A 56284-nucleotide genomic window follows, 5' to 3' on the forward strand; every position below is an offset into this window, starting at 1 on the left:
AGGAGCGCCCGCGCTACAACGTCCCGCAGGACGTGCACCAGAGATTGCTGCGCCGTTTCGCCGAGGCCGCATCCAGTGGCGATTTCCGAACGATGAAGGCACTGATGGCCGAGTCGGCCGAGCTGGTGGGTGACGGCGGCGGCATCGTCACCAGCTTCCCCAAACCGATGGTCGGGGGCGCACGCATTGCCCAGCTGCTGTATGCGCCGCACCTGCGGCGCAGCGCGCAATTGCGGATGGTGCCGGCCATGCTCAACGGACGGCTGGGGCTGCTGCGCTATTTCGATGGCGAGCTGGAAGCGGCGATGGCCTTCGAGACCGATGGCGAACGGATCACGCAGATCCTGGTGCAACGCAACCCGCACAAGCTGCAGCGGCTGGCACTGCCCACCGCCATCCAGTAGATCCACGCCAGGCGTGGATGGCGTCCGTTGTCGGCCTCGTTCTTGCGGGATTCGACCGGGGCGCCGATGCGCCCCGATCGTTGACGTCTGCCTGCGCAATGGCCGCAGGACCCGATCAGAAGTCCCAGAACACCGGTACCCAGCGGAAGGTCTCGCCCTCCAGCGACACCCGGCCCACTGACGGGAACGGAAGATGCGTGGCCACCAGCATTTCGCCAGTGCCTGCCAGTTCCTTCAGCAGGGCGATGCGGACGCGCGCGGATTCCTCCGGGTCGTGCTCGAAGCCGTTGTGCCAGTTCGGCTGGTCGAAGCCGACCGCGAACACCGCGTCACCGGCGAAGGTCAGGGCCTGCCCGGCAGACGCCACGCGCACCACGCAGTGGCCTGGGGTATGCCCTCCGGTGCGGCGGGCCATCACGCCCGGCGCGATCTGCTGTTCGTCCTGGAAGGTGTGCACGTAGCCGCTGTACTCGGCCCAGAAGTGCTTGGCCGTGGCGCGCAGCGCATCGGGGAACCCCTGCGGCATGTTGGTGCGGCTGAAGTCCGGCGACTTCCAGAACTCCACCTCCGCCGCGGCCACGTGGATCTTCAGGTCCGGGCGCAGCTGTTCCTTTACGCCTTCAACCAGCAGCCCGCCGACGTGGTCCATGTGCATGTGGGTGATCACCACATCGGTGATTTCGCCCAGGTTGATGCCGGCGGCACCGAGGCGGCGGATCAACTGGCCGGCGCGCGGCAGCTGCAGGTCCGGGTCCATGCCCAGGCCGGCATCGATGAGGATGGTGCGATCACCGCTGTGCACCACCATCACGTTCAATGCCCAGTCGAAGGCATCCTGTGGCAGGTACATCTCTTCGAACCATTCGGCACGGTCGGCGGCCGGAACGTTGTGGCCGAGCATCTGGGTGGGCAACGGCAGGACGCCATCGCTGATCACCAGCACTTCGACGTCGCCCACCTTGAGGGCGTAGCGCGAGGGCACCAGTTCATCGAGGGCGGGGGCAATGGGCGCGGCGGTGTTTTCCAGACTGAACATGAGGGATCTCCACGAAGGGGCATTGGGCGGGCAGCGATGCAAGGCTGGCGCGAACGATTCCGGGCGCTTTCCCACGGCGCAGGGCGTGGCGTTGCCAAGGCACGGATGCCTGGCAGGCCAGCGCTGCAGGGTTCATGGGAAGACGGGCCACTGCGCAAGCGGTGGGCCCGGAACACGGCGTGTGCCGTGTGCGATCAGCCTAGGCAGCACACCGTTGCTGCGGTAGGCCCGTGGAGGGGGACGTGATGTTGCATTCCGGGAAGCAATGCGAATCACATACCCAGATCAGACAGCCCGGGATGATCATCCGGGCGACGCCCCAGCGGCCAGTGGAACCTGCGGTCGCTTTCCTTGATCGGCATGTCGTTGATGCACGAAAAGCGGCGCTGCATCAGGCCATCGGCGCCGAACTCCCAGTTCTCGTTTCCATAGGAGCGAAACCAGTTGCCGGAGTCGTCATGCCACTCATAGGCGTAGCGCACGGCAATACGGTTGTCGGTGAAGGCCCACAGCTCCTTGATCAGCCGGTACTCAAGCTCCTTGTTCCACTTGCGGGCCAGGAACTGCCGGGCCTCCTCGCGGCCATGGGTGAACTCGGCACGGTTGCGCCACTGGGTGTCCAGCGAATAGGCCAGCGAAACCCTGTCAGCATCGCGGGAGTTCCAGCCATCTTCGGCAAGACGAACCTTCTCGATGGCCGATTCACGGGTGAACGGGGGAAGTGGCGGACGGGGTGCTTCAATGGACACGGTGGGGCCTCCAATCAAGTGGATGAACGGGGTGCTTCGACGGGTTTTGATCACTGAGGCGTCAGCGCCTGGCCTGCTCCAACAACACCTTTGCAACATCCCTTGCGGTATCTGCGGCGGTGTAGTCGCCCATCACGCGCGAGACGGTGATGGCGCCTTCCATGAGAACCAGAAGCTGCCGCGCCAATGCAGCGGGCTGCTTGATATCCAGTTGCGTGGTGAGTTCCAGCGTGTAATCCAGCAGCTTCTGCTTGTGATGTCTGGCGATGTGGCGAATCGGATCGTCGGGATCGCCAACCTCGCCTGCGGTGTTGATGAAGGCACAGCCGCGATAACCCTCGGACTGGAACCAGCCCTTGAGCACGGTGAACATGCCGAGGATGCGTGCTTCCGGGGTGTCGGCCTTGTCGCACTCCTGCTGGAACCAGGTGAGCCAGCGCACGTCGCGCGCGTTCAGTGCCGCAGCGGCCACCTGGTCCTTGTTTTCGAAATGACGGTAGATGCTCTTCCGGGCAACGCCGGAGGTCTTCACCAGCAGGTCCATGCCGGTGGCGTGGATTCCGTTCTGGTAGATCAGCGCCTCGGCCGTGGCCAGGATCTTCTGCTGAGTATCGGAGGTAGTTGTGTTCACGACGCCAAGGTAGAACGATCGTTCTACCCTGTCAACGGGTGGCGCGGCGACCTCTCGCGCGGGCAAGCTCGCGCAGGACGATCTATCAAGAAATTCGTACATGTCATCATCCAGGCGCCTGATTTCGGTCGCAAAGTACGTCTCACCACCCACCCATGAGACGCCTCGCATGAACACCTTTGCCCGTACCCTGGCCGTTGCCGCCCTCGCCCTCTCGGTCCAGGCCGGCCTGTCCGCGCAGGCCGCCGAACCGGCCAAGCCGGCTGCAATCACCAGCATCGCGCGCACCGCCAGCTACATCACCACCACCGATGGCGTGCAGCTCTACTACAAGGATTGGGGCCCGAAGGATGGTCCGGTCGTCACCTTCAGCCACGGCTGGCCGCTGAACTCGGACAGCTGGGAATCGCAGATGATCTTCCTGGCCAACCACGGCTACCGCGTCATCGCGCATGACCGTCGTGGCCACGGCCGTTCCAGCCAGCCCTGGGAGGGCAACGACATGGATCACTACGCCGATGACCTGGCCACGGTGATCAACACGCTGGACCTGCACGATGTCACCCTGGTGGGCTTCTCCACCGGCGGCGGTGAAGTGGCGCGCTACATCGGCCGTCATGGCACCGGCCGGGTGAAGAAGGCGGTGCTGATCAGCTCGGTGCCGCCGTTGATGCTGAAGACCGCCGATAACCCCAATGGTCTGCCGATGGAAGTGTTCGATGGCATCCGCAAGGCGCAGATGGACAACCGCGCACAGCTGTACAAGGACATCCCGTCCGGGCCGTTCTACGGCTTCAATCGCCCGGGTGCAAAGGTGTCGCAGGGCCTGATCGATGCCTGGTGGGCGCAGGGCATGCAGGGTGGCCACAAGAACACCTACGATTCGATCGCCGCGTTCTCGGCTACCGACTTCCGCGCCGACCTGAAGAAGTTCGATGTGCCGACGCTGGTGATTCACGGTGATGACGATCAGATCGTGCCGATCGACATCTCCGGCCGCCAGTCAGCGAAGCTGATCAAGGGCGCCAGGCTGATTGTTTACCCGGGCGCGCCGCACGGCCTGACCGACACCCATAAGGACAAGGTCAACCAGGATCTGCTGAGCTTCCTGCAGGAGAAGTGAGTAACCGGGGCTCCGGCATCGTGCCGGAGCCCGTCTCACATCAGAGTGTTTCTGCCCCGCCGCGTGTCCGTTCCCGGTCGGCGCCGTCCATGCGTGGATTCGGGCGGTGCAGAATTTCATCCGGGCCCGGCTGCAAGGGCGTGGAAATGGGCATGCCAGAACCTCGGCACCTGGCAGTAATCCTCTGCCCCTCGTTCGCAAGATAACTCGGCTTTACACGGAGCGAGCAGGTAATCTGAAAATACGCGTTCGTGAAGGTGGTCACGGTTAAGTCCGGAGAAAGTCAATACCTTCAATCTCGCTGCAACGTAATTGTTGAAAATGCGAGTGGATTCCGGGCGGGCCAACAATCAGCTGTGACATGGAGGTAGGGATGTGCACGGTATCTGGCAGGTCTTCAGCAAAGCTTGCGGCTCTCCTTTATCTGATGATTGCCTCCTGCATCGCCGCGATCATGCCGGTTGGCGCCAAAGAGGGCCGATCACTTGTGCTTGTCAGACTCTCACCTGAGCAGGGGGCGGTCCTGGCAACCGGGCTACTCAGGGGGGTGTTGAGGCCAATCAACGGCTGTGTCTACTTCGTGGATCCAGGTGGCACGGCATATCTTGCAGCATGGCCTCACGATTACTCGCTGGCCATGAAGGGGGGCGTTCCCGTAGGCGTGCAGGATGAACGATCGGGGGAAATAATGGAATTCGGAATCGCCGCATCATTCGGAGGGGGGCATGGAGGTGAATCGCTCCGTTCGAGTCTTGCTGCGTCCATTCCGGATGCCTGTACTGGCCCACTCATGACGATTCACTTGATGCGTCAGGCAAAGGAGCATGATTAGTCTGCGCACGAAGCTATCCATGCGTGCCCTGACATTGTCCGCCCTCGGTGCGTTCGCATTCTCCCTGCACGGCCAGCCGATAACTGGCAACCCCACGGCACACACCTACTCGCGAACGTTCAATGTATCTGAGGCCGAAGCAAAATACAGGTCGATGAAATCGATCTCTGCGGCAGCGCTGGAAGCCCGGATCCAGGCATCTGAGCCGGATACGTTTGGTGGCTTGTACGTTGAACATGAGCCAGAATTCAAGATCGTAGTGCTGTTCACGAAGAGGCCGAAAGAGACCTTGGCAAAGTACACGCAGGATCCTGTATTTACCGGCCGCACTTCCGCTCAATCGCTCGAGATGCTCCTGGCGACCCAGGCCGAGGCAGAGGCCCAGCTTCTCGCAAAGAAGCTTGGGTTCGAGTCGGGCGTTGATATCAAGCGGTCCATTGTGACCTTTTACGTGAAGGACGAAGCGGCCGCTAGACGCGTACTGCGGCCATTGCTGGGCGCTGTCGATTTCATGGCGATCAAGCAAGTGAAAGGCTTTACTGTCACTACCGCAATCTCCGGCGGCCATAAGTTGACCGGTACTGCCTTCAGTTGCACTACTGGCTTCAACGTCTTCGACGCAGATCGTGAGCTTGGCGTCCTCACGGCCGGTCACTGTGACAATACGCTGACCTATCAGGGCATTGCCGCGCCTCTCGTTTTCCAGAGCGAGCAGAACGTAGGCGACTACGATGTCCAGTGGCATAAAGAGCCGCCCAGGGGCCCGCGCCACGCGCAGACAAATGAAATCTCCCTGATCAATGGTCCGTCGCAGACGCTCGAAATAACCAGCACACTCCCCTCCAGTTCGACGCATGTGGGGGATGTGATCTGCAAGAGTGGAATTCATGGCCACTACGCATGCGGGACCATTGAGGATATGAATTCAAGGTCCAATCATAATGGGGCCATAGGCAGGTACATCCGTGCACGCAACCTTTCTCCAGGCCCTCTCAGCGTCGAAGGGGACAGCGGTGGGCCGGTCTTTTCGAACAATGCGGCCGTCGGCGTCATTCACGGCCGGGGCGGTGAAGACACGGGATTTGAGAACGACCTGTTCTACATGCCCATCGAGCGGGTTTCAGCACTTGGCGTTACCGTATTGACGGAGGCCTTTGAAGTCACCGGCATCGCAGATCGCACAGAAAATTATTTCAGGCCATTTTCCGTTCCGGTTGCGTACAAGGGAGTTCCGAAGTTCCCTATAGAGTTGACGCTGGAGCGCCCGGTGTGCCCGAGCGGGCCCTGCGAACCCGCCACGGAAACGTTGCCGGACAAGATGCCCTCCCCGCTCAACTACACATGGGCCTGCTTCTACCCCATCGTGCTCTACCCGCCTCCCGTCATTCCCCCTCCCCCGTTGACCTGGAGGGAGCGGATTACCTTGAAGGATGCGTCTGGAATCACCGCCGAGCCCGTTGAGTACAACCTGCACTGCAGTGGATGCCCTGATTGTCCATAGCCCGCATCTGTTGATGAGTGCAGTGCTGGAACCACGTGCGTGGATTCTTCGTCAGCCGAGCATGGCTCGGCTCTACATAAGAGCCAGCTCCCTGGAAAGGAACGGTGCCGTCCTGCTGCCTTTGGCGCGCGCCACCTGTTGTGGCGTCCCTTTCGCCACGATGGTGCCCCCTGCCCCGCCTGCGCCGGGGCCTACATCAATCACCCAGTCCGCCTGTGCGACCGCGCGCATGTCATGCTCGATCATCACCACCGTATTGCCCGCGTCCACCAGCCGCTGCAGCTGCACCAGCAGCCGGTCCGCGTCCGACGCATGAAGGCCGGTGGTGGGCTCATCCAGCACGTACAGCGTGCGCCCGCGCTGGCTGCGCTGCAGCTCGGTGGCCAGCTTGATGCGTTGCGCTTCACCGCCTGAAAGTTCCGTGGCCGGCTGGCCCAACCGCAGGTAGCCCAGGCCGATCTCCTGCAGCAACTGCAGCGGCCGGGCAATGGCCTCTTCCTCGCTGAAGAACGCATGCGCTTGGTCGACTGTCATCTGCAGGACCTCGGCGATGTTGCGGTCATTCCACTGCACTTTCAGCGTGGCATCGTTGTAACGGGCGCCGTGGCAGGTGGGGCACGGCGCATAGACGCTGGGCATGAACAGCAGTTCGACACTGACGAAGCCCTCGCCTTCGCAGGTCTCGCACCGGCCCTTGGCCACGTTGAACGAGAAGCGGCCCGCGTCGAAACGGCGGCGGCGCGCGGCGGGCGTCGCGGCGAACAGCTTGCGCACGTGATCGAACAACCCGGTATAGGTGGCCAGGTTGGAGCGTGGCGTGCGGCCGATGGGCTTCTGGTCGACCTGCACCACCCGCTGGATCGCGTTTACATCGCCTGCCAATGTGCCCCGCGTCGTTTCAATCACGGTTGGCCCGTCGGTGGGCGCGCTATCGGCGTTGTCGTCCGCAGGCTCATGCCCGAGGCGCAGCAGCAACAGCTCGGGCAGCGCCTGCGCCATCAGGCTGGACTTGCCGGAGCCGGAAATGCCGGTCACGGCTGTCAGCAGTCCCAGCGGCACCTGTGCGTCCACGCCCTGCAGGTTGTGGCGGTGGATGCCCTTCAGTTCCAGCCAGCGGTTGGCGCTACGCTGTTGGCTGGCAGGCGCCGGCACCTGGTCGAACAGATACAGGGCCGTGCGTGAATCCTGGATCTGGCGCAGGCCGTCGGGCTCGCCACTGTAGAGGACCTGGCCACCATGCTCGCCCGCCTCTGGCCCAACATCCACCAGCCACTGCGCGCGGCGCATCAAATCCAGGTCATGTTCAACAACGAACACCGAGTTTCCGCCGTCGCGAAGCCGCTCCAGCGCGTCGTACAGCGCCTGGCTGTCAGCGGGGTGCAGGCCAGCCGAGGGCTCATCGAGCACGTACAGCACACCAAACAGCAAGGAACTGAGCTGGGTGGCCAGCCGCAGGCGCTGCAGTTCGCCGGCCGACAGTGTGGGCGTGGCCCGATCCAACGAGAGATAGCCCAGGCCTAGGTCACGCAGCTGGCGTACACGCGCCATGACTCCGCCTGCCAGTCGTTGTGCTGCCAGGCGCTTCTCTTCGGACAAGGCCGAGGTCAGGCGCACGTCCGGAGCGCCCTCGTGGGTCGCCTGGCCACTCGCGGCCCTCCGGGCGCGATCGCGGGGTGTCGCGCTCCTGCTGGTGCGATCGCCCTTGCTGTGCGCGCCGAAATCACCTTGTGCGATGGGCTCCAGCAGCGCCGCCAGCTGGTCCAGCGGCAGCCGCATGAACTCGCCGATATCCACGCCGGCAAAGGTGACCGAGAGCGCCTCCGGCTTCAGGCGTTTTCCGTGGCAGGCCGGGCACAGCCTGCCTTCCATGTAGCGCGAAACGCGCTTGCGCATCAGCGCACTCTGGGTGCTGGCAAAGGTGTGCAGCACGTAGCGGCGCGCGCCGGTATAGGTGCCCATGTAGCTGGGCTCCTGCTTGCGCTTGAGTGCGGCACGGGTCTCTGCGGGCGTGAAACCGGCATAGACCGGCACGCTGGGCGCTTCCTCGGTGAACAGGATCCAGTCCCGATCCTTCTTCGGCAACTTCTTCCACGGCACGTCGATGTCGTAGCCCAGCGTGACCAGGATGTCGCGCAGGTTCTGGCCATGCCATGCCGGCGGCCAGGAGGCGATGGCGCGCTCGCGGATGCTCAGCGACGGGTCCGGAACCATCAGCGCTTCGGTCACTTCGTAGACATGCCCCAGGCCATGGCAGGTGCTGCAGGCACCCTGTGGCGTGTTGGGCGAGAAGTCCTCGGCGTACAGCATGGGCTGGTTGGCCGGGTACGCACCGGCACGCGAGTACATCATGCGCACCAGGCTGGACAGCGTAGTCACGCTGCCCACCGATGAACGTGCATTGCTGGCGCCGCGCTGCTGCTGTAGCGCTACTGCCGGCGGCAACCCGTCGATGGCATCCACGTCCGGCACGCCCGCCTGGTCGATCAGGCGCCTGGCATACGGCGCAACGGACTCGAAGTAGCGCCGCTGAGCCTCGGCGAAGACGGTACCGAAGGCCAACGATGACTTGCCGGAACCTGATACGCCGGAGAACACCACCAGTGCATTGCGCGGAATGGAGACGTCGACATTCTTGAGGTTGTGCTCGCGTGCACCACGCACCTCGACGCAACCGCTGGCGGCGGCAGCGCATGACGATTCACCAAAGGGGGTGTTGGACATTTCAGCGTTCCTGCATTCGGCGGGCGGGCCGCGCAATGAGCGCGCCCGGTAGGCCATTCTCGCTGCTGCGGAGTGAATGGTGTGAGGGCGCAGGAGGTGGAATGCCACCTTCACCCCCCCTTGCTACGCCGTTGCGCGGCCAAGGGCTAGCGTGAGTCATCTGCACGATAGGAGGCGATCATGCATCCCGATGTACTTGGCTGGATCGCCACGGCGGTCCTGATGGCGACGTTGATCCGGCAGATGGTGAAGCAGTGGCAGTCGCCAAACCCCGAGGCGGTATCGAAGTGGCTGTTCGTGGGCCAGATGACCGCGTCCGCGCTGTTTACCGTGTACAGCGCGATGCTGGGCAGCACCGTCTTCGTGGTGACCAATGCGATGTTGCTGTTGACGGCCGTGGTGGGCCAGGTGATGGCCTGTCGCCGTCGTGGCCGACCCCGAACACCCCCGCCCTGCTGATTGTTAACGCGTTTTGCCTGAAGGCTTGACGCCACGTTGCTCCGCCCTTGATGGGGCCGCTCACGATGCAGTTCCTATGCTGGGCGCGCCACCTGAGCCGTGGCACCCAACCTGGAGACCGCACCATGCAACGTGATCAGAAAGACCTTCCCCACCCGGACCCGGAAGCGCAGAATCCCGATCCTGTCAGTCCACTGCAGGCGAAGCTGCACAACCGCCGCAACCATGACGAAGCGCTGCAGGAAGCCTTCCCCGCCAGTGACCCGATCTCTCCCTTTGTTGCTGCACCAACCCCGGAAGAGCAGGCCAAGCGCCTTGGGGAGCGGGTCACGCTGCCAGACCGCCGCACGGATAAGGAGGCCGCGGGAGGTGACGCGTGATCGGGCGCGGTTTTGCCCGTGTGGCGGCCGCAACGGCACGATTGTCCGGCAGCCTGGGCGCATTCGTCGCCGCGCTGGGGGTGATCATCACTTGGGCCGCCAGCGGGCCGGCCTTCCACTTCAATGATACGTGGCAGCTGGTGGTGAATACGGGGACGACCATCGTGACCTTCCTGATGGTGTTCCTGATCCAGCATACGCAGAACGCCGATACGGCCGCGCTGCACATCAAGCTGGATGAACTGATCCGGGTCAGCAAGGATGCCAACCAGGAGCTGTTGAACCTGGAATCGATGGAGCCCGCTCACCTTGAAGAGATACGCCAGCGTTACGAGGCACTGGCGAAGACCGCTGCAGACATCAAGTTCAAGAAAGAGCATTGCATGCCTTGCGATGCGGACGCGGCCGCCGAGGCCTGAAGGGGGCCGCGACGGCGGCAGACCCGCGTGGGGATGTCCTGGTGCAAGGCGCTGCCCGGCAGGGCCTTGCAGCGCTGTTCCGACGGAGGCCATCGACCGGGGACGCAAGCAGTCCCAAGCTGCGATGCCATCGTGAAGCCATGCCGAAGGCCTGCCGGCAGCGAAACGCAGCCACACACGGTGACGGGCGCCGCTTCGTGAAGACGGCGCGCAGGCTTTCTGCTGACGTTCCCATGCAGCCTTCACCTGGCCCCTGCTTTGGCGCAACCGGGCGACGCCTACGCTGAGCGCTCCACTCAACGCGGAGCCCACTATGGCTATCAAGACGGCGGAAGACCTGTTCATCCATGAACTCTCGGACATCTACAGCGCCGAGAAGCAACTGACCAAGGCCCTCCCACGCCTGGCCCGTGCGGCCGAGAATCCGGATCTGGCGGCGGCGTTCGAAACGCATCTGGAAGAAACCCAGGGCCAGATCGAGCGCATCGACCAGGTGGTGGAGGTGCTTGGCATCCGCCTGAAGCGCATCAAGTGCGCGGCGATGGAGGGTCTTGTAGAGGAAGGCAAGGAGGTGATTGACAGCATCGACATGGGCCCTGTGCGTGATGCCGCGCTGATTGGTGGCGCGCAGAAGGTCGAGCATTACGAGATTGCGTCCTACGGCACCATCGCCGCGCTGGCCAAACAGCTGGGCTACAAGGATGCCCTCCCCTTGCTGCTGGAGACGCTGGAGGAAGAGAAGGCGACCGATGAAAAGCTCACCCTGCTGGCCAAGGGCGGCGGCAACGCCAAGGCCGCGCAGGCTGCCTGAGCCGCGTGGAATGCAGCACGGCCGCCATGGAAGGCGGCCTCAGGGTCGGTACAGCACCTGGTCGTTCGGGCAGAAGAAGGTGCGCCGCCGGGTGGTACCCATGTACAGCTTGCTGATCGGGCCACCGCAGACCGGGCAGATCCTGCGCATATGTACCTGCCAGTGCTTCTTCAACGCGAAGCGGCGCTTCCACTCCAGGAAATCGAAGCTGTAGGCGCGTGCCTGCGTGATCAAGGCGGTGAGCTTGCGCGGCGGCAGGTTGCCCAAGCGAGTGGCCGGGTGCACGCCTATGCGGAACAGCACCTCGTTCTTGATGATGTTGCCGACGCCGGCGAAGACGGTCTGGTCCAGAAGCGCGTCACATACCAGGACGTCCGGCATTGCCTTCAGCTTGCGCCGAGCCAGCTTCGGATCCCAGGCATCGTTCAACACATCCGCGCGCGAATCATAGACGTCGTCCAATGGCTCGCCAATGAGCTTTACGGAACAGGCATAGAAGTTCAGCTCGCCATTGTCGAACCCCAGGGACACCCGCGCAGGGGTTGGCTTCCGTTCGTCGATGCGCCAGCTGCCGAACATCATCAGATGGATGCGCAGGGTCTGGTGGCTGAACTCCAACAGGAAATGCTTGCCCCAGCTTCGAACGGCTTTCACCCTGCGTCCTTGAAGTGGCGACAGATCGATCCGGCTGTTCCCTGAAACCGCGCGGACGACGTGCCCTTTGAAATGCCTCGCAGCCTCGCACAGCAGGACAATGGATGGGCCCTCAGGCATGCTCGTCCTCCTGCAGCAAGGCCTGCAGGCGCAGGGCGTTGCTTGTGGCGTGGCCCAGCGCGGTATTGTCCAGTACGAACCAGACTGATCGTTGCGTGTCGGCTTCGCGCCGCAGCCGTTGCGCAAATTCCGCCAGGGTCTGTTCACAGTACGCACTGCGATAGATCTGTGGCTGGCCGTGCCAGCGCCAATAGCTCCAGGAGCGGTCCCCGCCGGAAATCGCGGCTGAGGGCGCCCGTGCCGGGTCCGCTGCAACCCGTGCAACACCATGGTCGCTCAGCAGGGCGTCCGCTTCCGTAGTGAACCAACTGGGATGGCGCGGCTCACAGGCCACATCGACCTGGACGCGTTCGCGCAGACCCTGCAGAAAGCTCTCCGCCGTCGCCGGTTCGTATGCCAGGCTGGGTGGCAACTGGAGCAACAGCGGACCCAACCTGTCACCCAGTGCCAGCACCCCATCAAGGAACCGCTGCAGCGGCGGCATTGCATCGCGAAGCCGATGTTCATGGCTGATCGAGCGCGGCATCTTCACTGCGAAACGGAAATGGTCCGGTACGCTCGCAGCCCACCGCGCATAGGTACTGGGCAAGTGCGGACGATAGAACGAGGAGTTGATCTCGACCATGGGCAGGCGGGTGGCATAGCGTTGAAGAAGGCTATTGCCCTGCCCAAAGGCTCCCTGCGCCGACCGGGACAGCGACCAGCCAGCGCAACCAATGCGTGTCGGACCAGGCGGCGTCGGAGCTGTGTTCACCGCGCCACCCAGCCGTCAGGTTCCAGAGCGCTGCTGGCGGCGCCGTCCACATTTGACTGCGTCACCCACAGCAGGCGATCGAGCGCGCTGGTGCCTGAAGCCAGCGCCGATGCGCTGCGCACGAAGCCTGTCCAGTCGGAGATGGCAATCTTTCCCAGCGCCAGTTCATCCACCCGCACGCAGCACATCCGCCAATGGGGGAACTGCCGCCGGCCCACCCTCCCCCGGTTGAGTTCGACCACGCCACTGTGGCTGCCGGCTGCCAGGATCCGCTTGTACGCGCTGCTGATCCCCGCTTCGGGGCCTTCGAGGTACTGCAGGAAGCGGCTGCCATCAAATAACAGCGTACCGGTGACATCGGCGGATTCATTGAATAGCACCGCGTCCATCACAAGCTGCTGCAGTCGTTCCGCAGTCAGGCTGTCGGACGCTTCACTTACATAGGCAATTGCGCGAAGAGGCATGACACCACCGGTTGTTGCAGACAGCCCTACCTTAGCGACGCGCATCGTACGCGCGGTGAGACCGGTGTGGAGGTTGCGTCGAGCTGTGGCGTGGCCGCTGCGCATCGCGTCTACACGCAACGTGCGCTTCAGATGTGCGCACGCGTGCCAGCACATGGCGGGCTTCAGCCGCGAGGGCGGCCGGCATGGGCTGACAGTGGCAATCAAGGCGGAATGCCGTATCGGCCCAGGTCGCACTCAGGCGGTCATCGAGCTGGAGAGTGCTGCGCCCGGGAAACCCTTGGGCCTGGCCGGGTCGCGGCCCGGTTCCGCCGAAATCAGCGCCTGCATCACGTGATGCTGGACGCGATTCCCACTCTCCTCCATGCCCACGAAATACACAAAACGGCCATCGAACTTGGCCTGCGCCCCCTCCAGGGCGGTGTTGGCCTGAACGGCTCGCTTCAGCGACTTCATCCACACCCGTTCGGGTGTGCGGTCAAGCTCTACAACAACGGCGGTGCCACCGCAGTCCAGGGACATGCTCTCGACACGCAGCACGCGTGGCGAAGCGGGATCGGTTCCAGGTCGATGCATGGCAGAAGCTCCAGTGTCGAAGATGGCGGCAATAATCCATGGCCGCTGCCAAAATGCCGTCAAGGAACGCCGCGCTCTTTCCACGCCACCTCGACAGCATTGGCGGCACCTTCCCAGCTTCGCACCGGGCTGACATTCCACACGCGCAGCGTTGATGCAGCACAGCACACACTGCAGTTCCCGATGCAATACAGGCATGCGCGCATGCAACCCGATATGAGCTGGCGCAGGTGCAACCTGCTGCTGGTGGAAGATCAGTTCGATCTGGCCGCACTGATGGAGCAGGCGCTCGAAGACGGAGGGGGCCAGGTAACCCATGCGTATAGCGTGTTTGATGCGATGGGGCTGTTGGAGAAGCAGACGTTCGATGGCGCCGTGCTGGATGTGGAGCTTCGTGACGGCGTGGTCTTTCCGGTTGCCGATCGCTTGGCCGAGCTTGGCATCCCGTTCCTGTTTGTGTCTGCGGTCTATGACCAACTGGTGCCGCAGCGCCACCGAAGCGCGGCCTTCGTGGCCAAACCTTTCCACATCGCCCAGTTGCAGCAGGCCGTCCAACGCGTGATGGGCGATGCCTGCACGCCCTTGACCACGCACTGATCCTGCGTCGCAGTCAACTCAGTGGGGTGTCAGCAAGGGAAAACCCGTTTCACTTGCCCTGCGCCGCCCTGCGAAATTCGGGAGGGTCGGCCTACAACAACGCGTCGACCAGTCAGGCCGCTTTAGCATAGGGTTCGACGATCGAGAGGAGCTTTTCCATCGCGGTAGCTCCCGCCTGGTTCGTCGCCGCCCGCTGGATGAAACTGGTCCAGTCAGCAAGGGCGATCATCCGCAGCTCATCCGCACTGACTGGCAGGCAGCGCATTGGCCAGAACGGCAACCGCCGTTGCCCGACACGCCCGCGAGCAAGCTCCATCAGGTCGGTGTGACTGCCGGCGCCACTGACGCGGGAGAAGGCCACATCCAGCCCATCGGCGGGGCCCTCCATGTATTGCAGGAAGTGCCGGCCGTCGAATAGAAGCACGCCGGTCACACCCGCTGATCGGTTGAAGCGGGCCGCATCTTCCATCAGTGCTTCCAAGCGCGCGGACGTGAATCCAGCGACGGCTTCGCTGACATAGACGATGGCTCTGTTCGGCATGGTGGCGCTCCTGCTCTCCCGGTCGCTCAATCTAAGGCCGGTGTCGTTGAGAGACCGTAAACGCCAAACGTGAATTGGTCACATATCGCCCGGCGAACCGGGGTTTTTAACAGCATTTCCGTTGCATCCCGCCATGGCGCGCCGAAGCAGCTGATTTTCAAGCCAACAGGATCGGCTGGCCTGCCGCCGGGGCGGCGCCCAACCCGCCCATCTCCGCCAGATAGGCTGAAAACCCGCCTGTCGCGCGCCCTGCCAGGCGGGCACTGGTCATGACGAGCGGGGCACCCGCCCACCGCACATCAGCGCCGAGACGCTGCAATGTCCTCACCAGCTGGACGTCCTCCCCGCAGTGCAGCGGCGAAAAGCCGCCTGCCGCACGATAGGCCTGGGCGGAAACACCCAGGTTCGCACCGTGGATACGCCCATGATCGTCCCCCCATTGCTGCCGCCTCCGGAACGCCTTGCGCAGGCGCTCCTCGGCGCTGCAGTTCGTTGCGATGTCCACCAGCCCGCAGAAGACGTCCCGGCGTCCCTCAAGCTGTGCGACCAGCCACTCAGGAGGTACCTCGCTGTCCGCGTCCGTGCTCGCCAGCCATCTTGCACCCCGGCCCAGCAGCTCGGCGGCGGCGGCGGCTCGGGCGATGCCGACGCAGCGTGCATCCAACCGCAGCGTATCAACCCGTTGCTGGGCGCAGATGGATTCCGTGGCGTCCGAACAATCGTCCAGCGCAACAATCACCTCCACCGCTTCGCCACCCAGCCCGGGATTCAGGGCCGCCCTCCTGATCGACTGCAGGCACCGCTCCATGCTGGCTGCCTCGTTGTGGGCCGGAACCAGCACGCCTATCACCGCAGGCCCTCCAGACGGGCCAACGACAGCGCGCCGCGCGTCCACCCCTGCAGTACGAAGTCCGCGTCGCGATAGTGGAAGGCCTCCTGCAGGCCTTCACCCAGGCATCGATGCACGACCTCGGTGCGGCTCGCGCGCCCCGGGAACGAGGGCAGCCAATGGCAGGCCACCAGCAGTCCATCATCACGAAGCGCTTCCCCGATACCGGTGCGCAGCTCGCGCAGCGCGCCGGCTCCCAGGTAGTAGCCCATTTCGCCGCAGACGATCAGATCGAAGCGGCCCGGCGGCCATTGCTCGGGATGGCTGGCGCAGTGGACCTGCACGTGCGGCAGGTGGGCCAGGTTGCGGCGCGCCTGGAACGCAGCACGCGGGCTGATGTCGGTTGCCAGAAGGCGCTCGCAGCGGGCGGCCAGGGCCTCGGTCAGCACGCCATTGGAACAACCCAGCTCCCACCCGCGAATGAAATGGCGCTGGCTCAGGCTTGCCAGCAGCAGTGCACGCTTGCGTTCTTCATACCATCGGCTTCGGTAGCCGAACGGGTCCTCCTGCTCATGCAGGTCATCGAAGTACGGTTGCGCGCTCATGCCAGGAAAACCTCGTAGTTTCGGAAGAATCGGGTCAGTACATGCGCGGGCAGCACCGGAGGGCTGTTCAACCCCGGCACGTCGCCCGTCTGCGTCCGGAAATGCGCGATCGCGTTTCGTTTCGCGGCCGCTACTGCTGAAATGTCGACCAGTCTGGGCACCTCCCACGCCATATGTGCACAGGCCGGATCCAGCCAGTGCCATCCCCAGACCGGGTACTCCAGACGGCGGCACCCCACCGCCCGGGCGGCGTGGCAGGCAGCACGCCCTGCCGCTTCATGGTCAGGGTGGCCATCAAACCGCCATGGCGCCAGGACCAGATCGCGGGGCTGCAGTTGCTGTTGCAGCCAGCCTTCCAGGCCCTGTTCGTGCGTGCTGACCGCGCCGTCGGCGATACCCAGGTGAAATATGGAAGCGGCCGGGATGCCGAGTTCGCCCAGTGCCGCGGCAAGCTCCGCCCGCCGTGCCGACCGCAAGCGCGCTGGCGTCCACCACGGCTCGCCCGGATAGCATGCTTCGCCGTCCGTCACTGCAACGACGCTCACCTCCATGCCTTGCCCCACTGCGTGATGGAGCAGTCCGCCACAGCCGAGGATCTCGTCGTCCGGGTGCGGCGCGACCACCACCAGGCGGTCATGCCCGGTGCACAGCGCGCTTGCCGGCGTAATCGGCTGCTGCCAGAGCCAATTGCAGCGCAGCCACGCCTGTTCCTGCGTTCCTTCGCCTTGCAGCGGTGCTTTGGCTACAGCGCCCATGTCGCCTCCTGGGCCGCCCGCTGCCCACCCAGCCACTCCCAATCGCGGTCGGCGTGGTTCTGGCGAAGGAACACGGTCAGGTCCGCGCAGCGGTGGGCATGGGCGTCTTCCAGGCACATGGGCGCCGGGCCCAGGGCCCGACCCGCCAGATCCAGCACGCGCGTAGCCGCCCGCTCGATCACGCAACGAATCCGCACCACGTCCTCGCGATGCGCCGATTCGGGCTCGGCATCGATGCGTGCTGCCAGCTCGCGAAGCAGCGCCGCGGCCGGCGCCAACGCGAGGTCCACTTCACCCAGTAGACGTGCACGATTTCCCTCGGTGCAGGCTGATCGCATGCGTTCGGCCAACGCGACCGCTGCGCCAAACCATACCGCCGCCATACCCGCGCCTCCATGCCAGAAGCCCGGTCGTTGCAGATAGTCATCGCGAGCCCCCAATATCACCATTGGCGCGGCATCAAAGCGCACGGTGGTGGACGGAATCCCGGCCATGCCGACGGCGGGCCATGGCTCACCCGACAGCGTACCCCAGTGCTCCGCTGCGACCTGGCACAGCCACACCCCCTGAGCACTGCGAACCGTGACCAATGCGGCATCCACCCAGGCGCTGCCCGAGCACCAAGGCTTGTCCCCGCGCAGTCTGCCCTCGGCGTCGATGCGAAGTGTGCTCGCCGGGCCTTCTGCCGCCCACACAGCCCACAGTTGGCCTTCAGCAGCCAACGGTGCCTTCAACTCGGCCATGATCGCCTGCGCGTCGTGGTGCGCCTCCAGCACCTTGGCCAGGCAGAGATCTTCGCCCCCCAACGCCGCAAGCGCCCTCCAACGATCCAGTGTCTGCCCGCATCCCGGTAATGGCAGTTCAGGCTGCTGGACGAGCACCTGGCGGGCGCGGTTGATCAACGATGATGGCGGCGTCGCATCCTGCATGAGGGCTTCTGCAATGAAGATATGTCATGAACGTAGGCGGCAGGCGGTCACATCACTGTCTTGGAGGTGTGGCGGGCACATGAATGCCCCGCGCAGTGATCCTCACGCACCTGTCCCACGCCGTTGCTGCCTCACGCGCAGGCACTGCTGCAATTCCCACAGCCATGGCAGCACCACCAGTACCAGCGCCGGCGACAGCACGAGCCACCAGGCCTCAAGCGCCGCAGGATCCACGCTCAGCGACCACCGCGGCTGCGCGTGCCAGCCGACCCAGCCCAGCAGGACCCAGGGCGCGGCATCGAGCACGCTGTGCACGTGCTGCTCCGCTGGACTGATACGCCGGCGGCCGTCCGCGCTGACGGTGTCGAAATAGCCGGTGATCGCGTGTGCGATCACCAGAAGCGCCAGGAGCGCGACGAGTGACCGGGTATTCTCCAGCAGGAGCCATGCCAGCACGCCACTACCAATCAGCAGTAGCTGCAGCCCGTGCAATGCGCTTTCCCGCAACGCAGAGGTGTGCGGCAGGTCGGTACGCCGGTGGAAATGGAAGTCGAGCCAACCGGCGGCCAACCAGAGCGCATAGACACATGCCATGACGATCGCGCTCATGGCGGCATGCTCAGGGTGTCAATACGATCTTGCGGCAGTCGTCGTCCTTGGCGTCAAACATCGCGTAGCCCTGCGCCGCATCGGCCAGTCGCATCCTGTGCGAGATGATGTCGCCCGGGTCCAGCTTTCCTTCCATGATTGCGTCGAGCAGTTCCGGCATCAGTCCCTGCACATGGGTCTGCCCCATCTTGAACGTCAGCCCCTTGTCGAACGCGTCACCCAGCAGGAAGCCATGGATGAAGCCGGCGTAGACCCCTGGGATGCTGACCACCCCGCCGCGGCGTGCAGCTGCAATACATTGCCGGATCGCCACGCCGCTGCTGCCTTCCAGCTTTACAGCGGTCAATGCGGACTCCAGCGCACTGCCCTCGGCCTCGAAACCTACCGCCTCGATGCAGGCATCCACGCCCCGCCCGCTGGTGTGGGCAAGAATGAAATCGGCCGGGTCTTCGATCTCGTTGAAATCGATGGGGGTCACCCCGTAGGCCCGGCGCGCATAATCAAGGCGGTACCGAAGATGATCGATCATGAAGATGGTCTCGGCCCCCAGCAGGCGGCAGCAGGCCGCGCTCATCAGCCCGACCGGGCCCGCACCGAAGATGGCCACCGTTGAGCCCGGCTTCACCCCTGCGTTCAGCGCGGCCTGGTAGCCGGTGGGCAGGATGTCAGACAGGAACAGGACCTGCTCGTCGGCCACGCCTTCCGGAATACGTAGCGGGCCCACATTCGCCTTGGGCACGCGCACGAACTCCGCTTGGCCACCGGCAACCCCACCGTACAGATGGCTGTATCCGAACAGCGCGGCCGGCGGCAGAAGGCCCTTCTGATTCAGCGCCGCGCCCTTGCCGGTATTGGTGGTTTCGCAAGCGGCATACTCGGCCAGCCGACAGTGGAAGCACTCACCACAGGCGATCACGAAGGGAATCACCACCCGATCCCCCGGCTTTACCTGAGTAACGCCGCTGCCGACCTCTTCCACGATGCCCATGAATTCGTGGCCGAGAACATCGCCATCGTGCAGATCCGGAATCTTGCCCCGATACAGATGCAGGTCCGAGCCGCAGATGGCGGTAGCGGTAACACGCAGGATCAGATCGTCATCAGCCGCCAGTACCGGGTCCGGCACGGTCTCGACGCGTACATCCTTGCGGCCGTGGTAGGTCAATGCCTGCATCGCGGTTCTCCAGCAAGAGGGGGTTCCAGCATCGCAACACCCCCCTCCCCCCTGCGGTGACATCCCGGTGTGCATGGTGTTCATTTCGCGACGTCACCGCGTTAACCGCACTGGCCGCAAGCTTCAACCTCCTGCTGCAGGAGCGACCCATGACCGACAAGCTTCCCTTCAATCCGACCACGGACGTCGATGATCAGTCGAAGGCACATACGCCGGACAAGCGGCGCAATGATCGAGCCAGATGGAAGGAGCACGACATGCCCGACGATGGCGATGGGCCCAAGGCTGTACCCGAGGACTACGAGCGTCCTGATCCCGATCCAACAGGGAAACGTTGAGACCGCCTCACATACTGGATGCGCCGGATTCACAGCTCATGGCCCGCTGGCGGCGCAAGCTTCATCATGGCCATTGAAACAGCCTGAACGAGGTGTTGCATGTGGAAGCGCAACGGTCTCTCGCTGGTGCTGCTTGTGCTCACCGTTGTATTCATTGGTGGGCAGGCAATTGCGGGACATCACGTGCACAACCAGGAGCTGCTGCAGCACGGACGCACGCCGATCGATCTCTGGCACTACCTGGCAACCGGGCATTTCGTCAGCGCCACATTCGAGAACTGGGAGAGCGAATTCCTGCAGATGGGGATGTATGTCCTTCTGACAGTGAGCCTTCGCCAGCGCGGTTCGGCCGAATCGCGGCCCTTGGACCCTGCGCAGGAACAGAATCGCGTCGAGCCGGGGCCCACGCCCTGGCCCGTGAGGCGTGGTGGCGCATGGAAAATCATCTATGGCCATTCGCTTGCCATCGCCTTCGGCCTGTTGTTCCTGGCCAGCTTTACGCTGCACGCATTGGGAAGCTGGCGAGCCGAGCAGGCCGAGCAGCGGCTGCAGGGCTTGCCAGTGCCGGGCTTTCTCGAGCACCTGGCCAGCAGCACGTTCTGGTTCGAATCGATGCAGAACTGGCAAAGTGAGTTTCTGGCCGTGCTGTCTCTGGTTGTGCTGACCATCTTCCTGCGCCAGAAGGATTCGCCACAGTCCAAGCCGGTCGAAGCGCCGCATGCGCAGACAGGAGATTGAGGCATGGCACGCCGCCCTTCTACCGCCCTGCTGATCATCGACATGTTCAGTCGTTTCGACTTCCCAGGTGCAGACGCGCTGGCGCCAGCGGCAGAGAACGCGGCCCGGCAGATCCGCCGCCTGAGAGACCACTTCGATGACCAAGGGTGGCCAGTCATCTATGCCAATGACAACTTCTCAGATTGGAAGCGGGACTTCCGCCAGCAAGTGGAGCAGTGCCAGAGGGACGGGGGGACGGCTGCCCGAATTGCCACAACCCTCTCCCCCCTGCCCGGCCACTATTTCGTGCTCAAGCCCAAGCACTCGGCGTTCCTCGCCAGTCCCTTGCCGATTCTGCTGGCCAAGCTGGGAGTACGCCGTCTTTGCCTCACTGGCATGACGGCCGACTCGTGTGTCCTGGCCACGGCGCTGGACGCCAACGCCAGGGAGTTCGAGGTCGTGGTGGCATTGGAAGCTGTGGCGGCGATGCCCTCGCAGAAACGGCATGCACTGGCAGTGCTGGCAGACTCGGGCGCAGCCCGGGTCGTCCGAATTTCGTCGCTGGTTTCTGCGTAATCGGCAGGATCAAATCGAGGCAGTTCAGGCCCGGTCCGCTACACCCTGTACACCGGCATGACCGGCGCAATGTGCACAGCAGAAGATCTGGCCCTTTCCTTCAACGCCATGCCCGATCACCGCGCAGTCGCAATGTGCACAGCGCGGCGCGAATGCATGGATCGCGCACTCGAACGAATCGAAGGTTCCGCTGCGTCCGCCCTGCTGCAGGGTGAAACTCTTGTCGTAGTTGTTGCCGCATACATCACAGGTGGCCATGTGGCACCTCTTCGTGCGTAAGGAAGGTGCAGTGTGGTGAGCGCGGGTGTCGGTGACCGTGAACGCAGTGTGTCCAGAAGGTCCAGAATACGCATTGCAAGGTACTCTAGAACGTGCCCCGCCCAGTTGACGGGTGGGCTGTCCAGGCGTGCGTTCCGCCTGGTCAAACTCTTGCCGTGTTCTGCATCGGTTGGGATGCGGCACGTTTCCGGATCGGTAGCGAAGAACCCGCACGCGAGGGCCGGCTGCAGGGCGGCGATCCTGTTCCAGTGAGCCCATCGCGGCTGTGATGCCGGACGGTCATCGAGGCAACATCGACCTAGACCCGCAATGCCTCCAGCACCAGGCTGAACGCCGGGGAAGGCTGCCGCCTGCTCGGGTAATACAGATGATAGCCGGGGAACAGCGGGCACCAGTCCTCCAGTACCCGCACCAGGCGGCCGCTTTCCAGATGGGGGGCCAGCTCATCAACGGGCAGATGCACCAGGCCCAGGCCGTCAAGCGCGGCATCGACCATGTGCGGTGACGTGCTGAACACCAGCGGGCCATCCACGCGCACATTGATCTCGCGACCCTTCTTCTCGTACTCCCACACATACAGTCCACCGCTGCTGGGAAGACGGATGTTGATGCACCGGTGACCAGTCAGATCGCCCGGCACCTTCGGCATTCCGTACGCAGCGAAGTAGCCCGGCGTCCCTGCGGTGGCCATGCGCAGGCGTGGGCCGATGGGCAGGGCGACCATGTCCTTGTCGATGGATTCGCCAAGGCGAACACCGGCGTCGAAGCGGTCGGCAACGATGTCACGCAGTGCATAGCTGACGTCGAACTCGATGCGGATGTCCGGATAGCGGTGCAGCAGCGGCATCAGCTTGGGCAGCAGCACCGTGCGCAGTACGTGGTCGCCGCTGGTGATCCTGACCTGCCCGGCTGGCGTGTCCCTCAATGCAGTAAGGGCTTCGAGCTCCATTTCGATGTCGTCGAAGTGGTTGCCGATCGACTGCAGCAGGCGCTCGCCTGCCGTGGTCGGCGAAACGCTGCGCGTCGTGCGGGTCAGCAGCCGGATGCCGAGACTCTCTTCCAGGGTCTTGATGGCCTGGCTCAGTGCGGACTGGGTAACCCCCAGCACGCCCGCCGCGCGGGTAAAGCTGCCCTCCCGCGCTACGGTCACGAAAGCCAGCAGATCATTGAAGTTGCGTCGTGCCATGCGTGCAGTGTGTCACAGGAATTAATTAGCACAACTAATTGAGCCATTCGCAATTGATTATCTAATCAAACACCCGCGCGTGGTCCAGACTGGCCCCTCCCCCACCACGGGAGCTCCGGCAGCCGGAGCTTTCCGCCGTCATCGCCCTTCTGGGCCTGGAAACCTTCATGAGTTCACTCAATCTCCCCCCGACCGGGGCGAGCACGGCCGCGCCTGTCCGCTCGGCATCTCCCAGGGAATGGGGTGCCGTGCTGGCCCTGTCACTCGGCGCCTTCGCGCTGGTCGCTTCCGAATTCATGCCGGTCAGCCTGCTGACGCCCATCGCCACGGACCTGCGGGTCAGTGAAGGCCAGGCCGGACAGGCCATCGCGGTGTCCGGCGGGTTCGCCCTGGTCACCAGCCTGCTGGTCTCGCCACTGGCCGGACAGCTGGACCGCAAATGGCTGCTGCTGGGCCTCACTACCGCAATGATCCTCTCGGGAACGCTGGCGGCACTGGCGCCCAGCTTCCCGATGTTCATGCTGGGCCGTGCGCTGATCGGCGTGGCCATCGGTGGCTTCTGGGCCATGTCGGCCGCCACCGCCATGCGCCTGGTTCCTTCGCACCAGGTGCCCCGCGCACTGGCCATCGTCAACGGCGGCAACGCGCTTGCCACGGTCATTGCGGCGCCGATGGGCAGTTACTTCGGCGCCATCATCGGTTGGCGCGGTGCGTTCTTCTCGCTGGTGCCGGTGGCTGTGGTGGCCCTGCTGTGGAAGATCGCCGCGCTGCCATCGATGAAGGCGACCGCCGGGCGCGCTTCCTGGAATGTGTTCGCGCTGTTGAAGCGCCCGCCGGTGGCGTGGGGCATGGCGGGCGTGAGCCTGTTCTTCATGGGCCAGTTCTCGCTGTTCACCTACCTGCGCCCGTTCGTGGAAGGCACGCTGCACGTATCACCTTCGACGTTGTCGCTGTTGCTGCTGTTGATGGGTGCTGCGGGCCTGGCCGGCACGTTGTTGATCGAGCCCTTCGTGCACAAGGCACTCTTCCGCACACTGGTGCTGCTGCCCGCACTGATGGCCGTGGTGGCGGTGTGCATGATCCTGCTCGGCAACACGCTGCCGAGGGTGGCGGTGTTGTTCGCCCTGTGGGGCCTGCTTGGCACGTCGGCGCCCGTGGCCTGGTGGTCGTGGCTGGCCCGCACCCTGCCCGATGACGGCGAGGCCGGTGGCGGCCTGATGGTAGCCGTGGTGCAGATGCCCATCGCCGTCGGTGCGACCGTGGGCGGCCTGCTGCTGGACCACCAGGGCTACCGCGCCACGTTCTGGTTCAGCGCTGTCCTGCTGTTGGGCTCGGTGGTCACGTCCTGCATCGCTGCGCGCTCGGCGCAGCACCATCGCCTGCCTGTCCATACCTGAAGGAGTCCCCCATGCACTACACCTGTCTGGGCCGATCGGGCCTGAAGATCAGCCGGCTGGGTCTTGGCACCATGAACTTCGGCGAGCTTGCCGACGAGCCGACCAGCTTCGCCATCATGGATGCCGCCGTGGATGCCGGCATCAACTTCTTCGACAGCGCCGACGTCTACGGCGGACCGCAGTCGCCGGGCATGGCGCAGGGCTTCGGCCTCTCCGAAGAGATCATTGGGCGCTGGCTCAAGCGCAGTGGCAAGCGTGATGGTCTGGTACTGGCGACCAAGGTGTACCAGCCGATGGGGCTGGGCCCGAATGATCGCCGGTTGTCGGCGTACCACATCCGCCGCGCCTGCGAGGCCAGCCTGCGCCGACTGCAGACCGACCACATCGATCTGTACCAGATGCACCATGTGGACCGGGCCACGCCATGGGAAGAAATCTGGCAGGCCATGGAACAGCTGATCCGCGAAGGCAAGATCACCTACGTGGGCAGCAGCAACTTTGCCGGCTGGGACATCGCCACCGCACAGGGCGTGGCCACCGCGCGGCACACCTTTGGCCTGGTGGCCGAGCAGAGCCTGTACAACCTGACCCAGCGCACGGTGGAGCTGGAAGTGATCCCGGCACTGCGCTACCACGGGCTCGGCCTGATCCCCTGGAGCCCGATCGGCATGGGCCTGCTGGGCGGCGTGCTGAAGAAGGTCACCAATGGCCGACGCGCTACCCCGCAGCTCCTGCAGCGTATCGAACAGCTGCGCCCGTAGCTGGAAGCGTATGAAGCGTTCTGCGATGAACTGGGTGAGGCGACCGCCGACGTGGCGCTGGCGTGGCTGCTGCACAACCCGGTGGTGACCACCGCGTTGAGCGGGCCGCGCACGGTGGACCAGCTTTTGCAGAACCTGAAGGCCCCTGCCCTGAAGCTCTCGGGTGAGTCATTGGCTCGGCTGGATGCGATCTGGCCTGGCCCCGGTGGCGAGGCGCCCAATGCCTACGCCTGGTAATCCCCCAACTCCTGGAGTACTCCCCATGTCCATGCTTCTCGGCACATTGATATCCATGGCTGCGCCTGCCACCGGCGGCGGCCCGGCCAGCGACGATCTGAGCATAACGCCTGCTGGCAGCGCATCGTCCGTGGCGGGCCCCGCTGACTACTTCACCGGCAACGTGCGCATCGACGGCGGCTTCCAACGCCCTGCGCCGGCCCGCGTAGGCGGTGCGACGGTCACCTTTGAGCCCGGCGCACGCACAGCCTGGCACACCCACCCGCTGGGCCAGACCCTCATCGTGACCGCAGGCGTGGGCTGGGTGCAGCAGTGGGGTCAGCCACGCCAGCAGATTCGTCCGGGCGACACCGTGTGGATCGCCCCGGGCGTGAAGCATTGGCATGGCGCAAGTGCCGCAGTGGCGATGACCCACATCGCGATTGCCGAGGCGGTGGATGGCAGCCCGGTGACGTGGCTGGAGAAAGTAAGCGACGAAGAGTATTCGGAGATGAGCGAATGAAGACGCTGCTGCTTTCTCTGGTCCTCGCGACCATCCCCTTCACTGCAATTGGACAGGACATGACCCGCGACGCCGACAACTTCTATCGAAGCACCCAGCTCATCAGCGAAAAAGTGCACTTCAACAACCAGTACCACATGCAGATCGTCGGCAATCTGTACGTACCGAAGAACCACAGGCCTGGGCAAGCATTGCCCGCGATCATCGTGGGCCATCCCATGGGCGCAGTGAAGGAGCAGAGTGCGGATCTCTACGCACAGAAGCTGGCTGAACAAGGCTTCGTGACCCTGGCTATCGACCAGTCATTCTGGGGTGAAAGTGCGGGCGAGCCCCGCAATGCAGTTGCGCCGGACATCTATGCCGAGGCCTTCAGTGCAGCCGTCGATTACCTGGGCACGCAGCCACAGGTGGATCGCGAACGGATCGGCGTGCTTGGCATCTGCGGCAGTGGCAGTTTCGTGATCAGTGCGGCCAAGATCGACCCGCGCATGAAAGCCATTGCTACCGTCAGCATGTACGACATGGGCGCTGCGAACCGCAGTGCCCTCAACCGCTCGCAGAGCGTCAAGCAGCGCAAGGCCGTGATTGCTGCTGCCGCGCGCCAGCGTTGGGTCGAAGCCGAGGGCGGCGCCGCACAGTACACCTCCGGCACGGTGCATAGGCTTGAGGCAGATACTCATCCGATCCAGCGCGAGTTCTACGATTTCTACCGCACTTCGCGCGGCGAGTTCACGCCGACTGGTTCATCACCGCAGCTCACCACCCACCCGACGCTGACCAGCAACGTGAAGTTCATGAACTTCTATCCGTTCAACGACATCGAGACCATCTCCCCGCGTCCGATGTTGTTCATTGCGGGTGATCAGGCGCATTCAAAGGAATTCAGTGAGGAGGCCTACCGGCTGGCGGGACAACCGAAGGAACTGCTGTGGGTGAAGGGTGCAGGCCATGTGGATCTGTACGACCGCACCGATCTGATTCCGTTTGCAGCGCTGGGGGCGTTCTTCCGGAAGAGCCTGGACGGAAGCATGTGACAGGCCAACGCCCCCCCTGGCCTCACCCCGTCCGCAGCATCGCCACCAGCAACCCCATCAGGGCACTCCCCGCCGCCAGACTCAGCCACACCCTCCCAACACTGCGGGCACTGAAGACGCCCGCAGCAACGGCAATGAACAGCACGAACCCCAGCAGTGAACTGGCCAGGACCGAAACGGACGTCCTTACCCCCACCAGCGCGGGCAGCAACAACGCCAGTGCCGCAGCGGTAACGGCGGTGAACACGTAGCCGCCCAGCGAGGCGGCCAGCACACGGCTCGCCACCTGCCAGCGATAGGCCGCTTCTCGCCCGGCCGGAGGCTTGGCCGTACGCGCCGCCTCCGGTGCCCGGGGCCAGCGGCGCTGCAGCATCAGGGCTATTCTTGCCAGCATCAACCCGAATGCCAGTGCGACCAGCTCCACGCCGGCCTGCTGCCACGCGCCCCGCTGCAGATACATCAGCAGCCCCTGCCCGGTGGTTGCCAGATTCACCAGCGGCAGCGCCAGGCACAGTGCTGCAGCCAGCCACAACTGCTCGATCCAGGCCAGGCGCGGTGGGCGCCACAGCGCGTGCAGCACCGAGGCAGCGCAGGCAGCAAGAAAAATGCGTATTTCCCATGCGCTGCGATCGCTCATTCCCAATGGCAGCAACCGATTGCCATGCAGGTAGACGATGCTTGCCAGCGCCACCCCGGCCAGCGATGCCACGTTGAAGGCTTCCACGCAGCGGTAGATGCCCGCCGTGGCCGCGCCGAACTCATGCTCGCTGCGCTTGCGCCGCTTGATGGAGAACAGCAGCGTGCCGATGGCGATCATCGCTGTGCCCAGCAGGCCGCTGATGAAGTACAGCCACTTCATCGGCCAGCCGCCGAAATCGGCCTTGTGCAGTGCTTCGATGGTTTCGTGCACCTGTACGGCGCCAATGACATGCGGATGTGCACCATGCTGTTGCAGCAGCGCGCCGCTGGCAGCATCGAACGCCGCCCGGCTGGCCTCGGTCAGCAGATGCCTGTCTGCGCGCCCCACGGGCTTGCGACCGATCACCTCCACCACGCTGTGCACGGTGCCGGGCGCCTGGATCACGATCAGTGCCGGTGGCTGCCCGCTGATGGCGTGCGCGCGTGCCAGCAGTTGCTGCAGGTCCGGCAGTTGCGCGGTGGATACCAGGATGCCTGGCGGAGCTGGCTGCACAGGCGCCAGCTCGGCTTCGTAGCGCGCATAGGCGTCATCGGCATCGCCATAGGCCGCATGCACCGGCCACGGCAGATAGCTGCTGTAGAAGAAGGTCAGCCCGGTGTAGCCGATCATGAACAGGAACGGCAGGGTCAGCACGGCACTCAGGTTGTGCGCATCCAGCCAACTGCGCTGTCCCTTGCCCGGGCGGAAGGTGAAGAAGTCCTTGAAGATGCGTTTATGCACCACCACGCCGGACACCAGCGCCAGCAGCATGCAGGCCGTGATCCAGCCGACCAGCCAGTAGCCGGCCATGCCGCCGTGCAGGGTGTAATGGAAGGACATGAAGTGGCGCCCGCCTTCGGTTTCCCGAAGACGAGGTGGAGGCTGTGGCATGCCGGCGCCGGCATCCACCCAGCGTTCGTGCGCAGTGCCGTCGCCATCCTCCCATGACAGCTCCAGGGGCCAGCCGTGCTGCGCAGGCCAACGGATCTGCCATGCCCGGGCATCGGCGGCGTTGGCGGCCAGCCAGTGCTGCGCACGCACCGCCTGCGTTGCGGTGTCCAGCGCCGGCGAGGAGGCCGGCACGGGGCCGGCCTCCATCCATCGCGTGATCGGCTCACGGAACACGCTGAGCGTGCCGGTCAGGAAAATCGCGCACAACAACCAGCCACAGGTGAGGCCGCACCAGGTGTGCAGCCACGACATGCTCTGCCGGAAACCCGCTTTCATGCCTGCCCCGTGGCGGGCAGGCCGTTGCCCCGCCGGCTGCGGAAGGTCACAGCGAGCCGCGCAGCGTCAGCATCACATTGCGGGGTTCGCCAAAGAAGTTGCCGCGGCGGATCTGGCTGATCATCGCGTAGTAGCGGGTGTCGAACAGGTTGGCCACGTTGACGCCTACGCTCCAGCGCGGATTGATCCGGTAGCCGGCGCGCAGGTCCCACACGGCACGTCCCGCTGCGCCCATGCGCCAGTCCGGGTCGTCGTAGGCCGGATAGGAGTAGCTGCTCTGTGCCGATACACCACCGCCCACAGAGAACGCGTTCCACTTGCCCGGCAGCTGGTAGGACGTCGACAGGCGCAGCAGGTGGCGGGGCGTCTCGGCGCTGATGGTCGCGCCCTCATCGTCGCGGCTGGTGACGTGGGTATAGCCCGCCATCATCTGCCAGCCCGGCGCCAGTTCGCCGCTGGCCTCCAGCTCAAAGCCCTTGCTGCGCAGCTTGCCGCCATTGCGGTAGCAATCGGACGACGCCAGCGAGCCACGGCAGCTGCCCGGGTCGGATTCGTCCACCACGGCGTTGCCGGTCTTGCGGATGGAGAACACTGCGGCGGAGACATTCAGGCGGCCATCGTTCAACTCACCCTTTACGCCCAGCTCGTAGTTGGCGCCGATGGCCGGATCCAGCACCGAGCCGGACGCGGTGACGTACGAGCTCTGCGGCTGGAAGGTATCGGCGTAGCTGGCATAGACCGACCATTGCGGGCCCAGGTCGTAGACGAGGCCGGCGTACGGGGTGAATTCGTGCTTCTGTTCGTAGTCGCGGCTCTTGGCGCCGGTGAAGCCATCGCTGGACTGGTACTTCACCCAGCTCAGCCGGCCCCCCAGCGTGAGGTGCAGCGGTTCTGCAAGCTGCAGGCGCAGGTTGCTGTACACGCCGCTCTGCTGGGCGCGGGCGTTTTCTGACCAGTCCCACGCGGGCTGCAGCGGCTGCGCGATGGCGCTGTGGTCGGGTGCGTAGACATCAATCGGCACGTCGATGGCCAGGTCCGCCGAGCTCTGGCGGGTACGCTGGCGCGACCACATCGCGCCCAGCAGCAGCTGATGGCTGCGGCCGAACGCGTCGAAACTGCCGGTGGTGTGCAGGTCGATGCCATCACTGCGCACGCGCGAGCGGTTGAAATAGATGTCATAGAAGCGCGAACCGATGCCGCTGGCGCGGTCCACCCCGCCCAGCGGAACCGCGACACGCTGGTCCAGGTCCGACTCGGTGCGGTTCACCGACAGGCGTGCCTTCCAGCGTTCGTTGAAGCGGTGCTCCGCCTCTGCAAAGGCTTCGTCGACGGAGCCCTCCTGCCGGTTCCAGTCCTGGATGAGCGAGGTGGAACGCTTGATGTCCAGCGCACCGCCATCGGTGTAGCGCGGCAGGCCGAACAGCCAGTAGCCGTCGGTGTCACTGGCCTGATGGCGCAGGCCGAAGGTCAGCGTGGTATCCGTGCCCAGATCGGCATCGATCACCCCATAGGCCACCGGCGTCTTCGATGAGGTGCCCCGCTGGAAGTAGTCGCGGTCCTGATAGGCGGCGACCAGTCGGCCGCGCACGCTGCCGGTAGCATTGAGCGGGCCACCGCCATCCACCTCGACGCGGTAGTTGTCCCACGAGCCCACGGTTGCGGCCAGATCCAGATGAGCCTGGTCGCGCGGGCGCTTGCGCACCATGTTGATTGCTCCGCTGGGGTCGGCTGCACCCAGCATCATGCCACCAGCACCGCGCAGCACTTCAACGCGCTCCAGTACTGCGGTGTCGATCGGCAGCCAACCCACGGGGGCATAGACGATGCCGGCCACGCCGTCGACCAGATAGTTGCTGTCGTCCACGGTAAAGCTGCGGATCGAGAACTTGTGGTTGCCGAAGTTGCGGGCGGTCTTGGTCACACCCGTGGTCTGCGCCAGGGCCTCGTCCAGCGTGGTGAGGTTGCGGTCGTCCAGCTGCTGGCGGGTGATCACGCTGACCGACTGCGGGGTCTGGCGGATGCTCTGCCCCAGCTTGCCCAGGCTCAGTTCACGTGCCGTGTAAGCGCCATCGCTTGGGGCATTGGCGGTCACGTTCACCGTCTGCAGGGTGGTCTGGGCATCCTTGCTGCGCGCAGGCGCTGCTGCTTCCTGCGCCAGGGTGAACACGCCCGGACGGGTGGCATTGACACGCACTCCACTGCCCTCCAGCAGGCGCGCCAGTGCTTCCTGCGGCGTGTAACTGCCGGTCAAGGCCGGAGCGCGACGGCCCGCCACCGCCGATTCGCTGAACAGCACCTGCTGCCGGGACTGCTCGGAAAAGCGGCGCAGTGCGGCATCCAGCGGTTGCGCCGGAATATTGAACTGCACGCGTGCAGCCGGCTGCGACTGTGCAATGGCCGGCGCTGCCAGCGCGCTGGAAATGCACAGCGCCAGCAACGGCAGCCGCTTGGCGTGTACCCCCGTAGAGAACGCGCCAGCAACAAGTGCGCGCTTGATCTTCATGTACCCCATTACCGCTCCATCATGCTTGGCCGCTACTGGCCTCACTGGGGTAAACGGAAAATGGCGGTGGGGTGGGAACCCGCGCCGGAAGAAATTTTCGTTCCGGCGTCAGCGGGTCACAGGCCGTTCGTCGATGCGGTAGCCGCCCTGGGCATTGCGGGTCACCTGCACCGGCAACAGATCCGGCAGTGCTTCCAGGAAGGTGGCCGGGGCATCGGTGGCTGCGTAGCCGGAGACCGGCAGGAACTTCAGCCCTGGCTGGCCCAACGTGACGGGATGGCCCAGATACTGCCCGACCTCCTGCGCCACTTCGTCCAGCGGGGTGCGCCGGAACACCAGGCGTCCATTGCGCCAACCGCCAATGCTGTCTGCGCTTGCGGCGATGGGGCGATAAGCAGCGGTGAGCGTGGTAACGGCCAGGCCCTGTTCGGCGCGCAGGCTGACCGGCGAGGCACCTTCGGCGCGATCCGGCTGTACTCGCACGTGCCCATGCAGCACCTTGACCACGACTTCGCCCGGCCCATTGCGCACATTGAAGGCCGTGCCGACCACCGTCACCCGGCTGCGCTGGGCATCAACGGTGAAGGGCCGGTCGGCCGCCGGGGCGACCTCGAAGAACGCCTCGCCCTGGTTGAGCACCACTTCACGGCGGGATCGATAGAAATGCACGGCCAGCGTGCTGCGTGCATTGAGCGAAATCCGTGAGCCGTCCGGCAATTGCAGATCACGTATCTCGCCCGCGCCGGTGGCCACGTCCTGTACGTAGCTGGGCGCGGCGTACCAACCGTAGCCGACGTACCCCAAGGCCAGCATCGCCACGGCCGCAGCCGCCGCAACGCGTGGCAGGCGCCACGAGCGTGCACGCCGCGCCGCCCTGCCCCGCCGTAGAGCGGCAGGTGCAGGTACTGCTGGGGTGATCACCGCATGCGCGTCCGAGGCCAGTACGGGGCGTGGCAGCTGGCCCAGGTCGTGCCAGGTTCTGGTCACATCGGCGAACGCCTGTCGATGTGCTTCGCTCCCGGCCAGCCAGTGCTGCAGGGCCGCCTCGTCCTTCGGTTGCCAGTCCGCATCCTGCCGCCGTACCAGCCACGCGGCCGCCGCCTCATGCAGGGCAAACGGGTCGGAATCTGCGGGAGAAGGGAGATCGGTCATCGGCAGGGAAAATCAGCATCGATGGCAGGCGCCAACGCCTCGCCCGCCTTGGTCGGACGATGCAGTTCCTGCATCTGTGCCAGAGACGCATAGCGTACCCGCACTTCGCAGTAGGCAACCGCTCGCGACAGGTGCTTGACCACCATGCGGCGGGAGATCTGCATGCGAGCGGCCACGTCCTCCTGGGTCAGGCCATCGAAGCGGCAGAGCACGAAGGCCTCGCGTTGACGTTCCGGCAGCTCGGCCAGCGCTTCTCGCAGGCGCTCCAGGCGCTGCCGCTGGGCGCTGAGCTGCAACGGGCACTGTGATTCATCGCTGGTGATGGCCTGGCCCGCATCCTCGGCATCTGCCAGTGGCAGGGTCTGGAGACGGCGGCCTGCGGTGTGCTCACGATACTCATCGGCCACGGTGTTCATCACCGTCCGCCGGAAATAGGCACCTTGCTGGTCGCACGACGCCAGTGCTGGGTTTGCCGCCAGCCACTTGACTGCACCGTCGTGCAGGGCGTCCTCACCGTCTGCACCTCTGACACGCGCAAGGCTGCGCAGAATGGGCCCGCGCCAGCGGGCATAGGCTTTCGCAAGGAGGTTCCCGCCCATTGGCGAGGCGTCTTCCGGAATGCCCGCCTCCGTGGACGAGGCCCGATCCGCGTTGCTGCCCGTGCCCCGGCCTAGCGTGGACACATCACCCTCAGGGCAAATGCCAGCGGTCTGCACAGGTGGGGCGGGGAATTCACGTCGGGAGCCGGAGTTCTGGCCGCCATAGGCGGCGGAAGGGGTGGGATGCCGCAAGTGTAGTGAGAGTCATTTGCAATTGGAACTCCCTCCCCCCTCCCTTTCCTGCAGCCGCGGTTCGGATGAGGCCTGGGAACCGGGGTGAAGCGCACGGCAGTTGCGCCCTCCGGGAAGCTGCCGTGATCGCACCATTGGCGCGATGAACTCCACCGCCTCAATCGCGAACCGGCCTGCAATCGCCTTGGCGTGACCGTCCGGGGTGTAGCTTTTCCGGATGTCCCTCATATCGGCTTCGTCGGCGAGCAGCAGCAGTGCTACCTGCCTGCCAGTGCCTGCGTCGATCGCCTCGATCTCGAGGGAAAGCTGCCCCTTGCTCACCGGTCCCATCAGGACCGATGTGGCAATGTTCAGGCCGACAGACACCTCCTTCACCGAGGTTATCCTTGCAAGCAGCAACAGCCCCGTTCCCGGCCGCCCTGCCCCACTCCAGCCCAGGCGCCTGTCGATCTGCCGCTGCAGCTGACTGCTTACGGCAGCCTTGAGGCGATCACCGACGCCCGGGCTCAGCGTTGCAGCTACCTCTGGCATCAGCAGGACGGGGGCGAGAGTCACCGTCTGGAAGTGCCCGTGCGTGCTACCCGCTGGCACGATCTCCATCCGACGCTCCCCGTGGATGCTGAGACCCGCATAGGTCCTGGCCTGGTTTGACCTGACCACATGCACCGGACTGCATGCGGCCAGCAACAGCATTCCCACTCCTGCGAGGAGCTGCGGAACCCGCCGCGACAAGCAGCCTTTCGCGGCGCGTCCGGAACCGGATGTTCTGGCCAGAGTGGCAGTTCGATCGCCGCCTGATGAATGACTACGGCAGCAGGGAATTGCAGAGTGCATGACTTTCGCAGGTTGAGTGGAACGGAATCAATCGAGGTCGAACATCCCCCATGTGCGGGGCTCGCCTTGGCCGGTCCGGAATGCCGGGCCCGACGATTGCAGGGTGTCGGCAGGATGTCGGCAATCACCAATGCAACATGTGCTTCGGATCGAACAGCACGCACGACACTGCCATGATGATCACGACAAGCACCGCGAATCCTGTGGCAATGGCGCCTCTGAGAAATCCAATTCGGATGAGGATGTGCTTCAACAGGGCCACCTCGCCAAGCAGCAGGACAAAGAGAAGTCCTGCTTGTGCTGCGGCAAGCAGCGCATAGACCAGTGCCCAGCACCCCCATGCGATGGCCGCCACACGAATGACGGACGCCGGAACGTCCATCAGCAGCCCCACCACGATCAGCATCGTCACCGCAATGGTGATCGTGCGCATGTTCTCAGCCACGTTCTTCAACGTGGCGCCTTCGCGCGCCAATCGATCGACCTCAAGGAATCTCGCCGCGAGTTTCGATTCAAACAGCCGTATGCGCTTCATGGTTCTACCCAGGTGAAGGAGGGGTGGCTGGAGAGGACTGCACACGCACTGGTGCAATGGACTACAGACGCGCAACCACCACCGGCAGCACGGCCCGGCGGCAGCCCCGACGTGATTGGGTGGCCCGGTCTCTACCGATGGCTACCCGCCGTGCTGGAACCAGGGTGGATGCTGTCTACCTGGATTCCCGGAACTCGGTTGGCAGGCAACCCGCCCAACGCTTGAATGCGCGGCGGAATGCACGGGCGTCGGAGTATCCAACCGCGTCTGCAACTTCGGCGATGCTCAACTCTGAGTTCAGCAGGAGATCGCGGGCCCGCTCATACCGGGCCTCATCGCGGAGTTCCCGATAACTCGAATCCTGGCGATTGAGCCGGCGCCTGAGCGTTCTCTCGCTTACATTGATCAGGCTTGCGAGTTCGCTCTGCCGGGGGGTCGTCTCGATGTCGCACCGCAGGTGGCTCGACAGCGATTCGACAATTTCATTGCGCACGCCCCGCATTGGCAGCAGCGTGTCGAGCTGGTCGCGTACGATCTTCGAGTTGATCCGGTCGAAGCCTGGCAGCCGCACACTCAACCAGTGTGAGTCGAAGGTCAGGCGGTTGATCCCTGCATCAAAGCGCACCGGGCACTGGAAGAACCGCCGGTAGACGTCCGGATCGGAGGGCTTGGGTAGGGAAAAGTCGACCCGTAGCGGTGCAAAGGAGGGGCCAATTAGGTACCTGCTGACGGCGACGAACCCCGCGAATGCATCCTCCACAAGAACGGATTCCAGCTGGATATCAAAGCGCCGGAATCGGACCTCCATCCGGATTTCACGACCCGCTTCCTCGATCGTGTGAATCAGCATGGCGCCGATTGCCTGCTGGTGGCTGAGCCCATAGTTCAGGGCTTCCCCATAGGTCTCGCAGGTGAGCATCGCCAGGCCGGGAACACCCCAGGAGATGGGTGTCTGCCGGGCTCCCAGGGCGAGGCCCAATGCAGGTTCGTCCAGCAATCGTTCTGCGCGCATGAACAGCTTGCGCATCTGTCTGTAGGACAGCCTTACATCTCTCATCGAGAGATCGCGGTACGTGAAACCAAGCCCGCGGCACAGCTCTTCCGGCGAGAAACCCCGTTCTTCAACAAGCCCAAGGATGGCCCTGGCGCCGGTCGGCACGATTTCTGCGATCTGCGATTCGTGCGTTGACCCTGGATCGTCGGAGGGGTTCAGAGACGTCGCGTCCAACGCGAGTTCCTCACCGGGCTCACGCCAGTCCATGGAGGTCGGCAGATTCTTGGAGATGGCAGCCATCACGTTTTCGAAGGGGCGTTTCGCAGTCCCCATAGTCATCCCGTGGGGGACTGATTTCAATGCAGGAGACCGCGCGTGGCCTAAACGGCCCCCGCGTGTCCGGTAATGCTCCTGATGGGTCCGGATGATGATCCAGCGTCGATGTGACTGACTGGCTTCAGGTGGGACTGCGTTGTCCGGATGGCCGCTTTGAGTGCGCCGCCTGTCCCAGATGACCTGTACGAGCCCCGGCATGTCCGGAAGTGTCCTGTTCGTGGTCCAGGTGTCCCCCTAAATTTACGCCGCCTGCAGACCTGACCACACCGCGCTGGTCTGTGGAACTGACCACCCATACAAGGAATCGAACGTGAAAACCCATATGACCTGGTCATTGGTGCCTCGTCTCAGCGCGCTGGCCATTGCCCTGTCCGCGATGACGGGATGTTCCGATACACCAGAGAGCGGGACGGCAGAAGCCCGCACCGCGTATGTCGCCTCCGTTCGACAGGCTGCTGGCGATCAGCGCGCTTACATCGGCACCGTGCGTGCCACGCAGCGAGGACAGCTGTCCTTCCCGGTCTCCGGAAAGGTCTCCGCGGTACTTGTTGAACCGGGTGACGTTGTACGCAAGGGACAGGTGCTTGCTCGACTGGATCCGGTCCCCTTTGCAGCGCAGGAGGCGTCCGCTGCCGGCGACGTCGCACGCGCGCAGGCCGCACTGGACGAGGTCCAGCGACGCGTCGAACGACTGGATGTTGCGCAGAAGGCTGATGCGCTCAGCCCGGCGGAGATGACCGCCGCGAAGGCCGAACTGGCGGCTGCGAATGCGGCCGTCCGCAATGCCCGCGCGCAGCACGAGCTCGCCGGCTGGTCGCAAGGCGAAGCCACGCTGAAGGCAACGTTTGACGGAGTCGTGGCTGCCCGAAACGTTGAAGTTGGACAGTCCGTGGGCCCCGGCGCTGCTGCCATCCAGGTCGATGGTGCGGGCCGCGAGCTGTCTGTCGCGATTCCGGGCACTGCTCCCCTGGCTGTTGGGCAGGTGGTCAACCTGATCAGCGGCTCGGACACCGTGGCGAGCAAGGTGCTCCGTGTCGACGGCCGCGTTGATGCAGGCGGCGTGCGTACCGCATACATCGCAGTGCCCGAGGCGGCGACCGTGGGTTCGACCTGGTCGGTCCGGATCACTGGAACGGATACAGGCCCAGCCAGGCTTCAAGTGCCATTTCGGGCTGTTCTGCCGTCTGCCGTTGGCGGCAAGGGCCAGGTGCTTCGGCTGGCAAAGGATGGCAAGACGACCGAGCTGGCGGAGGTAGATCTGGGTCAGTATCACGGTGACTGGATCGAGGTGAGCGGGCAGATTTCCGCCGGTCAGCGCGTCGTGGTTGCGGGTGCCAAGGCCATCCGCCCGGGCACGCAGATCAAGCCTGTCGACATGAAGATGGGATCAGAACAATGAGCCTCTCCTCATTCTCATTGGCGCGTCCCCGCCTGACCCTGCTGGCGATCGTAGCGATCGTCCTCACCGGCCTCATTCTGGCGCTGGACTTCCCGTCCACTGAAGAGCCCCCCATCACCATTCGCACGGCGACGGTACTCAGCTTCATGCCGGGCGCCGGCGTGGACCGGGTCGAGCAGCTGGTCGCTCGCCCGATCGAGGAGAGCATTCGTGGCATGCCGGAGGTCAAGCGGATCCGGACGACTGTCCGTCCAGGCTTTGCGTTCACCTACGTTGATCTCTATCCCACCGTGGAATCGGAGAAAATTCCCATCGTGTGGCAACGGTTGCGCTCACGCATGGGGGACATCCAGAGCCAGCTTCCCGAGGGAACGATTGGCCCGGTCGTGGACGACGAATTCGGTCGGGTTGCGGTGATGACCATGGGCCTGACCGGCGATGGCTATAACGCAGGCGAGCTCCGGGCAGAAGCCCGCCGCCTGCGCGATGAACTGTTCCGGCTGCCCGGGGTGGAACGTGTCTCGCTGCACGGCGTGAGGGACGAGCAGGTCCAGATCATCCTGGACGTGCCTTCCCTGGCTGCGCGTGGGCTCAACCCCAATGTGATTGCCGATGCGGTTTCCAGGCGCAATGTGATTGCGCCGGCGGGCTATGTCGAGATCGGAGGTTCGGAGATCACGCTCAACGTGAGCGGTGACGCCGACAACCCCTCCCAGCTGAAGAGCACGCCGATACCGCTGCCGAAGGGTGGCTCGGTGCCGCTGGGTGCCCTTGCGCGAGTGGAACGGGTTACCCAGGACCCGCCGATGACGGGTGCATTCGTCAATGGCACGCCGGCCGTGGTGATAGCGGTCTCCATGGCGCCAGGACTCAACGTGGTCAGCTTCGCCGATCTGTTGCGCGGCGACGTTGAACGGCTTTCGGCAACGCTGCCGGCCGGCATGCAGCTTGTCCAGATCACGGATCAGGCCGAGGTTGTTTCCACCCAGCTGCTGCGTGTTGCCAAGGTTTTCCTGGAGACCCTGGCCATCGTCATGGCGGTCGTCGTGCTGTTCCTTGGAATGAGGACCGGCCTGATTGTCAGCGCCATCGTGCCGACCACGGTGCTGGGGACGATGGCAATCATGAAGATCCTGAACATCGATCTGCACATGATCTCGGTGGGTGCAATCATCATTGCCCTGGGCCTGTTCGTTGACAACGCGATCGTGGTTGCCGAGGACATGGAGCGGCGGCTCTCGCTGGGTGAGTCGCCGGACCAGGCTGCCGCTCACGCAGGCAGCACGATGTTCGTGCCGCTTCTGGTTTCTTCGCTGGCGATCATCCTCGCGTTCATGCCGCTGGCCATCTCCAGCACGGAAACCGGCGAGTATCTGCGCAGCCTCGGCATCGTGATGGCCATCGCGCTGCTGTTGTCGCTGGTCATCGGCGTTACCCTGATTCCGCTGCTGTGCAAGTACTTTGCCCATCATCATGCCGAACTCAGCCGCACCGCACGCGCGGTCGAGCGGCTGACGGGCTGGTACCGCGGCAAGGTCCGCTGGATCCTGGGGCACAAGGCCATCTACATCGGCGTAATGGTTGCACTGCTGGCAACCTCCGGCTGGTTGTTCACCACCGTCCCCAACGAGCTGATGCCGCCGTCCGAGCGCCATCAGCTGCAGATGGCCATCGAGCTGTCCCCGGATTCCAGTCCGGCCAATACGATGGCGGTTGCTCACCAGATCAGCAAGGTGCTGGCCGACGAGAAGCTCGTTCCGGAGATCTCCAGCCACGCCCTGTACATGGGCGATGGTGGCCCACGCTTCATTCTGGCACTGAATCCCCCTACTCCCGCAGGACACCGCGCGTATGCCGTGCTGTCACTTGCGAAGGGCGTCAAGCATGAAGCGGCCATTGAGCGGCTGCGTTCTGTGATGGCAACACACTTCCCGGATGTGCGGGTGGAGCCCAAGCGGTTCTCGATGGGGTCTTCGGATGCCGGCGTTGCGACGTTCCGCATCTCCAGCAGCGACGGCGCACATCGGATTGCCGCCGAGAAGCTGCTGCGCACGCTGCAGGACACGCCGGGGATGGTGGATGTATCCAGCGATGCCGAACGCCAGGTTGTCCAGCTTGATGTGGACGTCGATCAGCCCAAGGCCCAGGCCGCAGGCATCAGCAGCGCGGACATCGCCAAGAGCATGGACATGCTGCTGACCGGCGCAACGATTTCCCGCTATCGTGAGGGCGACACCGTTCTCCCGGTCATCCTCCGCGGAGAAGCGGCACTGCGCACGGATATCGGCCAGCTTGAGGCACTCCCGATCCAGAAGGCGGATGGCAGCGGAAGCGTGCCCCTGGGCCAGGTGGCCAAGCTTCGGTTGGCGCCGCAGCTGTCTTCAATCCAGCGAGTGAACCAGATGCGCGCGGTCACCGTGCTTGCAAAGAGCTCCGAGCTGACGGCCCAGGGGATCGCGGACAAGGTCGAGCCACTTCTTTCCGAATTCCGCAAGCAGGGCGTGCGGGTTGAACTCGGTGGCGAGATCGAAGAAAGCAAGAGTGCCAACGAAGGCATCGAGAAGCTGCTCCCGCTCTGCCTTGCTGCCATGTTCCTGTTGTTCGTATGGCAGTTCGAGAGCATCCGCAAGAGCCTGATCGTCCTGGCGAGCATTCCGTTCGTGGTCATCGGCGCGACCTTGGCACTCAAGCTGAGTGGCACCAGCCTGACCTTCATCGGAACACTGGGGCTGCTCGCACTTGCCGGCATCATCGTCAACAACGCGATTCTGCTCATCGATGCGATCGACGAAGGCCAGCGCGATGGCTTGCCTCCTCTCCAGGCCATTGAAGAGGCTGCAGCAAAGCGCCTGCGCCCCATCGTCATGACCAAGATGGTCTGCATTCTCGGCCTTGTCCCGCTGCTGCTGTTTGGCGGTTCCATGTGGACCAGCATGTCGATCGTGATGATCGGCGGCCTTGCCCTTGGAACGCTGATCACGCTGGGTCTCATTCCAGCGCTGTATGCCGCGCTCTACCGCATTCACCCGGCCGAGGAGGCATGATCATGTCTATTGGAAATCGAGTTGCCTGCCTGTCGATTGCTGTGCTTGTAGCCCTGTCTTCTGGCTGCGCCTCTGTGGCTCCCAGGACCGAGATCCCTGACGCCGCAGCCCGGCATCATGTGGGCCAGGCCCCCACGCCGGCGGCGCTGGACGCGGATGTCCTGCCCGGGACGCCCAACAGGCAATGGTGGAAGGACTTCTCCGACCCCAACCTGGATGCGCTGGTCAGCCTGGCCATGCGCGGGAATCATGACCTGAAGTCTGCCCTTGCCGCCGTGGTGGAAGCGCGCGCACTGGCAGGCGCAGCGCGCAAGGACTATCTGCCGAGCGGTGCGCTGCAGGTCAAGGCCGAAGCCATGCAGTCCGCCCAGATCGAAGCGGATCCCTATCGCCAGGATCTTCCCCGCCCCCCTTCCCAGAGGCTGCTGTCCGCCGGACAGATGTTCTCCTGGGAACTGGACCTGTTTGGGCGCATTGGCACCGCTGCAGCCATGGCCGATCGCAGGGCCGATGCTGCGGCGGCTGACGCGAGGTCAGCTGCCGCAGTACTCCAGGCCGAGGTTGCGAAGAACTACTTCCTGCTCAGGATGGACCAGATCAGCCTGTCCTCTCTTGAGCGGGAGGTTGGCCTCAGCGAGGCCCGCGTGGCGCGCGTGAAGGCCCGGTATGCGGCAGGGCTGGTCGATCGCAGGGAGGCACTTGCGGTCGAATCCGAACATGCCGAGCTGGTGGCGCAGGAGGCGGCAACCGTTACCCGGCTGCAGGCGGACAGGGCCGCATTGGCGGTTCTTGCGGGCCGCTCGCCGACCGCGCAGGATGATGCCTGGGAGGCGTTGCTGGCCCCGGCTCCACTGCCGGTCCCGCCGGATCTTGCATCGCTTGCGCAGCCGACCGACCTCCTGGCGCGGCGGCCGGACGTCGCCAAGGCCGATGCACTACTGCGAGCAAGCCTTGGCAACGTCGTACTCGCCGAGCGCGCGCACCTTCCGCGCCTCACGCTGAATGTTTTCGGCGGCATTCTTGCACCGTTCGGTTCGCTGGGCGATTCCAGTGCAAAGCGCTTCTCGGCCGGCCCGGAGCTTCAGTGGGAGTGGCTGAGCTTTGGCCGGAAGAAGGCCAGGGAGGAAGCCGCTCGCGCCGGCAGTGATCAGAACTGGCATGCCTTCGAGCAGACCGTGCTGACGGCGCTGAAGGAGAGTGAGGACTCCCTGCATGCGTGGACGAGTTCCCAGGTCAGGATGCAGCAGGCGGTAAATGCCGAGGCACTCAGCAGCAGATCTTCGGCCTATGCCTCTTCCCGCGTGGACGCCGGAATCGAGCCGAAGGATGCCGGCCTGCAGCAGCAGGCGCTGCACGAAAAGGCGCGCAGAGAGCTTGCGGCGGCACAGGCCGGGCTGCTGATGGCCCACGTGCAGGTGCAGCTGGCGCTGGGGGCATGGCAGCCCGAGAAGGGAGACCCGGAGATTGAAATCGGCAGGCCCATCGCTTCCCGGAAGAGCGCCGAAAGCGAAGCATCCGCTGCGCATCACTGACTGGCTCGAACGGCAACCCGCCAGCCCGTACCGGCCTGGCGGATCGTTCGTCGCCCGCTACATGAGGAAAACTCTCTTGAACGCTACCCACAGTTCGTCCGTGCGTGTGCCCGGCATACTCATCCGCGAAACGGCAGCGCTTATCGTCCGCAATGGCCGGTCTTCGGTGACCGTCAGTGAGATTCTCGAATGCTCGGGCGTCAGCCGTGGCGCGATGTTCCATCACTTCTACTGCAAGCAGGATCTCATCGACGCCACTTTCTCGTGCTGGCTGCAGAACTTCAATCAGGATGTGGAACGGAGAATGCGTGCCAACGGGCTCCGCTCCGGCGCATTCACCAACGCCTACGTGGAATCGGTGGTCGAGGGCTGCAGGCGGCACGACGTTGCAATGCTCTCGGCCCTGATCATCCGCCTGGACCTGACCCAGGTATCCGCGTCGCAGTGGATCGAGTGGATGAAGAAGAAGCTGGCCACCGAGCCGTCCGAGGCCGACGATCCCACGCTGAGGTCTGCGCGTCTCGCCGCCGATGGTCTGTGGCTTGGCTCACTGTCCTGCCCTGCCCCCGCCAATGAACCGAAGATCGACATTCAAACGCCGCAGATCCCGGTGCAGCGCTGTGGCCACGGTCCGTCCCATCGCCTTGTCTAAGGACGATCAGGACGCGCGGTCGCGCGCTCATCGAACAGCAGGGATGCAACCGTGCCATGGCTAGAAGAACCAGGGAGGACGCACACGCCACGCGTGAGAGGATCCTCGATGCCGCACTGGTGTGCCTGCTGCGCCATGGACCCGCGGGCGCCACGCTGGAGCTGATCGCCACCGAGTGCGGCTATTCGCGCGGCGCGATCTACTGGCACTTCGGGTCCCGTCAGAACCTGCTGGGTGAACTTTCCGCGAGAGGGCGGCCAGATGCACCCGAAGGACTGCGGGAAGCCGCCATCCAGCAGTGCAGTGACCCGTTCAAGCTTCTGTTTGCGGACCTGGTCAGGGTCTTTGATCACACACGCCGCACCCCACGCGTTCGCCGAACGGTTGAGCTTCTGCTGCGCTCTGGTGCATCACATGAGCTGGGCGGCATAGGCGACGTGCTCGCGGCGTGCGCGATGCCGGAGGTCCGCATGCTGGAGCTTGTATACCAGCGTGCAGGAGCACTGGGCCAGCTCCGTGAGGGCGTTGATACAGCCACTGCGGCCCGCAGCCTTCATGCGATCGCGGTCGGTGTTCTGCTGGGATCAATCCTGGAGCCCGGCATCCTCGACCTGGAGATGGGCGGGGCACGCACCGTGGAAGACCTGCTCAGGCTGCACATGGCTGTTCCCTTCGCGGCCGCCGGAGCGTGGCTCAGCTCATGTGTGGGCTGAGCCGGTTCCTCATCGATCCACTTCGCCGAACACAATGTCGTAGGTGCCAATCATGGCGACGACATCCGCCAGCATGTGGCCCCTGACGATTTCATCCAGAGAAGAGAGATGAGCGAAGCCGGGAGCACGCAGGTGCACCCGGAACGGCTTGTTGGCGCCATCGGAGATCAGGTAGCAGCCGAACTCGCCCTTGGGCGCCTCGACCGCTGCGTAGGTCTCACCTGCCGGCACCTGGTAGCCTTCGCTGAAGAGCTTGAAGTGATGGATCAGCGCTTCCATGTCGGACTTCATCTCCTGCCGGGACGGCGGCGCCACCTTGAAGTTCTGGACCATCACCGGGCCGGGGTTGGCGCGAAGCCAGTCGACACATTGGCGGATGATGCGGTTGGACTGCCGCATCTCCGCGACACGGCACAGGTAGCGGTCATAGCAGTCACCGGCGCTGCCGACCGGAATGTCGAAGTCAACGGCATCGTACTTCGCGTAGGGGCGCTTCTTCCTCAGGTCCCACGCCACGCCCGAGCCTCTCAGCATCACCCCGGTCATGCCCCAGTCCATGGCCTGCTGCGGGGTCACAACGCCAATGCCCACCGTGCGCTGCTTCCAGATTCTGTTGTCGGTGAGCAGGGCTTCGTACTCATCAATGCGGTTCGGGAATTCGCGGGTGAAATTCTCGATGAAATCGAGCAGCGACCCTTCTCTCGCGGCGTTCAGCCGCCGCAGCTCCTTCCCCTTCTTCCAGCGTGACTCCTTGTACTTCGGCATCTGGTCAGGCAGATCACGGTACACACCGCCGGGCCGGTAATACGTGGCATGCATTCGAGCGCCGGATACCGCCTCGTAGCAGTCCATCAGCTCTTCGCGTTCCCGGAATGCATAGAGCATCACGGCCATGGCGCCCAGGTCCAGCGCGCCCGTTCCGATGTTCATGAGGTGATTGAGGATACGGGTGATCTCATCGAACATCGTGCGGATGTACTGTGCCCTGATGGGTGCCTCGATTCCCAGAAGGGTTTCAATCGCACGTACGTAGGCGTGTTCATTGCACATCATGGATACGTAGTCCAGCCGATCCATGTAGCCGATGGACTGGTTGAAGGGCTTGGACTCCGCCAGCTTCTCGGTACCCCGGTGCAGCAGGCCCACATGCGGATCCGCGCGCACAACGGTCTCGCCATCCATCTCAAGCACAAGGCGCAGTACCCCATGTGCCGCAGGATGTTGGGGGCCGAGGTTCATCACGTAGTTCCGGATCTCGGTATCCCGCCGATCACCGCGCACGGGAGCGGGGCTGCCCGCCGTCGTCCGCTTCATGTTCATCCAATAGCTTCCGTAGTCCGAACGCATTCAGCGGAAGTGCTCAATGCTCCAAGCGTCGATGCTACTTCGACGTGGAAGGCCGGTTATGGACTGCTTGGTCTGGAATGTGGAGCGCTGGGATTGTTCCCGAGCCGAAGCAATCTGCAGTCAAAACGCGGATTTTCTCGACGGCGGCGCTTGCTGCCAACCCCCGGTTGCGGGGGGAACAAGCCTGGCAAATCACTTCAACGAGGCTGGGTCAATTTCCCCTGGACTGTCCGATGCCACCGTGCAATGCCCGGCGTTCGCAAGGAAACGCTGTTCGCAGGCCTTCCACAACCAGCGAAGAAGCATTCTGTTGCAAGCGCTCCTGGGGCAATTGCTGAAGATGGGAGGTGACACGATCGGCCAGTTCATGTGGAAGGATCTGGCCTTGGCCGCACCACTGGCCACGACTGGTATCGGCAGCACCCTGGATGTAGGCATTGGCACGGGCGATGGACAGACTCCGGCACTGTTCGCTGGCACAGAATCCGTCAGCCCCTTTTCCCTGCAGTAGCGTGATCAGCTCCGCGCCGCTCACAAGCCAGGTGCGCTTCGGTGGTGATGTCTCCGCAAGCAAGGATCCGGTCAGGAAGCAGGCTCCAAGCATAAGCAGCCGAATCATGCGACGACCCGCCTGTCGGCCTTGATGTCCTCTCATGCCTTGGACCTTGGTTGTCGTCCTTCTGGATTCCATGCAGTTGATCCCCTCACCACGCACCGGCCCGTCATCACCAGCCGGCGTACCGGCAGCTCCGGCGCGCGCAGGCGCTCAAGCAACAGCGACATCGCAGCGCGCCCCATCTCTTCGACCGGCTGTTCGATCACGGTGATGCCCGGCTCGACCAGTTCGGTCCAGCGTTCGTTGTCAAAGCCCGCCAGCGCCAGCGCGTCCGGAATTGCCAGGCCTGCACTGCGGGCGGCCTTCAACGCTCCCATGAGCAGCAGGCTGTTGCTGGCGACCAGCGCCTCCGGCCGCGATGGGCCAGCCAGCCACTGTTCGACCGTTGCAATGGCCGCTTCAGCCGTAGGTTCAACCTCGCGGTAATCCGGCTGAAGCCCATGTGTACGCATCGCAGCGAGATAGCCGTCGCGACGTTCGGCTGCGGTGGTGCTGGTGCTGCCGAACAGGCCGCCGATGCGGCGATAGCCACGCGCGACCAGATGCTCGACCAGGCCCGCCATCGCGGCCGGATTGTCGAGCACCACGCTGTCGATCGACCCGCCGGGTGCGGCGCGGTCCACCAGCACCGTCGGATAGTCCAGTGCGAGCCGCTCCAGCCGGCCCACCGTGGTCCGGGTGGGCGCGAAGATCAGTCCGCTGATGCGCTCCTCGTGCATCAACTGCAGATACAGCGCTTCGCGCTCGGGGTCCTCGTCGGTGTTGCAGAGGGTGACGCGCAGGCCTTCACGATAGGCCATCTCCTCCACCGCTCGGATCAGCGCCGTGAAGAACGGGTTGCGGATGTCCGCCACGATCAGCCCGATGATGCCGGTGTGCCGGGCACGCAGGCGCCGTGCCTGCAGGTTGGGGTGATAGCCGGTCTGGCGGATCGCCGCCTCCACCCGGCCACGCACGGCCTCGCTGACCGGGCCGCCGCCGAGCACGCGCGACACCGTGGACTTGGAGACCCCCGCCACGCGCGCGACGTCGTTGATGCTGATGCTCATTGGAACCGTTCCCGGAAACTGTCGCTGTTCGAGGCCGGATGGCCATTCAGGACAATGCTAACGCCAAAGGACTATTGGCTTTTTGTGCAGTGCACATTGAAATGATGTGTGGGAACGTTCCCAATACGCCATAGCACCCCCTTCCCGGAGCCCGCCTTGCAGCCCTTGACCTCTCCAGCCCCCGTCAGCCGGGAATTGATCCGCCTGGATGCGCGGGCGCTCGACAAGGCCGACGCCATCACCCAGGTGGCGCAGATGCTGGTCGCCGCCGGCTGCGTTGCGCCGGCTTACGAGGCCAGCATGGGGCGTCGCGAGGCGTTGGCGAACACCTTCCTCGGCCACGGCGTGGCCATTCCGCACGGGCTGGGCGAGGACCGCCACCTGGTGCGCCGCGATGGCATTGCCGTGCTGCAGTTTCCGGAAGGCGTGGAGTGGAATCCGGGCCAGGTCACCCGGCTGGTGGTCGGCATTGCCGCGCAGTCCGATACCCACATCACCCTGCTGCGCCGGCTGACCCGACTGATCCAGGATGACGCGACCCTGCAGCGCCTGTTCACCACGGCCGATGCGAGCGAGATCATCAGCGCGCTGGCCGGCGATGTTGCGACCACGGCCCCCACTGTGCCGGTGACTGACCTGGCCGACCGTTTCGACTGGACCATCGCCTATCCCAACGGGCTGCACGCACGCCCGGCCACGCGCTGGGCCGAAACAGCGCGCGGCTTCGCGGCCCGCGCACAGGTCCGAGCGGGCGATCAGGCTGCCGATGCCAAGAGCCTGGTGGCGCTGCTGCAGCTCGGGTTGCGCCATGGCGACGCGGTCAGCGTGTCTGCTGAGGGCGCCGATGCCCCTGCCTTGCTGGCCGCGCTGCGCAAGGTCATGGACGGGCTGGTGGCACAGGAAAGGGCCGATGCCGAGCGCGCGGCGCAGCGCAAGGCCGCGCCGGTTGCGGGCTGGAATCCGCCCGACGCACAGGCGGCGATCGTCGGCATCGGCGCCAGCCCAGGCCTGGCGATCGGCCCGGTGCATGTGCTGGCCAGCACGCATGCCGACGTTGCTGACCGCCCCACCCCGCTCGGCGAAGGCGGCGCACGCCTGCAGGAGGCGCTCAGCCGCACCCGCCAGCAGCTGGCTGCACTGCAGGACGACACCCAGCGCCGGCTCGGCGCCTCGGATGCGGCAATCTTCAAGGCGCAGGCCGCGCTGCTCGACGACACCGATCTGATTACCCGTACCTGCCAGCTGATGGTCGAAGGCCATGGCGTTGCATGGTCCTGGCACCAGGCCATCGAGCAGATTGCCTCCGGGCTGGCTGCCCTGGGCAACCCGGTGTTGGCCGCGCGCGCCGCCGACCTGCGTGACGTGGGCCGGCGCGTACTGGCACAGCTTGATCCGTCCGCGGCGGGTGGCGGCCTTGCCGACCTGCCTGCACATCCTTGCATCCTGCTCGCTGCTGATCTGTCGCCGTCCGACACGGCCAACCTCGATACCGGTCGCGTGCTTGGCCTCGCCACCGCGCTGGGCGGGCCGACCTCGCACACCGCGATCCTCTCGCGCACGCTGGGCCTGCCGGCGCTGGTTGCCGCGGGCGCGGAGCTGCTGACGATCAGCGCGGGGAGCGAGGCGATCATCGATGGCAGCAGCGGGCGCCTCTATCTGTCTCCGTCCGAGGCCGATCTCGCCTCGGCCCGTGCGTGGATCGCCGAACAGCAGCAGATCCGCGAGCGTGAAGCGGCGCAACGCGCGCAGCCGGCACAGACCCCTGACGGCCACCGCATCGACATCGGCGCCAACGTCAACCTGCCCGAGCAGGTGCCGCTGGCACTGGAGCAAGGCGCGGAAGGCGTCGGCCTGATGCGCACCGAATTCCTGTTCCTCGAGCGCGGGAGCACGCCCAGCGAGGATGAGCAGTACGCCACGTACGTGGCGATGGCCAAGGCACTCGACGGCCGCCCGCTGATCGTGCGCGCGCTCGATATCGGTGGCGACAAGCAGGTCGCTCACCTGGAGCTGCCACGCGAGGAAAATCCGTTCCTCGGCGTGCGTGGCGCGCGCCTGCTGCTGCGCCGCCCCGACCTGCTGGAACCACAGCTGCGTGCGCTGTATCGCGCGGCGAAGGACGGCGCACGCCTGTCCATCATGTTTCCGATGATCACCTCGGTGCCCGAGCTGATCGCACTGCGCGCCATCTGCGAACGGTTGCGCGCCGCGCTTGAGGCACCCGAAGTGCCGATCGGGATCATGATTGAAGTCCCTGCCGCAGCAGCCCAGAGCGATGTACTGGCGCGCCATGCCGACTTCTTCTCGATCGGCACCAACGACCTGACCCAGTACGTGCTGGCGATCGACCGCCAGAACCCGGAACTCGCCGCCGAGGCCGACAGCCTGCACCCGGCCGTGCTGCGCGCGATCCGCGCCACGGTGGAAGGTGCACGCCTGCATGGGCGCTGGGTTGGCGTCTGCGGCGGCCTGGCCGGCGATCCCTTTGGTGCAATGCTGCTGGCCGGCCTGGGCGCGGACGAACTGTCGATGACCCCGAACGACATCCCGGCCGTGAAGGCACGCCTGCGTGGCAACGCGATGACCGATCTGCAGGCGTTGGCCAATAGTGCACTCGACTGCGAAACCGCCGAGCAGGTACGTGCGCTCGATGGAGTGCGCGCATGAGCGCCCGCGCCGTCACCATCACTCTGAATCCGGCGATCGACCAGACCGTGCGACTGGCGCACCTGCAGCCGGGCCATGTGCATCGTGCCCGCAGCTCGCGCGACGACGCCGGCGGCAAGGGCATCAACGTGGCCGCCTGCCTGGCCGATTGGGGTGTGCCGACCACCGCGCTGGGCGTGCTCGGCGAAGGCAACGACGGCGTGTTCAGCGCAGTGTTCGCCGAGCGCGGCATCGCAGACGCTTGCCTGCGCATTGCGGGCCGCACCCGCACCAACATCAAGCTGGTCGAAGAGGCCAACGGCGAGACCACCGACATCAACCTGCCCGGCCTGTCACTGCGTGATGCCGATCTGGACGCGGTATCGCGCCGACTCGACGCCCTGCTCCAGCCGGACCTGCCGGTGGTGCTGTCCGGCAGCCTGCCGTCCGGGCTGCCAGCCGATGCATGGGCGAGACTGCAGGCGCAGGCGAGCGCCGCCGGTGCGCGCGTACTGCTGGATACCAGTGGCGACGCGCTGGCCGCGGCGTTGAGCGGCGCACAGGGCGCACTGCCCTACGCGATCAAGCCCAACCGCCACGAACTGGAGGCTTGGACCCGTACGCCGCTGCCGGATCGCAGCGCCCTGCGGGCCGCAGGCCACGCCTTGGTTGAACGCGGAGTTGCGCTTGTGGCGATCTCGATGGGCGCCGACGGCGCGTTGTTCATTGATCGCAGCGGCGCCCTGATCGCGCGACCGCCGCGACTGGCACGCGACAGCACGGTCGGTGCTGGCGATGCCATGGTCGCCGGCATCGCCGCCGCCTTGCTGGAGCCCTCCCTCGATCTGGCTGCCTGCGCACGACTGGCGACGGCGTTCTCGATGAGCCGGCTGGAGAGCGGCGACGCGCGACAGCTGGATCCGGCACAGGTGCGCGCGTGGACCGGCCACGTACTGATCGAGCGGTTGGATTGAAACCCCTGCAGAGGGAGCTGCGGCTGGCCCGCCCCCTCCTGCAAGGACGAACCCGAAGAATTCCAGGAGTTCCCATGCAAGCTTCCACCGTAGTCATCGCCGCAGGCGAACGCAGCATCGAGGCGGTGCTTGCCGCCGAAGCGCTGCGCCGCGCTGCCCGCCAGCAAGGGGCTGAACTGGCGATCGAAATCCGCAGCGACCAGGGCGTGACCGGGGCACTGCCCGCCACGCAGGCCGCCGCCGCAACGCAGCTGCTGCTGGTGGGTGACGGCGAGGCGGATCCCGCGCGCTTCGGCAGCGCCCAGATCGTACGCGCCAGCCTCGGTGAGGTGCTGGACGACCCGCTTGCCGTGCTGGCGCAGCTTGCCGCGACGTCCGGAACCGCGCCCGCCGCGGACGCCAGCAAGCACATCGTCGCCGTCACCTCCTGCCCGACCGGCATCGCCCACACGTTCATGGCGGCCGAAGGCCTGCAGCAAGCCGCCAAGGCATTGGGCCACGCGATCCGGGTGGAAACCCAGGGCTCGGTCGGCGCGCAGGACGCATTGAGCGACGAAGAAATCGCTGCCGCCGACCTGGTGCTGATCGCCGCCGACCGCGAAGTCGATCTGTCACGCTTTGCTGGCAAACGCCTGTTCAAGAGCGGCACAAAGCCGGCGATCAATGACGGCCAGAACCTGATCCGCAAGGCGCTGGCCGAGGCCAGCGTGCAGGCGGGCACGGCAGCTTCAGGCCGCACCACCGAAAAGGCTAGGGCCACCGGCCCCTACAAGCATCTGATGACCGGCGTGTCGTTCATGCTGCCGTTCGTCACTGCCGGCGGCCTGCTGATCGCACTGGCGTTCGCACTCGGCGGCATCTATGCCTTTGACGATGCACACAAGGGCACGCTGGCCTGGTCGCTGTTCCAGATCGGCGCCAAGTCCGGCTTCATGCTGATGGTGCCGGCGCTGGCCGGTTACATCGCCTACTCCATCGCCGATCGCCCGGGTATCGCGCCGGGCATGATCGGCGGACTGGTGGCAGTCAACATGGATGCGGGCTTCATCGGCGGCATCCTGGCCGGCTTCATCGCCGGCTACGGTGTGCACTGGATCAATCGTGCGCTGCGCCTGCCGCGCAGCCTGGAAGGCCTCAAGCCGGTGCTGATCCTGCCGGTGCTGGGCACGCTGCTGGTCGGCCTGCTGATGATGTATGTGATCGGCACGCCGGTCGCCGGGTTGCTGGCCTGGTTGACCGACTGGCTGCGCGGTATGCAGGGCAGCAGTGCGATCCTGCTCGGCCTGCTGCTGGGCGGAATGATGGCGGTGGACATGGGCGGGCCGGTCAACAAGGCCTCCTACGCGTTCTCCACCGCACTGATTTCCAGCCAGGTCTACACGCCGATGGCTGCGACGATGATCGGCGGCATGACGCCGCCGCTGGGCATCGCGCTGGCAACGTGGTTGTTCAGCAACCGCTTCACCGCCGAGGAACGTGGCACGGCCGGTGCCGCGGGCGTGCTCGGCCTCAGCTTCGTGACCGAGGGTGCGATCCCCTACGCCGCGCGCGATCCGCTGCGCACCATTCCAGCGCTGATCCTTGGCTCTGCCGTGGCCGGTGCGATCTCGATGGCCGCAGGCGTGGAGCTGAAGGTGCCGCACGGTGGTGTGTTCGTGCTGCCGATCCCGAACGCGGTCACCCACCTTGGCATCTACCTGCTGGCGCTGGTGGCCGGCGTGGCCGTCACCGCCGTCGCGCTGCGCGTCCTCAAGAAGCCGGTCACGGCTCCCACCCTGTAATAGGAACCTCGCCCATGACCTCCCCTTCCCGCCGCCTGTTGCCGGTAGCGATCCTGCTGGCCCTGCCGTCCGTGGCCGCAGCCGCCGGCACGAGCGACGTCTTCACCCCCAAGCTGGCGTACACCGGTGAAGCAGCTGCCACGCTCGACGGCGGCAAGCGCAGCGGCACGGCGTATGCCGGACAGCTGATGTTCGGCGCCGACGTGAACCTGGATGCTGCGTTTGGCTGGCGGGGCGCGACGATCAAGGCCTACGGTATCAACCGCCATGGCACCAACCTGGCCAACAGCAGCACTGGCAACAGCACCTCGGTGCAGGAAATCTACGGCGGCCAGGGCACGCGCCTGGCCAACCTGACGCTTGAACAGAAACTGCTGAACGACCAACTGGTGCTGGAAGCGGGGCGCAGCGTCGCCAACATCCATCACCTCGGTTCGGAGCTGTGCCAGTACTTCCAGGGCAATTCGGCCTGTGGCAACCCGACCTACGTATTCCGCACCAGTAATTTCACCTGGTGGCCGGTATCGAGCTGGATGGCCGATGCCACGGCCTGGGTGACGCCCGATGTCTATGTGCGCGTCGGCGCCTACCAGGTCGACCCCAGCCAGGCCGAGGACGGCCAGCACGGCCTGGAATGGAGTACCAGTCAGGCCACCGGCTGGATCGTGCCCTATACGCTCGGTTGGCGCAGCCCTGCTTCGGCACGACTGAATGCCCGCTACGAACTCGGTGGCTGGCAGGACAACTCGACCTATCTGGATCCGCTGCGCGATGCCAACGGCGCCCCGGCGCTGCTCAGCGGCCAGAACTATGCGAACCGCCGTGGCCGTTCCGGGGTGTTCGCCCGCTTCGAGCAGCAACTCACCGGGGATGGTGCCGGGCGCGGCCTGACCCTGTTCGGTGCGGCGCTCAAGGGCACCTCCGGCCAGTTGATCGAGGATCATTTCCTGCAGGCGGGCGTGGTGCAGAAAGGCACGTTCGCCGGCCGGCCGCAGGACAGCATCGCTTTCGTTGTGACCCAGCAGAAGTACAGCGGCATCGCCTTGGAGAACCTGCGCCTTGCCCGCGCCGCGGCAGGCGGTAGCGGCACGCCGCACGGGAGCCAGGTCATGATGGAACTGAGCTATGGCATCCAGCTCACCCCGCAGCTCCGGATCGCACCGAACCTGCACTACATCGTGCATCCGGACCAGTTCAACGAACCTGCCCGCCAGCGGGACCTGCCGAATGCGTTGATTGCGGGCATGCGGGTTGATTGGAGCCTGTAGGGACAAGGGGTGCCGGCCACCGGCCGGCACTACCCTCTGGGGCTATTAATGTGACGCGTCACGACGGAGCTGGTTTCAGCCTGCCACCCCAACCCCTTTACCTGCCTCACCCAGTCGCAACGAGGCCAGATAGCGGCAGTACTTGCCGATGAAGAGGCCGGTGAATCCGCCTGCCAGCAGCAGGTAGGCGGCACTGAAGCCGGCGCTGGCGGTCAGCGACGGCGACACCGCAAATGCGACTTCGAAGCCGTACTTCACCAGGAAGGTGATCAGCAGCAGCGGCAGCAGGCTGAAGTCCGCGTTGCGCCAGAGCTTTCCGGTAGCGCCCTCCAGGGTCAGCTTCACGTGGCCCAGCAGCAGCCATCCCAGTGCCGCCCCGGTGCCGATGCCGACCAACCACTCGCCCCAGGCGGTCAGCGAGGCGCCGAAGCGATGACTGATCGACCACGCGCCCCACACGGCGAACAGGACGGGCACGATCGCCAGCTTCTGCAACGAAGTCTCACCCGGTTTCATGGCGGCGATGCCACGCGTGACCAGGAACGCCAGGAGCAGCCAGACCCAGATCGGCGTCTGTGCGGCGAGTTGCTGGAGCATGTTCATGAGCGGTCCCCTTGGTGAGTGGTGGCTGAGTGGTGGCGAGGCGCCCTCGCCTTGGCGCTCACTATTCGCTTCCCCCAAGGTTGCAGCCAGTGACAGCTGTCAGCCTTCGTAGGTGATGTGGCGGCGTGCCACGCTGCCAACAGCCACAGTGCGGACCCACCCGGGACACCCGCCTCATCCGCTCGGCCTGCTCGACCCGCGATACCATTGCCACAATGCCGCTGCGAGCTGATACGCCATGCGCAACGATCCTGTCCGGCGCCACCTGTGTGCAGCACTACTGGCTGCCGGCTGCGGCCTGTCTGCCCGCTCTGCACTGGCGAGCCGGCGTACTTCAGGCAGCTGCAGTTCGCTGGCCGCGCTGCTGCGGGCCGAGCAGCAGCCTGGCCTGGCGGCCGTTCTGGTAGATCATGGGCGCATCGCCGCGCTAGCCACGGCGGGCCGACGCACCGACACCCGGCCCTCACCGATTGATCGCCATACCGTGTTCGAGCTGGGATCGATTACCAAGGTGTTCACGGCGCTGCTGGTATTCCGGCTCCAGCAGCGACAGTTGCTCGACGTCACGGCGCCCATCGGCCTGTATGTGGAGGGACTGCCTTCAGAGTGGGCATCCACTTCACTGCTGCGGCTGCTGAGCCATACCTCCGGCATTCCCAATTATTTGAATGAAGACAACTTCCTGCGATTGATGCCGACGAGTCCGCAACCCCGTGAACTGTTGGCAGGGGTGGAGCAGATGCCGCTGGAGTTTGCGCCAGGTACGCGGCATGCCTATTCCAATACGAACTACATTCTGCTCGGTCTGGCCATCGAACATGCAACCCGCATGGATTACTGGAACGTTCTCCAGGAAGAGATCCTGTCGCCGCTAGGCATGCGCGACGCGGGACCGCGCCGCTCAGAGGATCGGCGCCGGATTGCCCAGGGGCATCTATTCCAGGATGGCCAGTGGCACGACCCACCGCCCACTGCTGCGGGTTCGGCGTGGGCGGCCGGCAGCCTGTTGGCGAGCATCGATGACATGGCACGCCTTGCTGTGGCATTGGACCAGGGTCGGCTGCTACCTGATGGTGCGCTGAGGCGCATGTGGTGCGACACGGTTCTTTCCAGCGGAAGCAAGGCGGGCTGGGGGGCCGGCTGGCAGGTTGCCGATGACGGCAATGTAGTCGGTCACGGAGGCGGAACCGCAGGCTTTACTGGGTACTTGCGGCACGTTCCTGCGCAACGAAGAACGGTCGTGGTCCTGATCAATCGTGCCGGAGACATCAATCCCCAGCGCATTGCAGAGCGCCTCGATCTTGGGATGCGCCGCTGCCCGGATTTTCAGCCGCCGCTGCTGTAAATGCTCCGCCGATACTGCTCCACCCACTCCAGCGATGGCGCGATACCGCCGAACGGGAACAAGTGCGGGCTGACCGGGCCATGGGCGTCCGTCAGCCCTTTCACCAGCCGATCGACGAATACCTCCGGCCCCGCCGTGCCGAGCAGCCGGCCGATCGAGATGCCATACCGCGCCAGCATCGATGCACTGGCACCCACGCCGCACATCGCGGCGTAGCGCGCCAGCCGCGCAATGCTGGCCGGGCCCGGCACGCCCACCAGTACCGGAACCGTGATGCCACGGGCGCGCAGCGCATCCAGCCAGGCCAGCACGATATCGGCATCGAAGGCGAACTGGGTGATGATCAACGGCGCCATGCCCTGCACTTCGATGGCCTGGCATTTGCGTTCCAACACGCGCCATCGATCCTCGGCGGTCATCACCGGATGGCCTTCCGGATGCCCGCCGATGGCCACAACCTTGATGCCGCAACGCTCAAGAAGGCCGGTCTCGATGATCGAGGTACTGTCGGCATACGGCCCTGCGGGCGCAGAAAGATCACCGGCGATCAGCAGGCACGTCTCTACCCCCGCTTCGCTGGCGGCGCGTTCCAGGAACCGCTCAAGCGCCGCACGCGACCCGATGCGGCGGGCCGAGAGATGCGGCATCGGCTCGAAGCCGAGCTCGCGCACCGTGCGCGCGGCCGCCAGCCGGGCGTCGTCGTCCTCGCTCGCCAGGTAAGGGATCGAGATCGTCGTTCCCGGAGCGATGCGATCCGCTTCCGCGCGCAGTGCCGGCATGGCCTTCGCGCTCACTTCCAGAGAAAACGCGTTGATGAAGGCTTCCGCCCGCTGCGATCCAGGTGCAGGCATCAACGCGCTCCGCCCACATTGCCGGCAATCGGCGTGCTGTTACGCGCCAGCTCGACGAAGGCCTGCAGATAGTCGATACCCGTATCCGCCTCGCGCGCGCCCAGGTAGATCTGCTTGGGAATGCCCTTCGCCCCCAGGCGCACCGGCACCACGTCCATGCGTGCGGCATATTCCTCCACCAGCCAGCGCGGCATCGCGGCCACGCCACGGCCGCTGGCCACCATCTGCATCATGATGTCGGTGGTTTCGATAGTCTTGTGGCGCCGCGGCGTGATGCCCGCCGGCAGCAGGAACTGGTTGTAGATATCCAGGCGCTCGAACGGTACCGGGTAGCTGATCAGCACTTCCTGGCCGAGCTGGCGCGGCTTTACGTGATCCACCTTGGCCAGGGCGTGATTCCTGGCCACCACCAGCACTTGCTCGTAGTCGAACACGGGCACGAACTTCAGGCCCGGCTTCAGCAGCGGATCGGGCGTGACCAGCAGATCGATCTCGTAGCCGAACAGTGCACCGATGCCACCGAACTGGAACTTCTGCTTGACGTCCACATCCACGTCCGGCCAGGCCGCCAGGTAGGGCGAGACGATCTTCAGCAGCCACTGGTAGCACGGGTGGCATTCCATGCCGATGCGTAGCGCGCCGCGCTCGCCCTGGGCGAACTGGCCCAGCCGCTCTTCGGCCAGGTCCAGCTGCGGCAGCACGCGATTGGCCAC

54 protein-coding genes and 1 pseudogene (2 of these 55 cut by a window edge) are annotated in these 56284 nt (G+C 64.8%); 25 read left to right on the forward strand and 30 right to left on the reverse strand.

The genetic code is table 11. The features are described from left to right. Positions 1–404, forward strand: partial view of an RNA polymerase sigma-70 factor gene (locus N7573_RS00830; protein ID WP_279911778.1) — the 3' end only. 478 nt of this gene lie to the left of the window's left edge; 404 of the gene's 882 nt are visible here — the last part of the coding sequence; the start codon falls outside the window, past its left edge; its stop codon occupies positions 402–404. Positions 405–519: 115 nt separating this feature from the next. Here N7573_RS00830 and N7573_RS00835 read toward each other — a convergent pair whose 3' ends face one another. The 3 genes from N7573_RS00835 to N7573_RS00845 form a co-directional block, all read right to left on the reverse strand. Further along, positions 520–1440, reverse strand: coding sequence for an MBL fold metallo-hydrolase (locus N7573_RS00835; RefSeq protein WP_277778442.1), 921 nt, complete (start codon positions 1438–1440; stop codon positions 520–522). Positions 1441–1712: 272 nt separating this feature from the next. Then, positions 1713–2189, reverse strand: coding sequence for a nuclear transport factor 2 family protein (locus N7573_RS00840; protein WP_279911780.1), 477 nt, complete (start codon positions 2187–2189; stop codon positions 1713–1715). Positions 2190–2250: 61 nt separating this feature from the next. Beyond that, positions 2251–2820 carry a TetR family transcriptional regulator gene (locus N7573_RS00845; protein ID WP_279911861.1) on the reverse strand — a complete coding sequence of 190 codons (570 nt, stop codon included), beginning with the start codon at positions 2818–2820 and terminating at the stop codon, positions 2251–2253. Positions 2821–2989: 169 nt separating this feature from the next. Here N7573_RS00845 and N7573_RS00850 point away from each other — a divergent pair, with 169 nt between their 5' ends. Beyond that, positions 2990–3943, forward strand: coding sequence for an alpha/beta hydrolase (locus N7573_RS00850; RefSeq protein ID WP_279911781.1), 954 nt, complete (start codon positions 2990–2992; stop codon positions 3941–3943). Between the two features lie 851 nt (positions 3944–4794). Next, complete coding sequence (locus tag N7573_RS00855; RefSeq protein ID WP_279911782.1) at positions 4795–6276, forward strand: S1 family peptidase; 1482 nt, start codon at positions 4795–4797, stop codon at positions 6274–6276. A gap of 72 nt (positions 6277–6348) precedes the next feature. On the opposite strand, the gene N7573_RS00860 is transcribed toward N7573_RS00855, so the two are convergent. After that, complete coding sequence (locus tag N7573_RS00860; RefSeq protein ID WP_279911783.1) at positions 6349–8997, reverse strand: excinuclease ABC subunit UvrA; 2649 nt, start codon at positions 8995–8997, stop codon at positions 6349–6351. 177 nt (positions 8998–9174) lie between these two features. Between N7573_RS00860 and N7573_RS00865 the strand changes: the two genes are divergently transcribed. The 4 genes from N7573_RS00865 to N7573_RS00880 all read left to right on the forward strand — a co-directional run bounded on the left by N7573_RS00865 (position 9175) and on the right by N7573_RS00880 (position 11066). Next, on the forward strand, positions 9175–9456 hold the full coding sequence (locus N7573_RS00865) for a hypothetical protein (protein WP_279911862.1): 282 nt from the start codon (positions 9175–9177) through the stop codon (positions 9454–9456). A gap of 125 nt (positions 9457–9581) precedes the next feature. After that, positions 9582–9836 carry a hypothetical protein gene (locus N7573_RS00870; RefSeq protein WP_279911784.1) on the forward strand — a complete coding sequence of 85 codons (255 nt, stop codon included), beginning with the start codon at positions 9582–9584 and terminating at the stop codon, positions 9834–9836. Then, positions 9833–10255 carry a low affinity iron permease family protein gene (locus N7573_RS00875; RefSeq protein ID WP_279911785.1) on the forward strand — a complete coding sequence of 141 codons (423 nt, stop codon included), beginning with the start codon at positions 9833–9835 and terminating at the stop codon, positions 10253–10255. The genes N7573_RS00870 and N7573_RS00875 overlap by 4 nt, the downstream gene beginning before the upstream one ends. A gap of 313 nt (positions 10256–10568) precedes the next feature. Next, entirely contained in the window at positions 10569–11066 is a 498-nt protein-coding gene (locus N7573_RS00880; protein ID WP_049463394.1) for a DUF892 family protein, read from the forward strand. 39 nt (positions 11067–11105) lie between these two features. On the opposite strand, the gene N7573_RS00885 is transcribed toward N7573_RS00880, so the two are convergent. From N7573_RS00885 to N7573_RS00900, 4 genes are all read right to left on the reverse strand, one after another. After that, positions 11106–11840, reverse strand: a complete 735-nt coding sequence (locus N7573_RS00885) for a DNA-formamidopyrimidine glycosylase family protein (protein ID WP_279911786.1) — start codon at positions 11838–11840, stop codon at positions 11106–11108. After that, the gene (locus tag N7573_RS00890) at positions 11833–12594 is read right to left on the reverse strand and encodes a DUF72 domain-containing protein (protein ID WP_279911787.1); all 762 of its coding nucleotides are present in this window, start codon (positions 12592–12594) and stop codon (positions 11833–11835) included. The genes N7573_RS00885 and N7573_RS00890 overlap by 8 nt, the downstream gene beginning before the upstream one ends. After that, on the reverse strand, positions 12591–13058 hold the full coding sequence (locus N7573_RS00895) for a BLUF domain-containing protein (protein ID WP_134950744.1): 468 nt from the start codon (positions 13056–13058) through the stop codon (positions 12591–12593). Before N7573_RS00895 ends, N7573_RS00890 begins: the two co-directional genes overlap by 4 nt. A 237-nt stretch (positions 13059–13295) precedes the next feature. Further along, positions 13296–13634: a hypothetical protein gene (locus N7573_RS00900; protein ID WP_053091051.1), complete on the reverse strand. Its 339-nt coding sequence runs from the start codon at positions 13632–13634 to the stop codon at positions 13296–13298. Between the two features lie 204 nt (positions 13635–13838). Here N7573_RS00900 and N7573_RS00905 point away from each other — a divergent pair, with 204 nt between their 5' ends. Then, a complete protein-coding gene (locus tag N7573_RS00905; RefSeq protein ID WP_049463399.1) occupies positions 13839–14231 on the forward strand; it encodes a response regulator in 393 nt (130 codons plus the stop codon). 112 nt (positions 14232–14343) lie between these two features. Here the strand turns inward: N7573_RS00905 and N7573_RS00910 are convergent, their stop codons facing one another. The 7 genes from N7573_RS00910 to N7573_RS00940 form a co-directional block, all read right to left on the reverse strand. Then, positions 14344–14772 (reverse strand): BLUF domain-containing protein, encoded by a 429-nt coding sequence (locus N7573_RS00910; protein ID WP_049463400.1) that lies wholly within the window; start codon positions 14770–14772, stop codon positions 14344–14346. A gap of 157 nt (positions 14773–14929) precedes the next feature. Next, complete coding sequence (locus N7573_RS00915; RefSeq protein ID WP_049463401.1) at positions 14930–15622, reverse strand: glycosyltransferase; 693 nt, start codon at positions 15620–15622, stop codon at positions 14930–14932. Then, entirely contained in the window at positions 15619–16206 is a 588-nt protein-coding gene (locus N7573_RS00920; protein WP_180844272.1) for an SAM-dependent methyltransferase, read from the reverse strand. The genes N7573_RS00915 and N7573_RS00920 overlap by 4 nt, the downstream gene beginning before the upstream one ends. Then, positions 16203–16961, reverse strand: coding sequence for a PIG-L family deacetylase (locus N7573_RS00925; RefSeq protein ID WP_279911789.1), 759 nt, complete (start codon positions 16959–16961; stop codon positions 16203–16205). The genes N7573_RS00920 and N7573_RS00925 overlap by 4 nt, the downstream gene beginning before the upstream one ends. Continuing rightward, positions 16949–17890, reverse strand: a complete 942-nt coding sequence (locus tag N7573_RS00930; protein ID WP_279911790.1) for an acyl-CoA dehydrogenase — start codon at positions 17888–17890, stop codon at positions 16949–16951. The genes N7573_RS00925 and N7573_RS00930 overlap by 13 nt, the downstream gene beginning before the upstream one ends. A 102-nt stretch (positions 17891–17992) precedes the next feature. Next, on the reverse strand, positions 17993–18499 hold the full coding sequence (locus N7573_RS00935) for a hypothetical protein (RefSeq protein ID WP_279911791.1): 507 nt from the start codon (positions 18497–18499) through the stop codon (positions 17993–17995). A gap of 10 nt (positions 18500–18509) precedes the next feature. Further along, positions 18510–19673, reverse strand: a complete 1164-nt coding sequence (locus tag N7573_RS00940; RefSeq protein WP_049463407.1) for a zinc-dependent alcohol dehydrogenase — start codon at positions 19671–19673, stop codon at positions 18510–18512. Positions 19674–19822: 149 nt separating this feature from the next. Between N7573_RS00940 and N7573_RS00945 the strand changes: the two genes are divergently transcribed. The 3 genes from N7573_RS00945 to N7573_RS00955 all read left to right on the forward strand — a co-directional run bounded on the left by N7573_RS00945 (position 19823) and on the right by N7573_RS00955 (position 21304). After that, positions 19823–20011 (forward strand): hypothetical protein, encoded by a 189-nt coding sequence (locus N7573_RS00945; protein WP_080355380.1) that lies wholly within the window; start codon positions 19823–19825, stop codon positions 20009–20011. Positions 20012–20110: 99 nt separating this feature from the next. Then, on the forward strand, positions 20111–20749 hold the full coding sequence (locus N7573_RS00950; RefSeq protein WP_071228258.1) for a DUF6766 family protein: 639 nt from the start codon (positions 20111–20113) through the stop codon (positions 20747–20749). A 3-nt stretch (positions 20750–20752) separates the two neighbouring features. Next, positions 20753–21304 (forward strand): cysteine hydrolase, encoded by a 552-nt coding sequence (locus N7573_RS00955; protein ID WP_279911792.1) that lies wholly within the window; start codon positions 20753–20755, stop codon positions 21302–21304. 24 nt (positions 21305–21328) lie between these two features. Here the strand turns inward: N7573_RS00955 and N7573_RS00960 are convergent, their stop codons facing one another. Beyond that, positions 21329–21562, reverse strand: a complete 234-nt coding sequence (locus N7573_RS00960; RefSeq protein WP_049422290.1) for a hypothetical protein — start codon at positions 21560–21562, stop codon at positions 21329–21331. 319 nt (positions 21563–21881) lie between these two features. Further along, positions 21882–22769 carry a LysR family transcriptional regulator gene (locus N7573_RS00965; protein WP_279911793.1) on the reverse strand — a complete coding sequence of 296 codons (888 nt, stop codon included), beginning with the start codon at positions 22767–22769 and terminating at the stop codon, positions 21882–21884. A 167-nt stretch (positions 22770–22936) separates the two neighbouring features. Here N7573_RS00965 and N7573_RS00970 point away from each other — a divergent pair, with 167 nt between their 5' ends. From N7573_RS00970 to N7573_RS00985, 4 genes and pseudogenes are all read left to right on the forward strand, one after another. Further along, positions 22937–24166 (forward strand): MFS transporter, encoded by a 1230-nt coding sequence (locus N7573_RS00970; RefSeq protein ID WP_279911794.1) that lies wholly within the window; start codon positions 22937–22939, stop codon positions 24164–24166. 11 nt (positions 24167–24177) lie between these two features. Continuing rightward, positions 24178–25164: pseudogene (locus N7573_RS00975) on the forward strand (aldo/keto reductase). A 25-nt stretch (positions 25165–25189) separates the two neighbouring features. Next, complete coding sequence (locus tag N7573_RS00980) at positions 25190–25666, forward strand: cupin domain-containing protein (RefSeq protein ID WP_168356089.1); 477 nt, start codon at positions 25190–25192, stop codon at positions 25664–25666. Beyond that, on the forward strand, positions 25663–26700 hold the full coding sequence (locus tag N7573_RS00985; RefSeq protein ID WP_279911795.1) for an alpha/beta hydrolase: 1038 nt from the start codon (positions 25663–25665) through the stop codon (positions 26698–26700). The genes N7573_RS00980 and N7573_RS00985 overlap by 4 nt, the downstream gene beginning before the upstream one ends. Before the next feature lie 22 nt (positions 26701–26722). Here the strand turns inward: N7573_RS00985 and N7573_RS00990 are convergent, their stop codons facing one another. From N7573_RS00990 to N7573_RS01020, 7 genes are all read right to left on the reverse strand, one after another. Next, the gene (locus N7573_RS00990; RefSeq protein ID WP_279911796.1) at positions 26723–28606 is read right to left on the reverse strand and encodes a PepSY-associated TM helix domain-containing protein; all 1884 of its coding nucleotides are present in this window, start codon (positions 28604–28606) and stop codon (positions 26723–26725) included. A 46-nt stretch (positions 28607–28652) separates the two neighbouring features. Next, on the reverse strand, positions 28653–31109 hold the full coding sequence (locus N7573_RS00995) for a TonB-dependent siderophore receptor (RefSeq protein ID WP_279911797.1): 2457 nt from the start codon (positions 31107–31109) through the stop codon (positions 28653–28655). Positions 31110–31217: 108 nt separating this feature from the next. Beyond that, positions 31218–32261, reverse strand: a complete 1044-nt coding sequence (locus N7573_RS01000) for a FecR domain-containing protein (RefSeq protein ID WP_279911798.1) — start codon at positions 32259–32261, stop codon at positions 31218–31220. Beyond that, complete coding sequence (locus N7573_RS01005) at positions 32258–32860, reverse strand: sigma-70 family RNA polymerase sigma factor (RefSeq protein WP_071228350.1); 603 nt, start codon at positions 32858–32860, stop codon at positions 32258–32260. Before N7573_RS01005 ends, N7573_RS01000 begins: the two co-directional genes overlap by 4 nt. A gap of 204 nt (positions 32861–33064) precedes the next feature. Next, the gene (locus tag N7573_RS01010; protein WP_279911799.1) at positions 33065–33745 is read right to left on the reverse strand and encodes a DUF3313 family protein; all 681 of its coding nucleotides are present in this window, start codon (positions 33743–33745) and stop codon (positions 33065–33067) included. 265 nt (positions 33746–34010) lie between these two features. Beyond that, complete coding sequence (locus N7573_RS01015) at positions 34011–34421, reverse strand: hypothetical protein (RefSeq protein ID WP_012511082.1); 411 nt, start codon at positions 34419–34421, stop codon at positions 34011–34013. Between the two features lie 175 nt (positions 34422–34596). Next, complete coding sequence (locus N7573_RS01020) at positions 34597–35715, reverse strand: AraC family transcriptional regulator (protein WP_279911800.1); 1119 nt, start codon at positions 35713–35715, stop codon at positions 34597–34599. Between the two features lie 346 nt (positions 35716–36061). On the opposite strand from N7573_RS01020, the gene N7573_RS01025 reads away from it, so the two are divergent. From N7573_RS01025 to N7573_RS01045, 5 genes are all read left to right on the forward strand, one after another. Further along, positions 36062–37150, forward strand: a complete 1089-nt coding sequence (locus N7573_RS01025; RefSeq protein WP_279911801.1) for an efflux RND transporter periplasmic adaptor subunit — start codon at positions 36062–36064, stop codon at positions 37148–37150. Further along, positions 37147–40194, forward strand: a complete 3048-nt coding sequence (locus N7573_RS01030; protein WP_279911802.1) for an efflux RND transporter permease subunit — start codon at positions 37147–37149, stop codon at positions 40192–40194. Before N7573_RS01025 ends, N7573_RS01030 begins: the two co-directional genes overlap by 4 nt. A 2-nt stretch (positions 40195–40196) precedes the next feature. Then, positions 40197–41726 carry a TolC family protein gene (locus N7573_RS01035; RefSeq protein WP_279911803.1) on the forward strand — a complete coding sequence of 510 codons (1530 nt, stop codon included), beginning with the start codon at positions 40197–40199 and terminating at the stop codon, positions 41724–41726. 76 nt (positions 41727–41802) lie between these two features. Beyond that, a complete protein-coding gene (locus N7573_RS01040) occupies positions 41803–42378 on the forward strand; it encodes a TetR/AcrR family transcriptional regulator (RefSeq protein WP_279911804.1) in 576 nt (191 codons plus the stop codon). Positions 42379–42434: 56 nt separating this feature from the next. Beyond that, positions 42435–43091: a TetR family transcriptional regulator gene (locus N7573_RS01045; RefSeq protein ID WP_279911805.1), complete on the forward strand. Its 657-nt coding sequence runs from the start codon at positions 42435–42437 to the stop codon at positions 43089–43091. A 9-nt stretch (positions 43092–43100) separates the two neighbouring features. Here the strand turns inward: N7573_RS01045 and N7573_RS01050 are convergent, their stop codons facing one another. The 3 genes from N7573_RS01050 to N7573_RS01060 form a co-directional block, all read right to left on the reverse strand. Beyond that, positions 43101–44405: an NADH-quinone oxidoreductase subunit D gene (locus N7573_RS01050; RefSeq protein ID WP_279911863.1), complete on the reverse strand. Its 1305-nt coding sequence runs from the start codon at positions 44403–44405 to the stop codon at positions 43101–43103. A gap of 244 nt (positions 44406–44649) precedes the next feature. Next, on the reverse strand, positions 44650–45057 hold the full coding sequence (locus N7573_RS01055) for a Rap1a/Tai family immunity protein (RefSeq protein WP_279911806.1): 408 nt from the start codon (positions 45055–45057) through the stop codon (positions 44650–44652). A gap of 32 nt (positions 45058–45089) precedes the next feature. After that, entirely contained in the window at positions 45090–46103 is a 1014-nt protein-coding gene (locus tag N7573_RS01060) for a LacI family DNA-binding transcriptional regulator (protein WP_049463433.1), read from the reverse strand. A gap of 156 nt (positions 46104–46259) precedes the next feature. On the opposite strand from N7573_RS01060, the gene ptsP reads away from it, so the two are divergent. The 4 genes from ptsP to N7573_RS01080 all read left to right on the forward strand — a co-directional run bounded on the left by ptsP (position 46260) and on the right by N7573_RS01080 (position 52772). After that, the gene (ptsP, locus tag N7573_RS01065; RefSeq protein WP_279911807.1) at positions 46260–48770 is read left to right on the forward strand and encodes a phosphoenolpyruvate--protein phosphotransferase; all 2511 of its coding nucleotides are present in this window, start codon (positions 46260–46262) and stop codon (positions 48768–48770) included. Next, a complete protein-coding gene (pfkB, locus tag N7573_RS01070) occupies positions 48767–49723 on the forward strand; it encodes a 1-phosphofructokinase (RefSeq protein WP_279911808.1) in 957 nt (318 codons plus the stop codon). Before ptsP ends, pfkB begins: the two co-directional genes overlap by 4 nt. Positions 49724–49797: 74 nt before the next feature. Then, the gene (locus N7573_RS01075) at positions 49798–51504 is read left to right on the forward strand and encodes a fructose-specific PTS transporter subunit EIIC (RefSeq protein ID WP_279911809.1); all 1707 of its coding nucleotides are present in this window, start codon (positions 49798–49800) and stop codon (positions 51502–51504) included. 14 nt (positions 51505–51518) lie between these two features. Continuing rightward, positions 51519–52772: a carbohydrate porin gene (locus N7573_RS01080; RefSeq protein ID WP_279911810.1), complete on the forward strand. Its 1254-nt coding sequence runs from the start codon at positions 51519–51521 to the stop codon at positions 52770–52772. 75 nt (positions 52773–52847) lie between these two features. On the opposite strand, the gene N7573_RS01085 is transcribed toward N7573_RS01080, so the two are convergent. After that, on the reverse strand, positions 52848–53375 hold the full coding sequence (locus N7573_RS01085; RefSeq protein ID WP_279911811.1) for a DUF6622 family protein: 528 nt from the start codon (positions 53373–53375) through the stop codon (positions 52848–52850). A gap of 238 nt (positions 53376–53613) precedes the next feature. On the opposite strand from N7573_RS01085, the gene N7573_RS01090 reads away from it, so the two are divergent. Then, positions 53614–54720, forward strand: a complete 1107-nt coding sequence (locus tag N7573_RS01090) for a serine hydrolase (protein ID WP_279911812.1) — start codon at positions 53614–53616, stop codon at positions 54718–54720. Here N7573_RS01090 and N7573_RS01095 read toward each other — a convergent pair. Together N7573_RS01095 and N7573_RS01100 are read right to left on the reverse strand one after the other, a co-directional pair. Then, complete coding sequence (locus N7573_RS01095) at positions 54702–55571, reverse strand: methylenetetrahydrofolate reductase (protein WP_279911864.1); 870 nt, start codon at positions 55569–55571, stop codon at positions 54702–54704. The genes N7573_RS01090 and N7573_RS01095 overlap by 19 nt on opposite strands. Then, positions 55571–56284 carry the 3' portion of a LysR family transcriptional regulator gene (locus N7573_RS01100; RefSeq protein ID WP_121503309.1) on the reverse strand. 201 nt of this gene lie beyond the right edge of the window, so only the last 714 of its 915 coding nucleotides appear in the window; the start codon falls outside the window, past its right edge; it ends in the stop codon at positions 55571–55573. Before N7573_RS01100 ends, N7573_RS01095 begins: the two co-directional genes overlap by 1 nt.

Origin of the sequence: Stenotrophomonas sp. GD04054 (assembly GCF_029836955.1) — a bacterium.
In the GTDB taxonomy this organism is placed as follows: domain Bacteria; phylum Pseudomonadota; class Gammaproteobacteria; order Xanthomonadales; family Xanthomonadaceae; genus Stenotrophomonas; species Stenotrophomonas maltophilia_A.

Excerpts from the sequence above, each read along its gene's own strand:
- N7573_RS00995 (WP_279911797.1), bottom strand. The coding sequence starts at position 31,109 with ATGAAGATCAAGCGCGCACTTGTTGCTGGCGCGTTCTCTACGGGGGTA.
- N7573_RS01085 (WP_279911811.1), bottom strand. The coding sequence starts at position 53,375 with ATGAACATGCTCCAGCAACTCGCCGCACAGACGCCGATCTGGGTCTGG.
- N7573_RS01045 (WP_279911805.1), top strand. The coding sequence starts at position 42,435 with ATGGCTAGAAGAACCAGGGAGGACGCACACGCCACGCGTGAGAGGATC.
- N7573_RS00980 (WP_168356089.1), top strand. The coding sequence starts at position 25,190 with ATGTCCATGCTTCTCGGCACATTGATATCCATGGCTGCGCCTGCCACC.
- N7573_RS01005 (WP_071228350.1), bottom strand. The coding sequence starts at position 32,860 with ATGGGCGGGAACCTCCTTGCGAAAGCCTATGCCCGCTGGCGCGGGCCC.
- N7573_RS00900 (WP_053091051.1), bottom strand. The coding sequence starts at position 13,634 with ATGCATCGACCTGGAACCGATCCCGCTTCGCCACGCGTGCTGCGTGTC.
- N7573_RS01010 (WP_279911799.1), bottom strand. The coding sequence starts at position 33,745 with ATGCTGTTGCTGGCCGCATGCAGTCCGGTGCATGTGGTCAGGTCAAAC.
- N7573_RS00860 (WP_279911783.1), bottom strand. The coding sequence starts at position 8,997 with ATGTCCAACACCCCCTTTGGTGAATCGTCATGCGCTGCCGCCGCCAGC.
- N7573_RS01050 (WP_279911863.1), bottom strand. The coding sequence starts at position 44,405 with ATGAAGCGGACGACGGCGGGCAGCCCCGCTCCCGTGCGCGGTGATCGG.
- N7573_RS00945 (WP_080355380.1), top strand. The coding sequence starts at position 19,823 with ATGACCGACAAGCTTCCCTTCAATCCGACCACGGACGTCGATGATCAG.
- N7573_RS00990 (WP_279911796.1), bottom strand. The coding sequence starts at position 28,606 with ATGAAAGCGGGTTTCCGGCAGAGCATGTCGTGGCTGCACACCTGGTGC.
- N7573_RS01015 (WP_012511082.1), bottom strand. The coding sequence starts at position 34,421 with ATGAAGCGCATACGGCTGTTTGAATCGAAACTCGCGGCGAGATTCCTT.
- N7573_RS00870 (WP_279911784.1), top strand. The coding sequence starts at position 9,582 with ATGCAACGTGATCAGAAAGACCTTCCCCACCCGGACCCGGAAGCGCAG.
- N7573_RS01035 (WP_279911803.1), top strand. The coding sequence starts at position 40,197 with ATGTCTATTGGAAATCGAGTTGCCTGCCTGTCGATTGCTGTGCTTGTA.
- N7573_RS00880 (WP_049463394.1), top strand. The coding sequence starts at position 10,569 with ATGGCTATCAAGACGGCGGAAGACCTGTTCATCCATGAACTCTCGGAC.
- N7573_RS01030 (WP_279911802.1), top strand. The coding sequence starts at position 37,147 with ATGAGCCTCTCCTCATTCTCATTGGCGCGTCCCCGCCTGACCCTGCTG.
- N7573_RS00850 (WP_279911781.1), top strand. The coding sequence starts at position 2,990 with ATGAACACCTTTGCCCGTACCCTGGCCGTTGCCGCCCTCGCCCTCTCG.
- N7573_RS01075 (WP_279911809.1), top strand. The coding sequence starts at position 49,798 with ATGCAAGCTTCCACCGTAGTCATCGCCGCAGGCGAACGCAGCATCGAG.
- N7573_RS00835 (WP_277778442.1), bottom strand. The coding sequence starts at position 1,440 with ATGTTCAGTCTGGAAAACACCGCCGCGCCCATTGCCCCCGCCCTCGAT.
- N7573_RS01020 (WP_279911800.1), bottom strand. The coding sequence starts at position 35,715 with ATGGCTGCCATCTCCAAGAATCTGCCGACCTCCATGGACTGGCGTGAG.
- N7573_RS00970 (WP_279911794.1), top strand. The coding sequence starts at position 22,937 with ATGAGTTCACTCAATCTCCCCCCGACCGGGGCGAGCACGGCCGCGCCT.
- N7573_RS01060 (WP_049463433.1), bottom strand. The coding sequence starts at position 46,103 with ATGAGCATCAGCATCAACGACGTCGCGCGCGTGGCGGGGGTCTCCAAG.
- N7573_RS01090 (WP_279911812.1), top strand. The coding sequence starts at position 53,614 with ATGCGCAACGATCCTGTCCGGCGCCACCTGTGTGCAGCACTACTGGCT.
- N7573_RS00940 (WP_049463407.1), bottom strand. The coding sequence starts at position 19,673 with ATGCAGGCATTGACCTACCACGGCCGCAAGGATGTACGCGTCGAGACC.
- N7573_RS00925 (WP_279911789.1), bottom strand. The coding sequence starts at position 16,961 with ATGGGCGCTGTAGCCAAAGCACCGCTGCAAGGCGAAGGAACGCAGGAA.
- N7573_RS00955 (WP_279911792.1), top strand. The coding sequence starts at position 20,753 with ATGGCACGCCGCCCTTCTACCGCCCTGCTGATCATCGACATGTTCAGT.
- pfkB (WP_279911808.1), top strand. The coding sequence starts at position 48,767 with ATGAGCGCCCGCGCCGTCACCATCACTCTGAATCCGGCGATCGACCAG.
- N7573_RS01000 (WP_279911798.1), bottom strand. The coding sequence starts at position 32,261 with ATGACCGATCTCCCTTCTCCCGCAGATTCCGACCCGTTTGCCCTGCAT.
- N7573_RS01080 (WP_279911810.1), top strand. The coding sequence starts at position 51,519 with ATGACCTCCCCTTCCCGCCGCCTGTTGCCGGTAGCGATCCTGCTGGCC.
- N7573_RS00920 (WP_180844272.1), bottom strand. The coding sequence starts at position 16,206 with ATGAGCGCGCAACCGTACTTCGATGACCTGCATGAGCAGGAGGACCCG.
- N7573_RS00930 (WP_279911790.1), bottom strand. The coding sequence starts at position 17,890 with ATGCAGGATGCGACGCCGCCATCATCGTTGATCAACCGCGCCCGCCAG.
- N7573_RS00950 (WP_071228258.1), top strand. The coding sequence starts at position 20,111 with ATGTGGAAGCGCAACGGTCTCTCGCTGGTGCTGCTTGTGCTCACCGTT.
- N7573_RS00965 (WP_279911793.1), bottom strand. The coding sequence starts at position 22,769 with ATGGCACGACGCAACTTCAATGATCTGCTGGCTTTCGTGACCGTAGCG.
- N7573_RS00910 (WP_049463400.1), bottom strand. The coding sequence starts at position 14,772 with ATGCCGAACAGAGCCATCGTCTATGTCAGCGAAGCCGTCGCTGGATTC.
- N7573_RS00855 (WP_279911782.1), top strand. The coding sequence starts at position 4,795 with ATGCGTGCCCTGACATTGTCCGCCCTCGGTGCGTTCGCATTCTCCCTG.
- N7573_RS00985 (WP_279911795.1), top strand. The coding sequence starts at position 25,663 with ATGAAGACGCTGCTGCTTTCTCTGGTCCTCGCGACCATCCCCTTCACT.
- N7573_RS00885 (WP_279911786.1), bottom strand. The coding sequence starts at position 11,840 with ATGCCTGAGGGCCCATCCATTGTCCTGCTGTGCGAGGCTGCGAGGCAT.
- N7573_RS00960 (WP_049422290.1), bottom strand. The coding sequence starts at position 21,562 with ATGGCCACCTGTGATGTATGCGGCAACAACTACGACAAGAGTTTCACC.
- N7573_RS01095 (WP_279911864.1), bottom strand. The coding sequence starts at position 55,571 with ATGCCTGCACCTGGATCGCAGCGGGCGGAAGCCTTCATCAACGCGTTT.
- N7573_RS00895 (WP_134950744.1), bottom strand. The coding sequence starts at position 13,058 with ATGCCTCTTCGCGCAATTGCCTATGTAAGTGAAGCGTCCGACAGCCTG.
- N7573_RS00935 (WP_279911791.1), bottom strand. The coding sequence starts at position 18,499 with ATGAGCGCGATCGTCATGGCATGTGTCTATGCGCTCTGGTTGGCCGCC.
- N7573_RS00905 (WP_049463399.1), top strand. The coding sequence starts at position 13,839 with ATGCAACCCGATATGAGCTGGCGCAGGTGCAACCTGCTGCTGGTGGAA.
- N7573_RS01055 (WP_279911806.1), bottom strand. The coding sequence starts at position 45,057 with ATGATTCGGCTGCTTATGCTTGGAGCCTGCTTCCTGACCGGATCCTTG.